Below are 54318 nucleotides of genomic sequence, written 5' to 3'. Positions count from 1 at the left end.
GTGACACCGAGATGCCGTTCCTCATGCCCGTCGAGGACGTCTTCACGATCACCGGTCGCGGTACGGTCGTCACCGGCCGTATCGAGCGTGGTGTCCTGAAGGTCAACGAGACCGTCGACATCATCGGCATCAAGGAAGCCAAGACCACCACCACGGTCACCGGCATCGAGATGTTCCGCAAGCTCCTCGACGAGGGCCAGGCGGGCGAGAACGTCGGTCTGCTCCTCCGTGGCATCAAGCGCGAGGACGTCGAGCGCGGCCAGGTCATCATCAAGCCCGGTTCGGTCACGCCGCACACCGAGTTCGAGGCCCAGGCCTACATCCTGTCGAAGGACGAGGGTGGCCGTCACACCCCGTTCTTCAACAACTACCGCCCGCAGTTCTACTTCCGTACCACGGACGTCACGGGTGTCGTCACCCTGCCGGCCGGCACGGAGATGGTCATGCCGGGCGACAACACCGAGATGACGGTCGCGCTGATCCAGCCGGTCGCCATGGAGGAGGGCCTGAAGTTCGCCATCCGTGAGGGTGGTCGTACCGTGGGCGCCGGCCAGGTCACCAAGATCTCGAAGTAATTCGGGTTCTGACCTGGTAGCCCGTTCGACGGGCACCAAGTTGCACTGAAGGGCCCCGTCCCATCGCCTCGGCGGTGGGACGGGGCCCTTCGGCATGTGCGGCAGCCGTTTCCGGGCGCGTCCCGGAGCGGGCCGGGCGGGTACGAGTGAGGGCCGCACCCCGTCCGGGGTGCGGCCCTCACTCGTACGGGCGGTGGGTCAGTTCACGCGCAGGGACTCGGTGAACTCCACGCAGGCGGCGTGGTCGGGGAGCAGACCGGTCGCGAGTGCGTCGGCCAGCGAGGGCGCGGCCTCGTCGCGGGCGGACAGCTGCGGGACGTCGGCCGGCCACTCGATGCCGAGGTCGGGGTCGAGCGGGTGCACCGAGTGCTCACCGGTCGGGTTGTACGTCTCCGAGCAGAGGTACGAGAGCGTCGCGTCGTCGCTCAGGGCGCAGAAGCCGTGGCCGAGGCCCTCGGGGATGTAGACCGCGCGGCGGTCGACGTCGTCGAGGCGGACGCCCTCCCACCGGCCGAAGGTGGGGGAGCCGACCCGGAGGTCGACGATGACGTCGAGCACGGCGCCGCGTACGCAGGTGACGTACTTGGCCTGGCCGCGCGGTACGTCGGCGAAGTGGATGCCGCGGACCACGCCCGCGGCGGACACCGAGAGGTTGGCCTGCGCCAGGTTCAGCGGGTGACCGACGACCTCGGCCAGCCGGTCGAAGCGGTACCACTCGGTGAACAGGCCGCGCGGGTCGCCGTGCAGCTGCGGGGTGACCTCGAAGGCGCCGGCTATGGAGAGTTCGCGGAACTTCATCGGGCGTCCTCCTCGGCGAGCAGCATCAGCAGGTAGTCGCCGTAGCCGCTCTTGGTCAGCGGTTCGGCGAGCGCGCGCAGCTGCGCGGAGTCGATCAGGCCGGCCCGCCAGGCCGCCTCCTCGATGCAGCCTATTTTGAGGCCCTGGCGCTCCTCGATCACACGGACGAACTCGGAGGCCTGCACCATCGAGACGAAGGTGCCGGTGTCCAGCCACGCGGTACCGCGGTCGAGGATGGTCACGTTGAGCTCGCCGGCCTGGAGGTACGCGTCGTTGACGGCGGTGATCTCCAGCTCGCCGCGGGCGCTGGGCTTCAGACCGCGGGCGATCTCGACGACCTGGTTGTCGTAGAAGTACAGACCCGGCACCGCGTAGCGGGACTTGGGCTTCTCCGGCTTCTCCTCGATGGAGATGGCCTGGCCGTTCTCGTCGAACTCGACCACGCCGTACGCGGTGGGGTCCGCCACCGGGTACGCGAACACGCGGCCGCCCTTGGCGTCCGTGTGCTGGGCGAGGCGGGTGCCGAGGCCACTGCCGTGGAAGATGTTGTCGCCGAGGATCAGGGCGACGGACTCGTCACCGATGAAGTCGGCGCCGAGGACGAATGCCTGGGCGATGCCCTCCGGGCGCTCCTGGACGGCGTACTCCAGCCGCAGGCCGAACTGCGAGCCGTCGCCGAGCAGTCGCTCGAACTGTTCGCGGTCGTCCGGGGTGGTGATGATCAGGATCTCGCTGATGCCCGCCATCACGAGGGTGGAGAGGGGGTAGTAGATCATCGGCTTGTCGAAGACGGGCAGCAGCTGCTTCGAGACTGCCCGGGTCAGCGGCCAGAGTCGAGATCCGGTGCCACCGGCCAAGAGGATTCCACGCATGGGGAGAACCCTATGCGAGAGCGCGTGGGGGCGCCGAGCTCAGGCCGTGTGACGTTCGGCAGGCGGCTAGACTCTTCGTATTATGCGCATCCTCGTGACCGGCGGCGCCGGCTTCATCGGTTCAGAATTCGTCCGCCAGCAGCTCGGTGCAGATGCCACGGCGCAGATCACTGTCTTCGACAAGCTGACCTACTCGGGCGTCGAGGCCAACCTCGCCCCGGTCGCGGACCACCCCGGCTACACCTTCGTCAAGGGCGACATCTGCGACGCCGAGGCCGTCGACCAGGTCATGCCCGGTCACGACGTCGTCGTGCACTTCGCGGCCGAGTCCCACGTGGACCGCTCGATCGCCGGTGCGGGCCCCTTCGTGGTGACCAACGTCGTCGGCACCCAGGTGCTGCTCGACTCCGCCCGCAAGCACGGCGTCGGCCGCTTCGTCCACATCTCCACCGACGAGGTCTACGGCTCGATCAGCGAGGGCTCCTGGACGGAGGAGTGGCCGCTGGTGCCGAACTCCCCGTACTCCGCCTCGAAGGCGTCCTCCGACCTGCTGGCGCTGGCCTACCACCGCACCCACGGCATGGACGTGGTGGTCACCCGCTGCTCCAACAACTACGGGCACTACCAGTTCCCGGAGAAGGTCATCCCGCTGTTCGTCTCGAACCTGATGGACGGCAAGAAGGTCCCGCTGTACGGCAACGGCGGCAACGTCCGGGACTGGCTGCACGTCTCCGACCACTGCCGCGGCATCGACCTGGCCATGCGGGGGGGCCGGGCCGGCGAGGTCTACAACATCGGCGGCGGCACCGAGCTCACCAACAAGGAGCTCACCGGTGTCCTGCTGGAGGCCGCCGGCCTCGGCTGGGAGATGGTCGAGCAGGTCGAGGACCGCAAGGGCCACGACCTCCGCTACTCCATCGACATCAGCAAGATCGGCGCCGAGCTGGGCTACGCCCCGCAGGTCACCTTCGAGGACGGCATCAAGGCCACCATCGACTGGTACCGCGAGAACCGCGCCTGGTGGGAGCCGCTCAAGGTGAAGGCGGCCCTGCAGAAGTGAGGACCGACTCGCCGGCCGGGCGCTGGCTCGTCACCGGTGCCGCCGGAATGCTGGGCCAGGACGTCCTGACGGTCCTGCGGCGCGCCGGGATCGAGGCCGTGGGCCTGCGCCGCGCCGACCTCGACATCACCGACCCGGCGGCCGTCCGCGCCGCGGTCGAGGGAGCCGCCGTCGTCGTCAACTGCGCGGCATGGACCGATGTGGACGGCGCCGAGACCGCCGAGGAAGCCGCCACCGCCGTCAACGGCACCGGCGTACGCGTCCTCGCCGAGGCCTGCGCCGCCGCTCATGTGCGCCTGCTGCACGTCTCCACGGACTACGTGCTCCCCGGCAACGCCACGGAGCCGTACGCCGAGGACGCCGAGACCGGCCCGGTCAACGCCTACGGGCGCTCCAAGCTGGTCGGCGAGCAGGCCGTCGCCGAACTGCTTCCGCAGGACGGATACATCGTGCGGACCGCCTGGCTCTACGGCGAGCACGGGCCCAACTTCGTCGCCACCATGCTGAAGCTCGCCGCCCAGCGCGACACCCTCGACGTGGTCGACGACCAGCACGGCCAGCCCACTTGGTCCTACGCGCTGGCCCGCCGGCTCGTCGAGCTCGGCCGGGCGGCGCTCAAGGGCCAAGCCATGGGTGGGGTCTACCACGGCACCGCGAGCGGCCGGACCACGTGGATGGGCCTGGCCCGTGAGGCGTACCGGCTGAGCGGGCTCGACCCCGAGCGCATCCGGCCGACCACCTCCGAGGCCTTCGTGCGCCCTGCCGTGCGGCCCGCCTTCAGTGTCCTTGGTCACGAGGGATGGGCGGACGCCGGGCTGGAGCCGATGCCCGACTGGCAGGCCCAGCTCGCCGAGGCGATCACCCGGCCCGCCTTCACTGATCTGCTGAGACTCCCCTCGAAGAGCTGATCGAGCGAGTCCTTTCGTATTCATGTGCACACCGTCAGCGGGGCCCGGGACGAAACCTTCCGGGCCCCGTTGACGTCCTCATGGGTGCCATATGCTTCTCCTATAAAGATGTTGGCCCCTTCGCGCGAAAGGCGCCGTCCGCTGTGCGACTCTCCGTTCTGACTTCCATCACCGGTCTTCTGGTGCTGGGGTACATCCTCGAGCTGCTGCGCCGCCAGCAACTGCGGGAGAAGTACGCGGCGATATGGCTCGCGATCGGGCTGCTGGTGGCCCCGCTCGGGTTCGTGCCCGACCTGCTGGACCCGGTGGCCAGGGCGCTCGGTGTCGCGTCCGGTGTGAGCCTGGTGCTGTTCGTCGGTTTTGTCCTGGTTCTGCTGGTCAGCCTGCACCTGAGCTGGGAGACCAGTCGGCTGGAGGCGGAGACCCGGACCCTCGCGGAGGACGTCGCGCTGATCCGCGCGCACCTCGTCCAGCAGGGCGGATACCCCAGCACGTCGCCGCGCACGGAGGATTCCGGCGCCATCGAGGCACAGGTGAACTCGTGAACGACGGTCGTCGCGTTCTGATCATTCTTCCCGCCTGGAACGAGGAGGACGGCCTGCCCTCCGTCCTGCGCGAGATCCAGCAGCAACTGCCCTACGTGGACACCCTCGTCGTCGACGACGGTTCGGCGGACAACACCGCCGAGGTGGCCCGGGCGGCCGGCTCGGCCGTCGCCCAGCTGCCCTTCAACCTCGGTGTCGGCGGCGCCATGCGGCTCGGCTACCGCTACGCGCAGCAGCACGGCTACGACGTGGCGATCCAGGTGGACGCCGACGGCCAGCACGACCCGGCGTACGTACCGGCGCTGCTGGAGCGCCTCGCGGTCGGCGACGCCGACCTCGTCATAGGCGCCCGCTTCGCCGGTGACGGCGACTACACGGTGCGCGGCCCCCGCAAGTGGGCGATGTCCCTGCTGTCCGTGGTGCTTTCGCGCATCACGCGGACCAAGCTCACGGACACCACCTCGGGCTTCCGCGCCTGCAACCGGCCGCTCATAGAGTTCTTCGCCCGCTGGTACCCGGTCGAGTACCTCGGCGACACCATCGAGTCCATGGTGGGCGCCGCCCGCTCGGGCTTCACCGTGCGCCAGATCCCCGTCGCGATGCGGGAGCGCACCACCGGCCGCCCGAGCGCCTCGCCGCTCAAGGCGATGGTCTACCTCACCCGGGCCGGCCTCGTGCTGCTGCTCGCGATGATCCGCCGGATGCCCAAGGAGCTCAAGACCTTCACCCCCGGCACCCCGGCGTACGCCGCGTTCCAGCAGCGCACGGCCGAGCTGGTCCGCCGTGAGCTGACCAAGGCCTAGGCGGAGAACATGTCACGTTTCGAGATCCTGCTGCCGTACTACGGCGACGTCGCGCTGATGCAGGACGCGGTCCGCAGCGTCCTGGCCCAGGACGGCGCCGACTGGCGGCTCACCGTGGTCGACGACGGCCGCGAGCCGGGCGTCCCCGAGTGGTTCGAGCAGCTCGCGGACCCCCGGGTCCGCTACCTGCGCAACGACCGCAACCTCGGCGTGACCGGCAACTTCAACCGCTGCGTCGAGCTCGCCGAGTACGAGTACCTGGTGCTCATGGGCTGCGACGACCTCATGCACCCGAACTACCTCCAGGTCGTACGGGCCGCGGCCGACCGCGAGCCGTCCGCCGCGATGATCCAGCCGGGCGTCCAGGTCATCGGCACCGACGGCCTGCCCTTCGACACCCTGGGCGACCGGACCAAGCGCAAGCTCTACGCGCCCAAGGGCCCGGGCCGGGCCCTGCTCGGCGGCGAGGAGCTGGCCACCAGCCTGCTGCGCGGCAACTGGCTGTACTTCCCGTCGATCTGCTGGCGCACCGAGGCGGTCAAGCGCTTCGGCTTCCGCACCGACCTCGGCGTGATCCAGGACCTGGCCCTGGTCGTGGACCTGCTGGTGGCGGGGGAGACCCTGGCGACCACGCCGGAGGTCTGCTTCAGCTACCGCCGGCACGCCGAGAGCGAGTCCTCGGCCAAGGCCTACACCGGCCACCGCTTCGAGGAGGCCAAACGCTTCTTCGTGGAGACCGCCGACCGCCTGGACCGGCACGGCTGGCCGCGCGCCGCCAAGGTCTCCCGGCTGCACCTCTCCTCCCGGCTGCACGCGCTCACCCTGCTGCCCGGCGCCGCCAAGAAGGCCGGGCGGCCCGGTGTCAGCGCCATGCTCCGCCACGCCACGCGCTGAGCGTGCGGCCTATGAAAGCTCCTGGATGAACCCGATCTCGAAACTGCTCAAGGCCCTGCCCCCCGGGACCGCCATGGTCGCGGGGGGCACCGCTGTGCTCGGAGCCGCCTCCTACATCCACCTGGCGGTGGCCGGGCACAGCCTCTCCAAGGCCGACATGGCCGGGGTCTCGGTGCTGTGGACGCTGGTGATGTCCGTCGGGATCGGCCTGTTCTTCCCGATCGAGCAGGAGCTCACCCGGATCGTCGCCGCCCGCGCGGTGCGCGGTGAGGGAGCCGCACCCGTGCTCCGGAAGGCGGGGCTGCTGACCGCAGGGATCCTCGCCGCGGTCATCGGCGCGCTCGCCCTCTTCGCCGGGCCGATCGCCGACCGGCTGTTCCAGGGAGACCGGCAGCTGGTCGCCGTACTCGGTGCCGCCTTCGCCGGGATGGCCCTGTGCTACCTCACCCGGGGCATCCTGGCCGGCACCGGCCGCTTCACCGCGTACGGCGCCCAGCTCGCGGTCGACGGCGGCCTGCGGATCGCCCTGGCCTTCGGCTGCGCCCTCGCCGGCCTGCACTCGGCGCTCGCCTTCAGCCTGATCCTCGTCGTGGCACCGTTCGTCGCCCTGCTGGTCACGCTGTCCCCGACCCGGGGCGCGGCTCGGCCCGGCGGGCCCATCGCCACCCGCGAGCTGGTGCGCGGCCTCGGCCCGCTGACCGCCTCCACCCTGCTGGCCCAGGTGGTCGTCAACGCCGCGGTGATGAGCACCCAGCTGCTGGAGCCGACCCGCACCGAACTGATCGCGGGCCTGCTCAGCGCCCTGGTGCTGGCCCGTGTGCCGCTGTTCGTCTTCGGCTCGCTGCAGGCCTCGCTGCTCTCCGGACTGTCCACCGTGGTGGCCGCCGGGGACGACCAGGGCTTCGCCCGGATGCTCCGCAAGGCCTGCCTCGTGGTGCTCGGCCTCGGCGTCGTCGGCGGTGTGCCGGCCGTGCTGATCGGGCCCTGGCTGATCGAGGTCCTGTTCGGCGCCACGCCCGGCCAGCTCGGCCGCCTCGACTTCCTGTGGTTCGCCATCGGGACGACCTGCTACATGCTGGCGATGGTCCTCGGCCAGGCCCAGATGGTCCTGCACAAGCACCGCGCCCAGCTGGTCTGCTGGGTGTTCGGCACCGCGGTGCTGCTCGGCATCACGCTGCTCCCCGGCGACATCGCGCTGCGCGTGGGTCTGGCCTACGCGATCGGTTCGCTGGCCACCGCCGCCGCGATGCTCCTGACCCTCCGCGGCGCCGTGGAGCGCCGCCGCACCACCGCACCGGTACCCAACGGACAACTCACGGAAGTCTGACCTGTCATGACGCGACTGGCCCCCCTGTCTCCCGCCGACCCGGAGAGCGACCGGACCGCCGGGGACTCCCCGGCGGACGGCCGTACGCCGGCCGGGTGGTGGCACGCCCGGTGGGTGATGCCGTTGGCGCTGGCACTCGGATACGTACTCAACGTGCTGTTCCGCCTCGCCCTGGTCAGGGAGCAGGACTACCCGACGGTCAGCCCGGACGAGCCGATGTACCTGGTGATGGCCAGGATCCTGGCGGGCCGGTCGACCACCGAGATCCCCAACGACCAGGTGATCCCGGCGGGCTACTCCCTGCTCATCTCGCCCGCCCTGCGGATCACCGAGGACCCGGTCTACGCCTACCACCTGGTCATGGGCATCAACGCCCTGATCAGCTGCCTGGTGCTGCCGCTGGCGTACTGGGCGTTGCGCAGGCTGAACGTGTCCAGGGCGGTGTCGTACATCGCCGCCTGCGCCGCGGTGCTGCTGCCGCCGGTGGTCTTCTACTCGCAGTTCGGGATGGCCGACACCCCGCTGCCGGCCCTGGTGCTGGCCTGGCTGATCGGCGTGCACGGCATGCTCTCCGAGGGCAGCCGGCGCCGCCGGATCTGGTTCGCCCTGCTGGGGGCCTTCGCCGCCGGGTACTGCCTGCTCACCCATGACCGCGGTGGCGTGATCATCGCGCTGACCGGTCTGGTGCTGCTGGTGACGCTGGTACTGGGCTGGGCCCCCCGGATCGCCGCCGCGCTGGGGCTGGGCCTGCTGGCCGCCATGTTCGCCGCCAAGCAGGCGATGACGGCCTGGATGATGTCGCACGTCGACGGGGCCAAGCCGAGCGAGGTCGGCAACGTCGTGTTCGAGACCCTCGAGAACACCCGTCTGATGCGCCGCACGATCATGCGGACGATCGGGCACATCTGGTACTTCATGACCAGCACCTGGGGCCTGGGAGCGCTGGCCCTGGTGGTCTGCGTGTGCGCGGTGCTCAGCCCGCGCTTCACCCGGGCGAACCGCGTGGTGGCGTTCCTGATGGTCGCGCTGTTGGGCGGCATCGCGCTGGCGGCAGCCGCCGGCCTGCCCAACGACCACCGCATCGACACCATCGTCTACGCCCGCTACCTGTCGCTGCTGGTCCCCGCCTACGTGCTGGTCGCGGTGGCGGTGCTCTTCCACATCCGCGGTTGGAAGAAGATCGTCGCGCTCGGCGCGGCGAGTGCGGGTGTGACGCTGGCGCTGACCGCGGTCCTGCTCCACATGGCAGGAAAGCAGCTCCCCAAGTCCCACTTCATTCTGTGGGGCCTGCCCGACTCGACCTTCCTCTCCAGCCTCTGGTCGGACGACTGGCGAAGCTTCCACGGGGCCCGCACCACCGCGGTCGCCCTCATCGTGTTCCTCGTCCTGCTGGCGCTGCGGCTGCTCGGCGGCAGCCGTCGGGCGGGGCTCGCCACCGGAGCCGTCGGCGTGGTCCTCGCCGTGTTCGCGGGGTGGGCGACCGTGGCCATCACCGATCAGGTCACCGTGCCCAACATGAAGTCGCGCTACGGGGACGCCACCGGCTTCATCGAGAAGTCGGGCCTGCGGCGCGGCGACCGGCTGGTCATGGACCGGGCCTTCCGCTGGGAGACCCGGGTGACCATGGGCTACGAGGTGATCGACGGCCGGACCTGGACGCGGTCCCTGATCAAGGGCGAGACCGTGCCCGCCGAGGCCAACGTCGCCGTGCTGAACAGGTTCGACGACACCTCTCCGGCCGCCGCCACCTGGCCGGGCGTCCCGGCCGGCTGGCACATCGACCGGGACGTCCCCGAGGACCACTACGTGATCTGGCGCCGCGGCTGATCCGGCGCCGCCCGACAACGAAGAACGGGTGGATCCCGGCCGATGGGGCCGGGATCCACCCGTTCTTCGTCTGCGCCGGTACTACTTGGTGAAGTAGCCGGTGATGTCGGCGATGAGGTCGACGGTGCCGGAGTGGTTGTAGAAGCTGACCTTGCCGTCGACGACGGGGACGATCACCAGGTTGGGGATGGTCTGGCCGGCGGTGAAGTTCAGGTTCGAGGCGCTGGAGCGGGTGGTGCCGCTGGGGTAGACGGACACGAAGCTGGACTGCGTCGGGTTGGTGGCGGTGACGTTGAGGACGACCGCCTTGACGCCGGTGGCGGGGATGCCTTCGACGCCCGCGACCTGGAGGGTGACCGAGGTGCCGCCGGCGACCTTCGCCTGCGGGGTGCCCAGGCCCTCACGGGTGTCCATCAGCCGGGTCGGGCCGATGTTGGTGTGCGTGGCGCCCGAGGTGCTGTCCGAGAAGTAGCCGGTGATGTCGGCGATGAGGTCGACGGTGCCGGAGTGGTTGTAGAAGCTGACCTTGCCGTCGACGACGGGGACGATCACCAGGTTGGGGATGGTCTGGCCGGCGGTGAAGTTCAGGTTCGAGGCGCTGGAGCGGGTGGTGCCGCTGGGGTAGACGGACACGAAGCTGGACTGCGTCGGGTTGGTGGCGGTGACGTTGAGGACGACCGCCTTGACGCCGGTGGCGGGGATGCCTTCGACGCCTGCCACCTGGAGGGTGACCGAGGTGCCGCCGGCGACCTTCGCCTGCGGGGTGCCCAGGCCCTCACGGGTGTCCATCAGCCGGGTCGGACCCACGTTGGTGAGCGTGGCGCCCTCACCGCTCGACGTGAAGTAGCCGGTGACGTCCGCGATGAGGTGGACCGCCCCCGAGTGGTTGTAGAAGCTGACCTTGCCGTCGACCACGGGCACCACCACCAGGTTGGGGATGGTCTGGCCGGCGGTGAAGTTCAGGTTCGACGCGCTGGAACGGGTCGCACCGGCCGGGTACACCGACACGAAGCTGGACTGCGTCGGCTCCGTCGCGGTCACGTTCAGTACGGCCGCGGTCACCCCGCTCGCCGGGATGCCGGTGGCACCGCCCGCGACCTGGAGGGTGACCGAGGTGCCGCCGGCGACCTTCGCCTGCGGGGTGCCCAGGCCCTCACGGGTGTCCATCAGGCGCTTGGGGGCGACCGGGACGAACTTGATGTCCTTGACCTCCGCGACCACGGTGACCGGCAGGCTCGTGGACACCTTGCCGTTGGTCGCGGTCGCCCGGATCTGGAGCTGGTGGCTGCCGGAGGCCAGCGAGGTCGACATCGTACGGGCGGTGCCCGCGGCGGTCGCGACCGACTTGTCGTCGACCAGCAGCTCGAACTTGCTCACGAGAGCACCGGCCGTGCTGGTGTCGAAGCCGACGGAGACGGGACCGGGGGTCTGGAAGGAGGAGTCGGGCCGGGCCGGTTCCCCGTTCACGTTGGTGACGTTCAGCGCGGCCGGGGGACCGGACTTGCGGAGCGCCTCCAGCTGCGGGTAGAGCGAGTTGCCCGGGCACTGGGTGTTGAAGCCGTCCCGGTGGCCCGAGAGCGTCTTGAACTCGTACGCCTGCTTCTCGGTGAAGCTCTTGCCGAAGAAGTTGGTCTGGGTGGCGCCCGCGGTCAGCGTCGTCGTGCCGTTCATGTCGCCGTCGTACTGGCCGAGCTTGTAGGCCGCGACCTTCGAGATGGCTTCGAGCGCGGCCGGCGAGGCCCCGGCGCTCGTGTAGTCACCGAGGACGGAGACGCTCGTCGACTCGGAGTTCCAGCCGTAGGAGTGCGCGCCCATCACGGGCTGGTCGACACCGCCCTGGCGACCCTCGAAGATCGTGCCGCACTTGTCGGTGAGGAAGTTGTAGCCGAGGTCCCGCCACTTGTTCTCCATCACGTGGTACACGTGCAGGCCGCGGACGATGGCCGCGGACTCGGAGCACTCGTACGGCGCGGAGGCCGCGGTGTGGTGGACGAAGACCGCCTTGATCCTCCCTCCGGGGAGGTAGATCGGGCCCTCGTTGTTCAGGCTCTCGTCCGCACCCCACTGGACGCGCGAGACGATCTCGGGCTTCGGCGCCGTGGAGGCCGGTCCCGGGGTCGTCGGCGGCTGGGCGGGCGTCGGCGGAACGGGGTCCTCCGCCGGGGCGGCGAAGGCCGCCGGCTCGGCCTTGAGGTCGCCGGGCTTCTTGGCGTCGCCGGCGGAACCCGGGTCCACGAGCGCCAGCTCCATCCCGGAGGGGAGCGCGGCCGCGCCACCGCCCACCCGGACCTCGGCGCCGTCCGAGAGACCGACCCAGACCGGCTCGGTGGCGCCGCGCATACCCGGGCGCTTGCCGTCGAGGTTCGCCTTGGCCTGCTCCAGGGTGATCCACTGCGACCACTTGCCGGTCTTCGCGTTGCGGGTGCGGGCCTCGACGGACCCCTTCACCTCGGCCGCCGGGTCGGTCCAGGTGACGCCCAGGAGGCCGAAGGGCTTCGTGTCCTGCTGTGCGAGGACGGCCTTGCCGGTCCCCTTGGGCTTCAGCGCGAGCTTGTGGACCTTGCCCGCCACCGGTCCCCGTACCTTGCCGGGGGTGCTGTAGCGCCGTAGTTCGTCGTCGTCCAGGGAGTCCGTGCCGAATCCGTTGGCCGCCCCCTGGAAGCCGAGTACTGCCACGACACCGAGCGCGGCGGCCAGAGCCGTCCCGCGCACGCGACCTAGTCTCAAGTTGTCTCCCCAACCCCTCGTGTGAACTTGCCAGGTGACAGGCCTGGTCGGGCGGATGCTACTGCCACCTATCGCCCCGTCGGCGGGCGGGGTCGGTCGGCTCCCTGCAAGGGAAACGAGAGGCTCCGGGAGAAGCGCACACGGAACGACGCGGGGCGGGGACATTCGGACCCGGTGACGGGCTGCACCCGCTTCGATCCGGCCGAGGGCGAGCCGGTCGGTGACGTCGTGAAGGTGCGCGGCGGCATGCGCGTGCAGAAAGGGGATCCCGGGGAGGTGCTCGTGGTGACGGACCACGCCTTCGTGCACCCGCTGACGAAGGGGGGCACCAGCGTGCGGCGCACCATCGTGCGCCGGCAGATCACCCTGGCGCTGCTCGACCCGACCGGGGGAGGGGCCCCTCCGGGTGATGGGCGTGGTGCGGTTTGACCACTCAGCGTGGCGGGGTATTCTCTTCCGCCCGATTGGCCAGGTACGTGCCTCGTATGGCAGACTACTCAAGTTGCTCGGCTGAGTGCCGATGCTGCGCGCCTCCCGCCGGGAGGACCGGAAGCGAGTCCCACAGTACTCGTCGTCCTTAATCTGCCTCTCGGGGCAGCAATGGGGGCGGACGTACGGGAATCTTCTGGGAAGTGTCAGCACGGTGCCCACCAGGCACTCGGTGGGTGTTTCTCCCCCGAATCGCGGTCACAGGGACCGCACCCCCTTGGACGAGGGAATTTCCGTATGGGAATTTTCTGTAGAGGGAGTGCGACACGCCCGACCGCGTGGGTCGGAGGAGAAGCCGCGGGATCCGTCCCGCAGCCAACCGGGAGCCAGAGCGTTTCCACATACAGACAGGACTACGGAGTAGCCATGGCGGGACAGAAGATCCGCATCCGGCTCAAGGCCTACGACCACGAGGTCATCGATTCCTCGGCGAAGAAGATCGTCGAGACGGTGACGCGCACTGGTGCGTCGGTCGCGGGCCCGGTGCCGCTGCCCACTGAGAAGAACGTGTACTGCGTCATCAAGTCGCCGCACAAGTACAAGGACTCGCGCGAGCACTTCGAGATGCGCACGCACAAGCGCCTGATCGACATCCTCGACCCGACTCCCAAGACCGTTGACTCGCTGATGCGCCTGGACCTTCCGGCCGGCGTTGACATCGAGATCAAGCTCTGAGAGGCGTCGAGAAGATGGCAAAGCAGATCAAGGGCGTCCTGGGCGAGAAGCTCGGCATGACCCAGGTCTGGGACGAGAACAACCGTGTCGTCCCGGTGACCGTGGTCAAGGCCGGACCCTGCGTCGTTACCCAGGTCCGTACGAACGACATCGACGGCTACGAGTCGGTCCAGATCGCCTTCGGCGAGATCGACCCGCGCAAGGTGAACAAGCCCCTCAAGGGCCACTTCGCCAAGGCCGACGTGACCCCCCGCCGCCACCTGGTGGAGCTCCGCACCTCCGACGCCAGCGAGTACACGCTCGGCCAGGAGATCACTGCTGAGGTGTTCGAGTCCGGCGTCAAGGTTGACGTCACGGGCAACAGCAAGGGCAAGGGCTTCGCCGGTGTCATGAAGCGGCACAACTTCCGGGGCCTCGGCGCCGGTCACGGTGTGCAGCGCAAGCACCGCTCCCCCGGTTCGATCGGTGGCTGTGCCACCCCTGGGCGTGTCTTCAAGGGCATGCGCATGGCCGGTCGCATGGGTAACGAGCGTGTCACCACCCAGAACCTGACCATCCACGCGGTTGACGCGGAGAAGGGTCTGCTCCTCATCAAGGGTGCAGTCCCCGGTCCGAACGGCGGCCTCGTCCTGGTCCGTACCGCGGCCAAGGGGGCTTGAGGTAATGAGCACCATTGACATCCTTTCGCCGGCAGGCGACAAGGCCGGTACCGTCGAGCTCCCCGCGGAGATCTTCGACGCGAAGACCAGCGTTCCGCTGATCCACCAGGTCGTTGTCGCTCAGCTGGCTGCTGCCCGTCAGGGCACGCACAAGACCAAGCGTCGTGGCGAAGTCCGTGGTGGTGGCCGCAAGCCGTACCGCCAGAAGGGCACCGGCCGCGCGCGCCAGGGTTCGACCCGTGCGCCGCAGTTCGTCGGCGGTGGCGTGGTCCACGGCCCGCAGCCGCGTGACTACTCCCAGCGGACCCCGAAGAAGATGAAGGCCGCCGCCCTCCGCGGTGCCCTCTCGGACCGTGCGCGTCACTCCCGCATCCACGTCGTCACCGGCGTGGTCGAGGGTGCCGCCTCCACGAAGGCCGCCAAGACGCTGTTCGGCAAGATCTCGGAGCGCAAGAACCTGCTCCTGGTCGTCGACCGCGCCGACGAGGCCGCGTGGCTGTCCGCCCGCAACCTGCCCCAGGTTCACATCCTGGAGCCGGGCCAGCTGAACACGTACGACGTGATCGTCTCTGACGACGTGGTCTTCACTCAGGCCGCTTTCGAGTCCTTCGTGTCTGGCCCCAAGGCCGATGAGACCGAAGGGAGCGACGCCTGATGTCTGAGGCGACCGTTACCAGCAAGACCTTCACTGACCCGCGCGACCTGCTGATCAAGCCGGTTGTCTCGGAGAAGAGCTACGCGCTGCTGGACGAGAACAAGTACACGTTCATCGTCGCGCCCGGCTCCAACAAGACCCAGATCAAGCAGGCCGTGGAAGCGGTCTTCGGGGTCAAGGTCACCGGGGTCAACACGATCAACCGTCAGGGTAAGCGCAAGCGCACCAAGACCGGTTTCGGCAAGCGCGCTGACACCAAGCGCGCCATCGTGACCCTCGCTGAGGGCGACCGAATCGACATCTTCGGCGGCCAGGCCTCCTAACGGAGGTCTAGTCGTCCGGAATCGGACGAGGACTGAGAAATGGGTATCCGCAAGTACAAGCCGACGACCCCGGGCCGTCGTGGCTCCAGCGTCGCCGACTTTGTCGAGATCACGCGGTCCACGCCGGAGAAGTCGCTGGTTCGCCCCCTGCACAGCAAGGGCGGCCGTAACAACACCGGTCGGATCACCGTTCGCCACCAGGGTGGTGGACACAAGCGCGCCTACCGCGTGATCGACTTCCGTCGTCACGACAAGGACGGCGTGCCGGCCAAGGTCGCGCACATCGAGTACGACCCCAACCGCACTGCGCGCATCGCGCTCCTGCACTACGCGGACGGCGAGAAGCGCTACATCATCGCGCCGAAGGCTCTGAAGCAGGGCGACCGGATTGAGAACGGCCCCACGGCCGACATCAAGCCCGGTAACAACCTGGCCCTCCGCAACATCCCGGTCGGTACCACGATCCACGCGATCGAGCTCCGTCCCGGTGGTGGCGCCAAGTTCGCCCGTTCCGCGGGTGCCTCCGTGCAGCTGCTGGCGAAGGAGGGCACGATGGCCCACCTTCGTATGCCTTCCGGTGAGATCCGCCTGGTCGACGCGCGCTGCCGCGCCACCGTCGGCGAGGTCGGCAACGCCGAGCAGTCGAACATCAACTGGGGCAAGGCCGGCCGTATGCGCTGGAAGGGCGTTCGCCCGTCCGTCCGCGGTGTCGCGATGAACCCGGTTGACCACCCGCACGGTGGTGGTGAGGGCAAGACCAGTGGTGGTCGCCACCCGGTCTCCCCGTGGGGTCAGAAGGAGGGTCGTACTCGCTCGCCGAAGAAGGCTTCGAGCAAGTACATCGTCCGCCGCCGCAAGACGAACAAGAAGCGCTAGGAGCGGGTTTAGATGCCGCGCAGTCTCAAGAAGGGGCCCTTCGTCGACGACCACCTCGTAAAGAAGGTGGACGTCCAGAACGAAGCCGGCACCAAGAACGTCATCAAGACCTGGTCCCGTCGCTCGATGATCATCCCCAGCATGCTGGGTCACACCATCGCGGTGCACAACGGCAAGACCCACGTCCCGGTGTTCGTCACCGAGTCGATGGTCGGCCACAAGCTCGGCGAGTTCTCGCCGACTCGCACCTTCCGCGGCCACGTCAAGGACGACCGGAAGTCGAAGCGCCGCTAAAGGCGGGGTGGTTATGACTATGACTTACACCGAAGGGACAACCATGGAAGCCAGGGCCCAGGCGCGGTACATCCGCGTCACGCCCATGAAGGCCCGCCGAGTGGTGGACCTTATCCGTGGCATGGATGCCACGGAGGCTCAGGCGGTCCTGCGTTTCGCCCCGCAGGCCGCGAGCGTGCCGGTTGGCAAGGTGCTTGACAGCGCCATCGCCAACGCCGCACACAACTACAACCACCCGGACGCCTCCACGCTGGTCATCAGCGAGGCGTACGTGGACGAGGGCCCGACCCTGAAGCGGTTCCGTCCGCGTGCGCAGGGCCGTGCCTACCGGATCCGCAAGCGGACCAGCCACATCACCGTGGTCGTCAGCAGCAAGGAAGGTTCCCGGTAATGGGCCAGAAGGTAAACCCGCACGGGTTCCGGCTCGGCATCACCACCGACTTCAAGTCGCGTTGGTACGCCGACAAGCTGTACAAGGACTACGTCAAGGAAGACGTCGCCATCCGTCGGATGATGACGTCCGGCATGGAGCGCGCCGGCATCTCGAAGGTTGAGATCGAGCGCACCCGTGACCGCGTGCGTGTGGACATCCACACCGCTCGTCCGGGCATCGTCATCGGCCGCCGTGGCGCCGAGGCCGACCGCATCCGCGGTGACCTCGAGAAGCTCACGGGCAAGCAGGTCCAGCTGAACATCCTCGAGGTCAAGAACCCCGAGCTGGATGCACAGCTGGTTGCCCAGGCCGTTGCCGAGCAGCTCTCCTCCCGCGTCTCCTTCCGTCGCGCCATGCGTAAGAGCATGCAGGGCACGATGAAGGCCGGCGCCAAGGGCATCAAGATCCAGTGTGGCGGTCGTCTCGGCGGCGCCGAGATGTCCCGCTCCGAGTTCTACCGCGAGGGTCGTGTGCCGCTGCACACGCTGCGCGCGAACGTGGACTACGGCTTCTTCGAGGCCAAGACCACCTTCGGCCGTATCGGTGTGAAGGTCTGGATCTACAAGGGCGACGTCAAGAACATCGCCGAGGTTCGCGCCGAGAACGCTGCAGCCCGTGCGGGTAACCGCCCGGCCCGTGGCGCGCAGGGCGCTGGCGACCGTCCCGCCGGCCGTGGTGGCCGTGGTGGCGAGCGCGGCGGCCGTGGTGGCCGCAAGCCGCAGCAGGCTGCTGGTGCCGAGGCCCCCAAGGCCGACGCTCCCGCCGCCGCTCCGGCCGAGAGCACCGGAACGGAGGCCTGACCGACATGCTGATCCCTCGTAGGGTCAAGCACCGCAAGCAGCACCACCCGAAGCGCAGCGGTATGGCCAAGGGCGGTACTGAGGTCACGTTCGGCGAGTACGGCATCCAGGCGCTGACCCCGGCTTACGTGACGAACCGCCAGATCGAGGCGGCTCGTATTGCGATGACCCGCCACATCAAGCGTGGCGGCAAGGTCTGGATCAACATCTACCCGGACCGCCCGCTGACGAAGAAGCCGGCCGAAACCCGCATGGGTTCCGGTAAGGGTTCTCCCGAGTGGTGGATCGCCAACGTGCACCCGGGCCGGGTCATGTTCGAGCTGTCCTACCCGAACGAGAAGATTGCTCGTGAGGCGCTCACCCGCGCTGCTCACAAGCTTCCGATGAAGTGCCGGATTGTTCGGCGCGAGGCAGGTGAGTCGTGATGGCGACGGGAACCAAGGCGTCCGAGCTGCGTGAGCTCGGCAACGAGGAGCTCGTTGGCAAGCTGCGCGAGGCCAAGGAGGAGCTGTTCAAGCTCCGCTTCCAGGCGGCCACGGGCCAGCTGGAGAACAACGGCCGGCTCAAGTCCGTCCGTAAGGACATCGCTCGCATCTACACCCTGATGCACGAGCGTGAGCTCGGTATCGAGACGGTGGAGAGCGCCTGATGAGCGAGAAGAACGTGACTGAGACGAACGAGCGCGGTTTCCGCAAGACCCGTGAGGGTCTCGTCGTCAGCGACAAGATGGACAAGACCGTCGTCGTCGCCGTCGAGGACCGCGTGAAGCACGCGCTGTACGGCAAGGTCATCCGCCGTACGAACAAGCTCAAGGCGCACGACGAGCAGAACGCTGCCGGCGTCGGCGACCGCGTCCTCATCATGGAGACGCGTCCGCTGTCGGCGAGCAAGCGCTGGCGCATCGTCGAGATCCTCGAGAAGGCCAAGTAATTATCTGAGGGGTTTCCCTCAGATTCGTTCCGCCAGGCTCGGTGGGGGCGACGCTCTCCGGAGTGAAGCCCCCGCCGGGAACCGGCAGACAAACAGGAGATACACGTGATCCAGCAGGAGTCGCGACTGCGTATCGCCGACAACACTGGTGCAAAGGAGATCCTTTGCATCCGTGTTCTCGGTGGTTCCGGTCGCCGCTACGCGGGCATCGGTGACGTCATCGTCGCCACCGTCAAGGACGCGATCCCCGGTGGCAACGTGAAGAAGGGTGACGTCGTCAAGGCGGTCATCGTTCGCACCGTCAAGGAGCGTCGCCGCCAGGACGGCTCGTACATCCGCTTCGACGAGAACGCCGCCGTCATTCTGAAGAACGACGGCGACCCTCGCGGCACCCGTATCTTCGGCCCGGTGGGCCGTGAGCTGCGCGAGAAGAAGTTCATGAAGATCATCTCGCTCGCGCCGGAGGTGCTGTAAGCATGAAGATCAAGAAGGGCGACCTGGTTCAGGTCATCACCGGTAAGGACAAGGGCAAGCAGGGCAAGGTCATCGTCGCCTTCCCCGCCGACAACCGCGTCCTGGTCGAGGGTGTCAACCGGGTCAAGAAGCACACCAAGGCTGCGCAGAACCAGGCCGGTGGCATTGTGATCACCGAGGCCCCGGTCCACGTCAGCAACGTTCAGCTGGTTGTGGAGAAGGACGGCAAGAAGGTCGTCACCCGCGTCGGCTACCGCTTCGACGACGAGGGCAACAAGATCCGCGTTGCCAAGCGGACGGGTGAGGACATCTGATGGCTACCACTCCGCGTCTCAAGACGAAGTACCGCGAGGACATCGCGGGCAAGCTGCGTGAGGAGTTCTCCTACGAGAACGTCATGCAGATTCCCGGCCTCGTGAAGATCGTGGTCAACATGGGTGTGGGCGACGCCGCCCGCGACTCCAAGCTGATCGACGGCGCCATCAAGGACCTGACGACGATCACCGGTCAGAAGCCGGCCGTCACGAAGGCCCGCAAGTCCATCGCGCAGTTCAAGCTGCGCGAGGGTCAGCCGATCGGCTGCCACGTCACCCTCCGCGGTGACCGCATGTGGGAGTTCCTGGACCGTACGCTGTCGCTCGCGCTGCCGCGTATCCGTGACTTCCGCGGTCTGTCGCCGAAGCAGTTCGACGGCCGTGGCAACTACACCTTCGGTCTCACGGAGCAGGTCATGTTCCACGAGATCGACCAGGACAAGATCGACCGTACCCGGGGTATGGACATCACCGTGGTCACCACGGCGACCAACGACGACGAGGGCCGTGCCCTCCTTCGTCACCTCGGCTTCCCCTTCAAGGAGGCGTAAGCGAGATGGCGAAGAAGGCTCTCATCGCGAAGGCTGCCCGTAAGCCCAAGTTCGGTGTGCGTGCGTACACCCGCTGCCAGCGCTGCGGTCGCCCCCACTCCGTGTACCGCAAGTTCGGCCTGTGCCGCGTGTGCCTTCGTGAGATGGCTCACCGTGGCGAGCTGCCGGGCGTGACCAAGAGCTCCTGGTAATTCCCTTCCGTCCGTAAGGACTTGGGAAGTTCCAGAGACTCTCGGTAAGCATCTGGTCGGTGGGTGCCCAGCACCGCATGCCGTAGGCTTGTGGGGTTGGGCGTCCACCGCCCTATCGACTTACTACGCCGTAGGTCCCCGCACCGCACCCGTCCCGCCACTGAGTGGGGAGAGGGATGGCGCATACAGGAAACCCCGGCGAGAGAGGCCGAAGGCCACTTCATGACCATGACTGACCCGATCGCAGACATGCTGACCCGTCTGCGTAACGCTAACTCGGCGTACCACGACTCTGTCGTGATGCCGCACAGCAAGATCAAGTCGCACATCGCAGAGATCCTCAAGCAGGAGGGTTTCATCACCGGCTGGAAGGTCGAGGACGCCGAGGTCGGCAAGAACCTCGTCCTCGAGCTGAAGTTCGGGCCGAACCGTGAGCGCTCCATCGCGGGCATCAAGCGGATCTCGAAGCCCGGTCTGCGCGTGTACGCGAAGTCCACCAACCTGCCGAAGGTGCTCGGCGGCCTGGGCGTGGCGATCATCTCCACGTCGCACGGTCTGCTCACCGGCCAGCAGGCAGGCAAGAAGGGCGTAGGTGGGGAAGTCCTCGCCTACGTCTGGTAGTCGGGAACGGAGGAAAAGCAATGTCGCGAATCGGCAAGCTCCCCATCCAGGTTCCCGCCGGTGTGGACGTCACCATCGATGGCAGCACGGTTGCGGTGAAGGGTCCCAAGGGTTCCCTCTCCCACACCGTCAAGGCTCCCATCGCCGTTGTTAAGGGCGAGGACGGCGTTCTGAACGTCACCCGTCCGAACGACGAGCGTCAGAACAAGGCCCTGCACGGCCTGTCCCGCACGCTGGTGGCGAACATGATCACCGGTGTGACCACGGGATACGTCAAGGCTCTCGAGATCAGCGGTGTCGGTTACCGTGTCCTGGCGAAGGGCTCCAACCTGGAGTTCCAGCTGGGTTACAGCCACCCGATCCTGGTGGAGGCGCCCGAGGGCATCTCCTTCAAGGTCGAGTCGCCGACCAAGTTCTCGGTCGAGGGCATCGACAAGCAGAAGGTCGGCGAGGTCGCCGCCAACATCCGCAAGCTGCGGAAGCCCGACCCGTACAAGGCCAAGGGTGTCAAGTACGCCGGCGAAGTCATCCGCCGCAAGGTCGGAAAGGCTGGTAAGTAGCCATGGCATACGGTGTGAAGATCGCCAAGGGCGACGCGTACAAGCGCGCTGCCAAGGCACGCCGCCACATCCGCATCCGCAAGAACGTCTCGGGTACGGCGGAGCGTCCGCGCCTCGTCGTGACGCGTTCCAACCGCAACATCGTTGCTCAGGTCATCGACGACCTCCAGGGTCACACCCTGGCGTCGGCGTCGACCCTGGACGCTTCGATCCGCGGTGTGGAAGGCGACAAGAGCGCCCACGCCCAGGCCGTCGGCGCGCTTGTCGCCGAGCGGGCCAAGGCTGCGGGTGTCGAGACCGTCGTGTTCGACCGCGGTGGCAACCGATACGCCGGGCGCATTGCCGCTCTGGCTGACGCCGCCCGCGAAGCCGGGCTGAAGTTCTAAGCCCCGGTTCCGGGACTCACGGACGTAACAGAGAGAGGTAATCCAATGGCTGGACCCCAGCGCCGCGGAAGCGGTGCCGGTGGCGGCGAGCGGCGGGACCGGAAGGGTCGCGACGGTGGCCCTGCCGCCGAGAAGACCGCTTACGTTGAGCGCGTTGTCGCGATCAACCGCGTCGCCAAGGTTGTCAAGGGTGGTCGCCGCTTCAGCTTCACCGCGCTGGTCGTGGTGGGCGACGGTGACGGCACTGTAGGTGTCGGTTACGGCAAGGCCAAGGAAGTTCCCGCGGCCATCGCCAAGGGTGTCGAGGAAGCCAAGAAGTCCTTCTTCAAGGTTCCGCGCATCCAGGGCACGATCCCTCACCCGATCACGGGCGAGCGTGCCGCGGGCGTCGTGCTCCTGAAGCCGGCTTCCCCCGGTACCGGTGTTATCGCCGGTGGCCCGGTGCGTGCCGTTCTGGAGTGCGCCGGCGTACACGACATCCTGTCGAAGTCGCTCGGCTCTTCGAACGCGATCAACATCGTGCACGCGACCGTGGCGGCCCTCAAGGGCCTGCAGCGTCCCGAGGAGATCGCGGCTCGCCGTGGTCTGCCCCTCGAGGACGTCGCCCCCGCGGCTCTGCTTCGTGCACGTGCTGGGGCGGGTGCGTAATGGCTCGCCTCAAGATCACGCAGACGAAGTCGTACATCGGCAGCAAGCAGAACCACCGCGACACTCTGCGTTCGCTCGGGCTCAAGCGCCTGAACGACGTGGTCGTCAAGGAGGACCGCCCCGAGTTCCGCGGAATGGTGCAGACCGTCCGCCACCTCGTGACGGTTGAGGAGGTTGACTAACATGGCTGAGAACAGCCCGCTGAAGGCCCACAACCTCCGTCCCGCCCCCGGCGCCAAGACCGCGAAGACCCGTGTCGGTCGTGGTGAGGCGTCGAAGGGTAAGACGGCCGGTCGTGGTACGAAGGGCCAGAAGGCCCGTTACCAGATCCCGCAGCGCTTCGAGGGCGGGCAGATGCCCCTCCACATGCGCCTGCCGAAGCTCAAGGGCTTCAAGAACCCGTTCCGCACCGAGTTCCAGGTCGTGAACCTGGACAAGCTCGGCGCTCTCTACCCCGAGGGTGGAGAAGTCACGGTGGCCGACCTGGTCGCCAAGGGCGCGGTTCGCAAGAACAGCCTCGTCAAGGTCCTGGGCCAGGGCGAGATCTCCGTGGCGCTGCAGGTGTCGGTTGACGCCGTCTCCGCCTCCGCCAAGGAGAAGATTGCCGCTGCCGGCGGCACCGTCACCGAGCTCGTCTAAGACGATTTCAGTGGCTGAATAGCTCGAAACCCGACCGGGGATGCCTCACATATGGGGCATCCCCGGTCGGTCGTTCCGCGGAAGGCACACTCGCCGGTAAGGTGGCGTGCACCTTTGCTTTGTCGTATACGTCGATCCCTCAGACCGTCACCTCTGACGCAGTAGCGCGGGGGTCGCAGGAGGCACCGTGCTCACCGCGTTCGCCCGGGCGTTCAAGACGCCCGACCTGCGCAAGAAGCTGCTCTTCACGCTCGGCATCATCGTGCTGTTCCGGCTCGGGTCCCACATCCCGGTACCCGGCGTGAGCTACAAGAACGTTCAGATCTGTGTCGAACAGGCGGGCAGCAGCAATGGGCTGTTCGGTCTGGTCAACATGTTCAGCGGCGGTGCGCTGCTGCAGATCACGATCTTCGCGCTCGGCATCATGCCCTACATCACGGCGAGCATCATTCTGCAGCTGCTGACCGTGGTCATCCCGAAGCTGGAGACCCTCAAAAAAGAGGGACAGTCCGGCACGGCGAAGATCACTCAGTACACGCGCTATCTGACGGTCGCGCTCGCGATCCTGCAGGGCACGGGCCTCGTCGCCACGGCCCGCACCGGTGCCCTGTTCCAGGGCTGCCAGGTCGCCAGCCAGATCGTCCCCGACCGGTCGATCTTCACCACGGTCGTCATGGTGGTCACCATGACCGCCGGTACCTGCGTCGTCATGTGGCTCGGTGAGCTCATCACCGACCGCGGCATCGGCAACGGCATGTCGATCCTCATGTTCATCTCGATCGCCGCCGGCTTCATCGGCGCCCTCTGGCAGATCAAGCTCCAGGGCAAGATCGCCGACGGCTGGGTCGAGTTCGGCGTCGTCATGCTCGTCGGCCTCGCGATGGTCGGCCTGGTGGTCTTCGTCGAGCAGGCGCAGCGCCGGATCCCGGTCCAGTACGCGAAGCGCATGATCGGCCGCCGTGCGTACGGCGGTACGTCCACCTACATCCCGCTCAAGGTGAACCAGGCGGGCATCATCCCCGTCATCTTCGCCTCGTCGCTGCTCTACATCCCGGCGCTGGTCGTGCAGTTCAGCGGTTCCACCGCGGGCTGGGCCACCTGGATCCAGAAGCACTTCGTCAAGGGCGACCACCCGTACTACATCGCGGTGTACTTCCTCCTGATCGTCTTCTTCGCGTTCTTCTACGTGGCGATCTCGTTCAACCCCGAGGAAGTTGCAGACAACATGAAGAAGTATGGTGGGTTCATCCCGGGCATCCGCGCCGGTCGACCCACCGCCGAGTACCTCAGCTACGTACTCAACCGGATCACCTGGCCGGGGTCGCTGTACCTGGGTCTCATCGCTCTTGTGCCGACGATGGCGTTGGCCGGCTTCGGAGCGAACCAGAACTTCCCGTTCGGCGGGACGAGCATCCTGATCATCGTGGGTGTGGGTCTGGAAACCGTGAAGCAGATCGAGAGCCAGCTCCAGCAGCGTAATTACGAAGGGTTCCTCCGCTGATGCGAATCGTCCTCGTTGGACCGCCCGGTGCGGGCAAGGGAACGCAGGCCGCGTTCCTTGCCAAGAACCTGTCGATCCCGCACATCTCCACGGGCGACCTGTTCCGGGCCAACATCAGCCAGGGCACCGAGCTGGGCAAGCAGGCGAAGGCGTTCATGGACGCCGGCGACCTGGTCCCCGACGAGGTGACCATCGGGATGGCGAAGGACCGTATGGAGCAGCCGGACGCCGTGAACGGCTTCCTGCTCGACGGATTCCCGCGCAACGTCTCCCAGGCCGAGGCCCTCGACGTGATGCTCCAGGCCGAGGGCATGAAGCTCGACGCCGTCCTCGACCTGGAGGTCGAGGAGGACGAGGTCGTCAAGCGGATCGCCGGCCGGCGGATCTGCCGCAACGACTCCTCGCACGTCTTCCACGTGACGTACGCCCCGGCGAAGACCGCGGGTGTCTGCGACACCTGCGGCGGCGAGCTCTACCAGCGCGGTGACGACTCCGAGGCCACGGTCCGCAACCGGCTCGAGGTCTACCACACGCAGACCGAGCCGATCATCGACTACTACAAGGCCCAGGGCCTGCTGGTGACCATCCCGGCCCTCGGTGAGGTCGCGGACGTCACGAAGCGCGCGATGGACGCCCTCAAGAAGTAGTAGCCCTCTGTTGTGCAGGTACGGCCGCGGTGTCCCCAGGACATCGCGGCCGTACTGTTGAAAAGACCCGAACAACGCAGATCCGAAGGTGGAAGGCACTTCCCATGGTCCAGATCAAGACCCCCGAGCAGATCGCGAAGATGCGCGAGGCAGGGCTGGTCGTCGCCGCGATCCACGCTGCGACCCGTGAGGCGGCCGTGCCGGGCGCCACGACGCGGGATCTGGACATGGTGGCCCGCAAGGTCATCGCGGACGCCGGTGCCAAGTCGAACTTCCTCGGCTACGGCGGCTTCCCCGCGACGATCTGCACCTCGGTGAACGAGGTCGTCGTCCACGGCATCCCGGACGACAAGACCGTCCTCAAGGACGGCGACATCATCTCGATCGACGCCGGTGCGATCGTGGACGGCTGGCACGGCGACGCCGCGTACACCGCCTTCGTCGGCACGGGGCACGCCCCTGAGCTCGTGGAGCTGTCCCGGGTGACCGAGGAGTCCATGTGGGCCGGTATCGCCGCCATGAAGCTCGGCAACCGCCTCGTCGACATCTCGAAGGCGATCGAGACGTACATCAAGCGCCAGCCCCGCCCCACCACCGGTGAGCACAGCCTCGGCAAGTTCGGGATCATCGAGGACTACGGCGGCCACGGCATCGGGTCCGAGATGCACATGGACCCGCACCTGCTGAACTACGTCTCGCGCAAGCGGGGCAAGGGGATCAAGCTGGTTCCGGGCCTCTGCCTGGCGATCGAGCCCATGGTCTCCCTGGGAACCGCCCAGACGGAGGTCCTTTCGGACGACTGGACGGTCATCACGACGGACGGCACCTGGTCCTCGCACTGGGAGCACTCCATCGCGCTGACGGAGGCCGGGCCCATCGTCCTGACCAGCCCGGACTGCGGCAAGGCGAAGCTGGCGGAGTACGGAGTCACCACGGCTCCGGACCCCCTCGGTTAATGATCTAGACTCTGGGGCAAACTTTCCGGATTCGTCTTTCCGGGTGCCCTGTCGTAGACTGACTCGTCGGCTCTCGTGCACTCCCATGCCTGCATGGCGCACGAGGCCGATCAAGGTAGCCGATTCGAAAGGCGAAGCGTGGCCAAGAAGCAAGGTGCCATCGAAATCGAGGGCACCGTGATCGAGTCCCTCCCGAACGCGATGTTCAAGGTGGAACTCCAGAACGGTCACAAGGTCCTCGCGCACATCAGCGGCAAGATGCGCATGCACTACATCCGCATCCTCCCTGATGACCGGGTTGTCGTGGAGCTCTCCCCGTACGACCTCACGCGTGGCCGGATCGTCTACCGATACAAGTAGATCTTGTCCTCACTCCTGCCTGGGCATCCGTCCCGGTGCGGGTGGTGGCACTGACCCGGAGAACCTCACCAACATGAAGGTCAAGCCGAGCGTCAAGAAGATCTGCGACAAGTGCAAGGTGATCCGCCGTCACGGTCGGGTCATGGTCATCTGCGACAACCTGCGCCACAAGCAGCGCCAGGGCTGACGCACGCCGACCGACCTGCCTTCCGCAGTTCTTCGCGCGACGTAAGAAAACGTACATACGCAGAATCCGCCCAGCCCTGAGAAGGGCCGGCGGCACCTCCGGCGGGGGCCGGGGACCCGGACGTACCACCACCCATCAGGTGTGGTCGGCGGTCGGGGTTGATTCTGCTGAAGACCCCCGAACACACAGGAGCCATTGAATGGCACGCGTTTCCGGTGTTGACATCCCGCGCGAAAAGCGCGTGGAGATCGCACTTACCTACGTCTTCGGTGTCGGGCGCACCCGGTCCAAGGAGATCCTTGCGGCCACCGGTGTGAACCCGAACACCCGCGTTCGTGACCTGGCCGAAGAGGACCTCGTCAAGATCCGCGAGTACGTGGACGCCAACCTCCGCACCGAGGGTGACCTCCGCCGCGAGATCCAGGGCGACATCCGCCGCAAGATCGAGATCCAGTGCTACCAGGGTATCCGCCACCGTCGCGGCCTCCCGGTGCACGGCCAGCGCACCAGCACGAACGCGCGTACCCGCAAGGGCCCGCGTCGCGCGATCGCCGGTAAGAAGAAGCCGGGCAAGAAGTAGTCCTGTTCAGCGGTCTTGCGCTGTAGGACCGACCACCTCCCGTAGGAGATTTAGATGCCCCCCAAGGGTCGTCAGGGCGCTGCCAAGAAGGTGCGCCGCAAGGAAAAGAAGAACGTCGCTCACGGGCACGCCCACATCAAGAGCACGTTCAACAACACCATCGTTTCGATCACCGACCCCTCGGGCAACGTGATCTCCTGGGCCTCCGCCGGCCACGTCGGCTTCAAGGGCTCGCGCAAGTCCACCCCCTTCGCCGCGCAGATGGCTGCCGAGTCGGCCGCCCGCCGCGCGCAGGAGCACGGCATGCGCAAGGTTGACGTCTTCGTCAAGGGTCCGGGCTCCGGCCGCGAGACCGCGATCCGCTCCCTCCAGGCCACCGGCCTCGAGGTCGGCTCGATCCAGGACGTCACCCCCACCCCGCACAACGGCTGCCGCCCGCCGAAGCGCCGCCGCGTCTGACGCAGCGGACGCACCTGTGCGTCTTTGAGTGTTCGGGCGGTACGAACCCCTCGCGGGGGACGTACCGCCCGTACCCTTGTAGTAGCCGTACCCCTGGTACGGCATCCGTCGGGCGTCAAATAGTGGGCGTCCACGAATGAAGGAACACAGACATGCTTATCGCTCAGCGTCCTTCGCTGACCGAAGAGGTCGTCGACGAGTACCGCTCGCGGTTCGTGATCGAGCCGCTGGAGCCGGGCTTCGGTTACACCCTCGGCAACTCCCTGCGCCGTACGCTCCTGTCGTCCATCCCGGGTGCCGCTGTCACCAGCATCCGCGTGGACGGCGTCCTGCACGAGTTCACCACCGTGCCGGGCGTCAAGGAAGACGTCACGGACATCATCCTCAACATCAAGCAGCTGGTCGTCTCCTCGGAGCACGACGAGCCGGTCGTGATGTACCTGCGCAAGCAGGGTCCCGGCCTGGTCACCGCTGCTGACATCGCGCCCCCGGCCGGTGTCGAGGTGCACAACCCGGACCTGGTCCTCGCCACGCTCAACGGCAAGGGCAAGCTGGAGATGGAGCTGACCGTCGAGCGCGGCCGCGGCTACGTCTCCGCCGTCCAGAACAAGCAGCTGGGCCAGGAGATCGGTCGCATCCCGATCGACTCCATCTACAGCCCGGTCCTCAAGGTCACCTACAAGGTCGAGGCGACCCGAGTCGAGCAGCGCACCGACTTCGACAAGCTGATCGTCGACGTCGAGACCAAGCAGGCCATGCGCCCGCGTGACGCCATGGCGTCCGCCGGTAAGACCCTGGTCGAGCTGTTCGGTCTGGCGCGCGAGCTCAACATCGACGCCGAGGGCATCGACATGGGCCCCTCGCCGACGGACGCGGCCCTGGCCGCCGATCTGGCGCTGCCGATCGAGGAGCTCGAGCTCACCGTTCGGTCGTACAACTGCCTCAAGCGCGAGGGCATCCACTCCGTGGGTGAGCTCGTCGCCCGCTCCGAGGCCGACCTGCTCGACATCCGCAACTTCGGTGCGAAGTCGATCGACGAGGTCAAGGCGAAGCTGGCCGGCATGGGCCTGGCCCTCAAGGACAGCCCGCCCGGATTCGACCCGACCGCCGCCGCCGACGCCTTCGGCGCCGACGACGACGCGGACGCCGGTTTCGTCGAGACCGAGCAGTACTAGAAAAGCTTGCGGGGGGCTCACGCCCCCCGCACCCCCTCTCGCGACCGCTTGAGGGAACTGACTCCGGTACCTGACACGGCCGGTGCAGATTTGAAGGAGTAACAATGCCGCGTCCCGCAAAGGGTGCCCGTCTGGGCGGCTCCGCCGCGCACGAGAAGCACCTTCTCGCGAACCTCGCGAAGGCGCTCTTCGAGCACGGCCGCATCACCACCACCGAGGCCAAGGCCCGCCGCCTGCGTCCCTACGCCGAGCGTCTGGTCACCAAGGCCAAGAAGGGCGACATCCACAACCGTCGCCTGGTGCTGCAGACGATCACGGACAAGAGCATCGTGCACACGCTGTTCACCGAGATCGCCCCGCGCTACGAGAACCGCCCCGGTGGTTACACGCGCATCACCAAGATCGGCAACCGTCGTGGCGACAACGCCCCGATGGCCGTGATCGAGCTGGTCGAGGCCCTTACGGTCGCCCAGCAGGCCACCGGTGAGGCCGAGGCCGCCACCAAGCGCGCGGTCAAGGAGGCGGAGGCTGTCGAGACCCCCGCCGAGGAGACCAAGGAGGCCTGATCCCCCGGGATCACGCTTGCTTGAACGGCTCTGAACGGGCCCGCCCCCTTCCGGGGCGGGCCCGTTCTGCATATGGGTGATTCTGAGAGGATCGGTCACGTGAGTGACGAGGTGGAGCCCGGGCACGTCCGGGTGCGGCTGGACCTGAGCTACGACGGCAAGGACTTCTCCGGCTGGGCGAAGCAGCGCGTGCTGCGGACCGTCCAGGGCGAGCTGGAATCGGCCCTGCAGACCGTGATGAGGCTGTCCGAGCCGGTCGAGCTGACCGTGGCCGGGCGGACCGACGCGGGGGTGCACGCCCGCGGTCAGGTCGCGCAGTTCGACCTCGCCGAGGAGGTATGGGCCGAGCACCACGACAAGCTGCTGCGGCGCCTCGCGGGCCGGCTGCCCCACGACGTAAGGGTGTGGAAGGTCGCCGAGGCCCCCGAGGGCTTCAACGCGCGCTTCTCGGCCGTCTGGCGCCGCTACGCGTACCGCGTCGGCGACCACCAGGGCGGCGTCGACCCGCTGCGCCGCGGGCACGTGCTGTGGCACCAGTGGCCGCTCGACGTCGACGCCATGAACGAGGCCGCCGCCCCGCTGCTCGGCGAGCACGACTTCGCCGCGTACTGCAAGAAGCGCGAGGGCGCCACGACCATCCGTACGCTCCAGCAGCTCGGCTGGGAGCGCGCGGAGGACGGGATCATCACCGCGACCGTCCGCGCCGACGCCTTCTGCCACAACATGGTCCGCTCGCTGGTCGGCGCCCTGCTGCACGTCGGGGACGGGCACCGGCCCACGGACTGGCCCGGGAAGGTGCTGGCGGCCGGCGTACGGGACTCCTCGGTGCACGTGGTCAAGCCGCACGGGCTGACCCTGGAGGAGGTCGGCTACCCGGCGGACGAGCTGCTGGCCGCCCGCAGCAAGGAAGCGCGCAACATGAGGACCCTGCCGGGGGCGGGCTGCTGCTAATCCGTTTGGGCGGATCGGGGGGCGGCCTGGACAATGCGCGGCATGGGACATCTCGAAGCCAGCCACCTGGAGTACTACCTTCCCGACGGGCGGGTCCTGCTCCCCGACGTTTCCTTCCGGGTCGGTGAGGGGGCGGTGGCGGCCCTGGTGGGGGCGAACGGCGCCGGCAAGACCACCCTGCTCAAGCTGATCTCCGGAGAGCTCCAGCCGCACGGCGGCGGGGTCACCATCAGCGGCGGGCTCGGCGTGATGTCGCAGTTCGTGGGCTCCGTACGCGACGAGACGACCGTACGGGACCTGCTGGTCTCCGTGGCCCAGCCGCGGATCCGGGAGGCCGCGAAGGCCGTGGACCACGCCGAGCAGCTGATCCTCACGGTCGACGACGAGGCCGCGCAGATGGCCTACGCCCAGTCGCTCAGCGACTGGGCCGACGTGCAGGGCTACGAGGCGGAGACCCTGTGGGACGTCTGCACCATGGCCGCGCTGGGCATCCCGTACGACTCCGCGCAGTTCCGCGAGGTGCGCACGCTGTCGGGCGGTGAGCAGAAGCGGCTCGTGCTGGAGGCGCTGCTGCGCGGCCCCGACGAGGTGCTGCTGCTCGACGAGCCGGACAACTACCTCGACGTTCCGGGCAAGCGCTGGCTGGAGGAGCAGCTGAAGGCCACCCGCAAGACGGTGCTCTTCGTCAGCCACGACCGGGAACTGCTCACCCAAGCGGCGGAGAAGATCATCAGCCTGGAGGCGAGCCCGACGGGCAGCGACGTGTGGGTGCACGGCGCCGGCTTCGCGACGTACCACGAGGCCCGCAAGGAGCGCTTCGCGCGCTTCGAGGAGCTCAAGCGGCGCTGGGACGAGGAGCACGCCCGCCTGAGGGCCCTGGTGCTGCGGCTGCGCAATCAGGCCGCCTCCAGCCCCGACATGGCCTCGCGCTACCGGGCGATGCAGACCCGCTTCCAGAAGTTCGAGGAGGCCGGCCCGCCGCCGGAGCCGCCGCGCGAGCAGGACATCAAGATGCGGCTCAAGGGCGGCCGGACCGGCGTGCGGGCGCTGACCGTGGAGAACCTGGAGCTCACGGGGCTGATGAAGCCGTTCTCCCTGGAGGTCTTCTACGGGGAGCGGGTCGCGGTGCTCGGCTCGAACGGCTCGGGCAAGTCGCACTTCCTGCGGCTGCTGGCGGGCGAGGACGTCAAGCACACGGGCACCTGGAAGCTGGGCGCACGGGTGGTTCCCGGCCACTTCGCGCAGACGCACGCGCACCCGGAGCTCTTCGGCCGCACCCTCGTCGACATCCTGTGGACGGAGGCGGCCAAGTCCCTGGGCCAGGCGATGGGGGCCCTGCGCCGCTACGAGCTGGAGCGCCAGGGCGAGCAGCCCTTCGAGAAGCTCTCGGGCGGCCAGCAGGCACGTTTCCAGATCCTGCTGCTGGAGCTGGCGGGCACCACGGCGCTGCTGCTGGACGAGCCCACGGACAACCTGGACCTGGAGTCCGCGGAGGCGCTCCAGGACGGCCTGGAGTCCTACGACGGCACTGTGCTGTGCGTCACGCACGACCGCTGGTTCTCGCGCACATTTGACCGTTACCTGGTCTTCGGTTCGGACGGTGTTGTGCGGGAGACTCAGGAACCCGTCTGGGACGAACGTAGAGTCGAACGCAAGCGCTAGGGGGAGACCGTCACCCCCTCTGTGGAGTGAGGGGCAGGCGTCGTGGGGCTGCGGCCGAGCATCTGGCTGATGAAGTGGGAGAACCAGACGTCCGGGAACCGGCTGGTCGACTGGCTGATGCGGCCGGCCTCCCGGTTCTGGCAGTTCGCCTCGCTCGCGGTGCTCCTCGGGATCGCGGTCTCCACGAGCCTGCGGGAGAACTGGGGCTCGGACAACGCCTTCGTGGTCAAGGCCGCAGAGACGCTGCTGGCCGGCGGGTCCCCGTACGAGGACAAGCGGTTCCTCTACCTGCCCAGTGCCGTGATCATGGCGGTTCCGGAGGCGCTGCTGCCGCAGACGGTGCTGCGGTGGGTGCTGCCGGTCGGGATGTCGGGGCTGCTGGGCATCGGCTGGCTGGCCGCGCTGCGGCTGTTCTCGGTGCCACTGCGCTCGCGGTTCGCGGTCTGCGGGCTGGCGGTCTTCGCCCTCGTCTACAAGCCGTACGTGAACCTCGTGCTGATCGGCAACTGGACGGCGATCTCGGCGGCCGCGCTGCCGGTGGCCCTGTTGCTCGCGCACCGGCGTTCGTGGGGTGCGGCCGGGCTGGTGATCGGGCTGGCGATCGCCTGCAAGCCGATGCTGGTGCCGATCGGGCTGCTGTTCCTGCTGGCCCGGCAGTGGCGGGGGCTGGCCGTGGCCGTGCTGGTACCGGTGGGGGTCTCCCTCGCCGGGGCGCTGATGATGCCGAGCCCGTCGCTGTTCTTCACCAAGACGCTGCCGTTCCTGCTGCAGGGGCAGGACTCCTACGCCCTGCCGTGGGACGCCTCGCCGATCGCCGTGCTGCCGCGGCTGGGGGTCCCGGAGTCGGTGGCGGTGGCGGTGGCCTTCGCGGGTGCCGGTGCCGGGCTGTGGGGCGCGTGGCGGCGCTGGCGGCGGCCGGATTCCGCCGAAGGCGAGGGGGGTGACCAGGGGCAGCTGCGGCTGGTGGAGACGGCCTGCATGGTGATGCTCGCCGCATTCCTGGTCTCCCGTCCCTCCTTCGACCACTACCTCCTGGTGGTGCTGCCGCTGCTGCTGGCCTCGGGGGTGCGGCCCGGCTCGATGCCCCGCTCGCCCTGGTTCTGGCTGGCCCTGACGCCCCAGGTGGTGCTGATCCCGTGGCCGTCGGAGCTGGCCCACAAACGGCGCGCCTTCAAGGACTGCGCCACCCTGTGCGGGCTCGCGATTGTGCTGGCGCGTCGTGCGCTGCGCTCCCGGCGGGTTACTCTTGGGCCCGTAACAACTGCGGGGTCCCCACCCAGGACCGAACCGGAGTGCGCCGCGACGCCAGCAGAATCGGCAGCGCGGACCGCGTTTTGACCCGTACGGGTCTGCTTGGGTATCCTGCTGGTTTGTTATGCGTATTGGCTTTCTCATTCTCACGTGAAAGGCCTTGCGCCGGTCCACCGGACCGATGACCAGCAGTTCGCACGGGTTGCGTCCCCGTTGCGAATGAGGGCTGTCGTGATCGTCCGTGGTGACCCTGTCAGGACCTTCCCGTGGGGCTTGCGCCCTTGGGATACCACCACTGAAGAAGCGAAGGCATACGCGTGCGTACGTTCAGCCCCAAGCCCGGCGACATCTCGCGCCAGTGGCTCGTCATCGACGCCCAGGACGTTGTCCTCGGCCGTCTGGCGACCCAGGCCGCTGCCCTCCTGCGGGGTAAGCACAAGCCGACTTACGCCCCCCACATGGACATGGGCGACTTCGTCATCATCGTCAACGCCGACAAGGTTCACCTGTCCGGCAACAAGGCGTCGCAGAAGATGGCGTACCGCCACTCCGGCTACCCGGGTGGTCTCCGCTCGGTGCGCTACGACGACCTCCTGGCGAACAACCCGGAGAAGGCCGTCGAGAAGGCCATCAAGGGCATGCTCCCCAAGAACACCCTGGGCCGTCAGATGCTCTCGAAGCTGAAGGTCTACTCGGGCGACCAGCACCCCCACGCTGCCCAGCAGCCGGTGCCGTTCGAGATCACCCAGGTCGCGCAGTAGTTCCGGCCACCCCCTAAGACGTAGAAAATTCTGAGGAGCATCGTGGCCGAGACCACCGCCGAGACGACCGTCGAAGAGTTCGAGGGCAACGTCGAGGAGTACACCAGCGAGTCTGAGGTTGCCGTCGAGGGCGACTACACCTCCGAGTCCCTTGCCGGTCGCTTCGGCGACCCCCAGCCGGCCGCCGGCCTGGGCCGTCGCAAGAACGCCATCGCCCGCGTCCGGATCGTTCCGGGCACCGGCAAGTGGAAGATCAACGGTCGCACCCTTGAGGACTACTTCCCCAACAAGGTGCACCAGCAGGAAGTCAACGAGCCCTTCAAGCTCCTCGAGCTCGACGGCCGCTACGACGTCATCGCCCGCATCTCGGGTGGCGGCGTGTCCGGCCAGGCCGGCGCCCTGCGCCTCGGCGTGGCCCGTGCGCTGAACGAGGCGGACGTGGACAACAACCGCCCGGCGCTGAAGAAGGCCGGCTTCCTTTCCCGCGACGACCGTGCGGTCGAGCGCAAGAAGGCCGGTCTCAAGAAGGCCCGTAAGGCTCCGCAGTACAGCAAGCGTTAATCTGCGCCTGCTGTTCTGCAACGAAACCGCCCCGGCAGCACTCTCTGTGCTGTCGGGGCGGTTCGTTTACCGCCACAAGCGGCAAATACCTGTCACAAGCGGTCATACGCGAAGCGGAAACTCGGGAGGACAACAGTGGGACGACTCTTCGGGACGGACGGTGTACGCGGCGTTGCCAACGCGGATCTGACGGCGGAGCTCGCGCTCGGCCTCTCCGTGGCGGCAGCCCACGTACTTGCCGAGGCGGGCACCTTCGAGGGCCACCGGGCGACGGCCGTGGTCGGCCGGGACCCCCGTGCCTCCGGCGAATTCCTGGAGGCCGCGGTCGTGGCGGGCCTCGCGAGCGCGGGCGTGGACGTCCTGCGCGTCGGTGTGCTGCCCACCCCGGCGGTGGCGTATCTCACCGGTGCGCTGGGCGCCGACCTCGGCGTGATGCTCTCCGCCAGCCACAACGCCATGCCCGACAACGGCATCAAGTTCTTCGCGCGCGGCGGCCACAAGCTCGCCGACGAGCTGGAGGACCGCATCGAGTCGACCTACGAGCAGCACCGCACCGGCGCCCCGTGGGACCGGCCCACCGGATCCGGCGTCGGCCGCGTCTCCGACTACACCGAGGGCTTCGACAAGTACGTCGCCCACCTCATCGGGGTCCTCCCCAACCGCCTCGAAGGCCTGAAGGTCGTCCTGGACGAGGCGCACGGCGCGGCCGCGTACGTCTCGCCCGAGGCCTTCACCCGGGCCGGCGCGGAGATCATCACGATCGGCGCCGAGCCCGACGGCCTCAACATCAACGACGGGTGCGGCTCCACCCACCTCGGCCTGCTCAAGGCCGCCGTGGTCGAGCACGGCGCCGACTTCGGCATCGCGCACGACGGCGACGCGGACCGCTGCCTGGCCGTGGACGGCTCCGGCGCGGAGGTCGACGGCGACCAGATCCTCGCGGTGCTGACACTGGCCATGCGCGAGGCCGGCCAGCTGCGCGAGAACACCGTGGTCGGCACCGTGATGTCCAACCTGGGCTTCAAGCTGGCCATGGAGTCCGAGGGCATCCAGGTCGTGCAGACCGGGGTCGGCGACCGCTACGTGCTGGAGTCGATGAAGGAGCACGGCTACGCGCTCGGCGGCGAGCAGTCCGGCCACGTGATCATCCTCGATCACGCGACGACGGGCGACGGCACGCTGACCGGCCTGCTGCTGGCGGCCCGCGTCGCGGCCACCGGCAAGTCCCTCGCCGAGCTGGCGGGCGTCATGCAGCGACTGCCGCAGGTCCTGATCAACGTTCCCGACGTGGACAAGTCCCGCGTGACCACCTCCGCCGAGCTCGCCGCGGCGGTGGCCGACGCCGAGCGCGAGCTGGGCACCACCGGGCGGGTGCTGCTGCGTCCGTCCGGTACGGAGCCGCTCGTACGGGTGATGGTCGAGGCCGCGGACATCGAGCAGGCCCGCTCGGTCGCCGGCCGGCTCGCGGACGTAGTGAAGTCCGCTCTGGGCTAGGCGGACGCCGCGGGCTCGGCCGACCAGATCCGAAAGAGACGGCCCAGGCCGTCCCAGGTCTTCTAGAGGCCGCTGCCCGGCCTGCGTGGCGCACCCGGTTTCCGGATCATCCGGCTCTCCTGGGTGCGCCACAGTAGTTTCCAGCAGATGAGGGTGAGCGTCCCGGCGAGGATGATGCCGCCCAGGTTCAGCGCCAGCTGGACGGCCGAGCCCCACATCTGGGAGAAGTCGCCGTAGCTGAGGGCCACCGCGGCATTGGCGCCCGCCGGGACGGTGGTCACGGAGATCGCCACGCCCACCAGGGCGCCGGCCTTCGCCGAGGTCAGCGACAGCATGCCGGCCACCCCGGCGAGCATCGCCACGACGAAGGAGAACGGGTCGGGCTGCCAGATGAAGCTGGTGTTCGGCCGGGGGTTCTCCAGCATGTCCTCGTGGAACAGGCCGAGCCCGTCCATCACCAGACTGAAGAGCGTCGTCGCCACGATCGCCGCTGCGAAGCCGACCACGAGCGCGACGAGCGAGCGCCCGGCGAGCCTGCGCCGGCGCTGCACCAGGCCGGTGCAGATGCCGGCGAGCGGGCCGAATTCCGGGCCGACAGCCATGGCGCCCACGATCAGGACCGCGTTGTCCAGGACCACGCCGCAGGCCGCGATCATCGTCGCGATGATCATGAAGGCGGCGTAGGTGATGGTGAGGGTGGACTCCTCGTGCGTCGACTCGGCGAGCTGTTCCCAGACCACCGCGTCGGCGGCCTCGCCCGGAGCCTCCTCCTCGGCGTCCTCGGCGCGCCGGGAGATCGACAGGTCGATGTTCTCCACGGCGATGGAACCGGTCTCGTCGATACCGAGCCCGCGCATCGCCTGCAGCAGTTCGTCCGCGGCCTCGCGGGCGACGTCGCACAGGACGAGATCGCCCTCGGGGTCGCGGGCGGCATCCTTCAGCACCACCACGTGGGTGGTCCCGACCGTCCGGTCGATCAGCGTCACGACCTGCTCGGTGAGGTGATGCGGGGTGATCATCCGCAGATGCAGCATGCCCGCACCCTAGCGACCGGTGGCCGGACGGCTCCTAGAGCTTGCGGAGACTCAGCTTCTGGACTTTGTGGTCCGGGCCCTTGCGGACGACGAGGGTGGCCCGGCCGCGGGTGGGCGCCACGTTCTCCAGCAGGTTGGGCCGGTTGATCGTCCGCCACATCGTCTGCGCGTACTCCATCGCCTCCTCCTCGGAGACCTGGGTGTACTTGCGGAAGTAGGAGAAGGGGTTCTGGAAGGCGGTCGCGCGCAGCTTCCGGAAGCGGCCCAGGTACCAGCGCTCGATGTCCTCGGGGCGCGCGTCCACGTACACGCTGAAGTCGAAGTAGTCGGCGAGGGCGACGCGGGTGCGGCCGTCGGTGCCGGGGAGGGCCGGCTGGAGCACGTTGAGGCCCTCGACGATGAGGATGTCCGGGCGGCGGACGACGAGCTCCTCGCCGGGCACGATGTCGTAGATCAGGTGCGAGTAGACCGGGGCCCGCACCTCGTCCTTGCCGGCCTTGATGTCGGCGACGAAGCGGGTGAGCGCCCGCCGGTCGTAGGACTCCGGAAAGCCCTTGCGGGAGGTGAGCCCGCGCCGCTGGAGCTCCTTCATCGGGTAGAGGAACCCGTCGGTGGTCACCAGCTCCACGCGTGGGTGCTCGGGCCAGCGGGCGAGCAGGGCCTGGAGCAGGCGGGCCACGGTGGACTTGCCCACGGCGACCGAACCGGCGACGCCTATGACGAAGGGGGTGCCCTGCTGGGCGCCGTGCCCGTTGCCCGCGTCGCCGAGGAAGGTGTTGAGGGTGCCGCGCAGGTTGCTGGTGGCGCCCACGTAGAGGTTCAGGAGCCGGGAGAGCGGCAGGTAGACGTCGCGGACCTCGTCGAGGTCGATGACGTCGCCGAGGCCGCGCAGCTGCTCCACCTCGTCGGCGGTCAGCGGCAGCGGGGTCCGCTCCCGCAGGGCGCTCCATTCGGCGCGGGTGAGGTCGACGTACGGCGAGGCGTCGGGGCCGCGGCGGTGTGCGGGGCGCGTGGGGTGCCCGTCCCGACCAGTGCGCTCCGTTGCGTCGTCCGGCGTGTTGCTTCGTGGCGGCGAAGTGATCACAACGCCATTGTCGGGGCTCCGGGGCGGTTGTGGGTGGTGTGGTCGGTCACGTGTGCAACGGCAGGGGCGGATACCGGTCGGGGCCCGGCCGGAACCGGGAGGGTTGCACGGCCGGTGGTTTCGATTGGAAATTCTTGGTGTCTCACCCGGGTCACGATTGGCCGCGATCGCCGTCCGTGGCGCCCGGGTGATCCATCGCCCCGTACATTGTTGATCACCGCAGTCATCTCCACGCCCCGCTCCGAGGGGCGCGGTTCGGGCTGCCTGCATCTGTCTTTTCCCTGGGGGAGTTTCTCGTGCGCAACGCTCTTGTCCGTCGTACCGTCCTGGCCGCCTCCGCGGTCTCCCTGGCCCTGCTGGCCACCGCCTGCGGCTCCGACAAGGCCGACACCAAGGCGGACGCCAAGCCGTCGGAGGCCGCCGCGACGTCGGCCGCCCCGGCCGCCAAGGCGAAGACGAGCGCCGAGCTGGCCGGTGTGATCGTGGTCCAGGCCGACCTGCCGACCCACGTGGTCAAGGCGCCCACCGACGCCGAGACCGCCGCCGCGGCCGGCGCCAAGAGCGACAAGCCGGAGTGCCAGCCGCTGGTGTCGGCGCAGTCCATGAACCCGGTGGGCACCGCTGCGGGCACGGCCGGCACCAGGGCCGTCGCCAAGGGCAAGGAGCCCGCCGCCGACGCCAGCCCCGAGGAGAAGCTCAAGGCCGGTCTGGACGCCCTGGGCGGCACCACCACCTCGGTCTACCTCGCCTCGTACGAGGGCAAGGGCGCCGCGGAGGCCTTCGCCTCCGTCAAGACTGCGGGCACGGCCTGCGCCGGCGGCTACACCGGCAGCCAGGCGGGCGACTCGCTCAAGATCACGAAGGTGGCTCCGGGTGCTGCCGTCACCGCCGGCGACGAGGCCCTCGCGTACACCGTGACGGGTGACGCGGACGGCGAGACGATCACCATGGAGCTCGTCGTCGTGCGCAAGGGCAACACCCTGGCGACCTTCTCGGCCCTGAGCCTCACCGGCGTCGCGGAGCAGCCGAAGGCCGTCGTCGACGCCCAGGTGAAGAAGCTCGGCTGACCCCGGCCCGCAGAGACGTCAACCCGCTCCGGCGCATTCGCCGGGGCGGGTTTTTCGTCTTGTTCGGCTACGGGGCAGACGGCGGACCACGGCGTACGCTGCGCCGTATGTGCGGAATTGTGGGTTACGTGGGAGCGCAGTCGGCGCTCGATGTGGTCATTGCCGGACTCAAGCGGCTGGAGTACCGCGGCTACGACTCGGCCGGGGTCGCCGTGCTCGCGGACGGCAGCCTGGCGGCCGCCAAGAAGGCCGGGAAGCTCGTCAATCTGGAGAAGGAGCTGGTCGGGCACCCGCTGCCGGCCGGCTCCACGGGACTGGGGCACACCCGGTGGGCGACCCACGGCGGGCCCACCGACGCCAACGCCCACCCGCACCTCGACAACTCGGGGCGCGTGGCCGTCGTGCACAACGGCATCATCGAGAACTTCGCCGCGCTGCGGGCCGAACTGGCCGAGCGCGGCCACCGGCTGGAGTCCGAGACGGACACCGAGGTCGTGGCGCACCTGCTGGCGGAGCAGTTCTCGGCCACCGCCGACCTCGCGGAGGCGATGCGTCAGGTGTGCCGGCGCCTGGACGGTGCGTTCACGCTGGTCGCGGTGCACGCCGACGAGCCGGACGTGGTGGTCGGCGCGCGCCGGAACTCGCCCCTGGTGGTGGGCGTCGGAGAGGGGGAGAACTTCCTCGCCTCGGACGTGGCCGCCTTCATCGCCCACACCCGCTCGGCGATCGAGCTGGGCCAGGACCAGGTCGTCGAGCTGCGCCGCGAGGGGGTCACGGTCACCAACTTCGACGGTACGGCCGCGACCGTGCGGGCGTACCACGTGGACTGGGACGCCTCGGCGGCCGAGAAGGGGGGCTACGACTACTTCATGCTCAAGGAGATCGCCGAGCAGCCGAAGGCCGTCGCCGACACCCTCCTGGGCAGGATCGACGCGAGCGGCTCCCTGACCCTGGACGAGGTGCGCATCCCCGTCTCGGTGCTCCGCGAGGTCGACAAGGTCGTCATCGTGGCGTGCGGTACGGCCTACCACGCGGGCATGATCGCGAAGCTGGCCATCGAGCACTGGACCCGCATCCCGTGCGAGACCGAGCTGGCGAGCGAGTTCCGCTACCGCGACCCGATCCTGGACCAGCGCACGCTGGTGGTCGCGATCTCGCAGTCCGGCGAGACCATGGACACCCTGATGGCACTGCGGCACGCGCGTGAACAGGGCGCCAAGGTGCTGGCCATCTGCAACACGAACGGATCGACGATCCCGCGCGAATCGGACGCCGTGCTCTACACGCACGCCGGCCCCGAGGTGGCCGTCGCCTCGACCAAGGCCTTCCTGACCCAGCTGGTGGCCTGCTACCTGGTCGCGCTGTACCTCGGCCAGGTACGGGGCACCAAGTGGGGCGACGAGATCGAGGCCGTGATCCGCGAGCTGTCGGACATCGCCGCGGCGGTCGACACCGTACTGGAGACCATGGAGCCGGTACGGCAGCTCGCGCGCTCCCTCGCGGACAAGGACACCGTGCTGTTCCTCGGGCGCCACGTGGGCTATCCGGTGGCGCTGGAGGGCGCGCTCAAGCTCAAGGAGCTGGCGTACATGCACGCCGAGGGCTTCGCGGCGGGCGAGCTCAAGCACGGGCCGATCGCGCTCATCGAGAAGGACCTGCCGGTGGTGGTCGTCGTCCCGTCGCCGCGCGGCCGGTCGGTGCTCCACGACAAGATCGTGTCGAACATCCAGGAGATCAGGGCCCGCGGGGCGCGGACCATCGTGATCGCGGAGGAGGGCGACGAAGCGGTCGTCCCGTACGCCGACCACCTGATCCGGATCCCGGCGACGCCGACGCTGCTCCAGCCGCTCGTGGCGACCGTCCCGCTGCAGGTGTTCGCGTGCGAGCTGGCGACGGCGCGCGGCAACGAGGTGGACCAGCCGCGTAATCTCGCCAAGTCGGTGACCGTGGAGTAGCGGAGCAGTGGGACGGCCTGGGTGATTATCGGTGTGGGGATCGACGTCGCGGAGATCGAGCGGTTCGGTGCGGCGCTGGAGCGCACACCGAACCTGGCCGGGCGGCTCTTCGTCGACGCGGAGTTGACGCTGCCGAGCGGCGAGCGGCGCGGGACCGCCTCGCTCGCCGCCCGGTTCGCTGCCAAGGAAGCCCTGGCCAAAGCCCTCGGTGCGCCCGGCGGTCTGCTGTGGACCGACGCCGAGGTGTACGTCGAGGACACCGGCCAGCCCCGGCTGCGCGTGTCCGGCACGGTCCGGGCGCGGGCCCTGGCCCTGGGCGTCAAGTCCTGGCACATCTCGCTCAGTCACGACGCCGGTGTGGCCTCCGCCGTGGTGATCGCAGAAGGTTAGGGGACAGTCCATGCGAACCGCTTACAGCGTGGAGACCGTACGGGGCGCCGAGCGGGAGCTGATGGCCCGGCTGCCCGAGGGCGCCCTGATGCAACGGGCGGCGGCCGGACTGGCCGCTGCCTGCGCGGGGCTGCTGCGGCGCACCCGGGGCGGCGTGTACGGGGCGCGGGTCGTGCTGCTCGTCGGCCCCGGGGACAACGGCGGTGACGCGCTCTACGCGGGCGCCCGGCTGGCCCGGCGCGGCGCCGGCGTGACGGCGGTGCCGATGGACCCCGAGCGGATCCACCCGGGGGCCCTGGCGGCGCTGCGGGCCGCCGGGGGACACCTCGCGCCGTCCGTCCCGCAGCAGGCGGACCTCGTACTGGACGGGCTGCTCGGGATCGGCGGGAGGGGCGGACTGCGCCCGGCGGCCGCGGCCCTGGTGGAGCGGATCCCGTCGGGGGTCCCCGTGGTCGCGGTGGACCTGCCGAGCGGCGTGGACGCGGACACCGGGGAAGTGGCGGGCTCGGCCGTGACGGCCGATGTGACGGTGACCTTCGGGGCGTACAAGCCCGGCCTGCTGATCGACCCCGGGGCGTCCCGGGCGGGCGCGGTGCACCTCGTGGACATTGGGCTGGAGCTGCCGTCCCCGGAGGTGGAGGCCCTGCAGCACGCGGATGTGGCGGGGCTGCTGCCGGAGCCGACGGCGTCGAGCGACAAGTACCGGCGGGGTGTGGTCGGGATCGTCGCCGGGTCCGCGCAGTACCCCGGTGCGGCGGTGCTGGCCGTGGCGGGAGCGCTGCGCGGCGGCGCGGGCGCGGTGCGGTACGTGGGGCCGGCGGCCGACGCGGTGCTCGCCCGCTACCCCGAGACGCTCATCGGGCCCGGCCGGGTGCAGGCCTGGGTGGTCGGCCCGGGGCTGGGCGCGGGGCGCGCCGGGGAGGTGGCGGAACTGTTGGCGGGGGACGCGGCGGTGCTGGTCGACGCCGACGGGCTGCGCGGGCTGGACGAGACGGCGCTGCGGGCCCGGACGGCCCCCACCCTGCTGACCCCGCACGCGGGGGAGGCGGCGGCGCTGCTCGGGGTGTCGCGGGAGTCGGTGGAGGCGGGCCGGCTGGACGCGGTCCGGGTGCTGGCGCAGCGGTACGGGGCGTCGGTGCTGCTGAAGGGCTCGACGACGCTGGTCGCCTCCGGCGGGGAAGCCGTCCGGGTGAACCCGACGGGCACCCCGTGGCTGGCCACCGCGGGCAGCGGAGACGTGCTGTCCGGGCTGGGCGGGTCCCTGCTGGCGGGCGGCCTGTCCGGCGCGGACGCGGGCGCGGTGGGCGCGTACCTCCACGGCCTGGCGGCCCGCCGGGTCGGGGGCCCCCTCCTGGCCCACCAGGTGGCCGAAGCCCTCCCGGCGGCCTGGCGCGACACCCGCCACCCCTGATGCCGCTGCGCGCCCGCAGACCGAAGCGGAGGCCCGGTGGCCAGTTGGGCCAGCCCCCGCAGGGCCGGGCGGGGGTTCTGAGAGACTGGGGGCGATGAACGAGACAGCGACGCGCGTGTACGCCGAGATCGATCTTGACGCCGTACGGGAGAACGTGCGCGCACTGCGCGAGCGGGCGCCCCGGGCCGAGTTCATGGCCGTGGTCAAGGCGAATGCCTACGGGCACGGGGCCCTGGAGTGCGCCAGAGCCGCCCAGGAGGCCGGTGCCACCTGGCTCGGGACGGCCACCCCGGACGAGGCCCTGGCCCTGCGCGCCGCCGGCATCGAGGGCCGCGTCATGTGCTGGCTCTGGACCCCGGGCGGGCCGTGGCGGGAGGCCGTCGAGGCCGACCTGGACGTCTCCGTCAGCGGCATGTGGGCCCTCGACGAGGTCCGCGAGGCCGCCCGCGCGGCCGGCCGCACCGCACGCATCCAGCTCAAGGCCGACACCGGCCTCGGCCGCAACGGCTGCCAGCCCGCCGACTGGGAGGCCCTGGTCGGTGCGGCCGTCGCCGCCCAGGCCGAGGGCACCGTCAAGGTCACCGGCCTCTGGTCGCACTTCGCCTGCGCCGACGAGCCCGGACACCCCTCCATCCAGCTCCAGCTGACCGCCTTCCGCGACATGCTGGCGTACGCCGAGAAGGAGGGTGTCGAGCCCGAGGTCCGGCACATCGCCAACTCGCCGGCCACCCTCACCCTGCCCGAGTCCCACTTCGACCTGGTGCGCTGCGGGCTGGCCGTCTACGGCGTCTCGCCGGCGCCCGAGCTCGGCACCCCCGCCCAGCTGGGCCTGCGGCCCGCGATGACCCTCAAGGCCTCGGTCGCGCTGGTCAAGACGGTCCCCGCCGGGCACGGCGTGAGCTACGGCCACCACTACGTCACCGATGCCGAGACGAACCTCGCGCTGATCCCGGCGGGCTACGCCGACGGCATCCCGCGGCAGGCCTCCGGCCTCGGCCCGGTGCTCGTCGCGGGCAAGGTCCGCCACGTGGCCGGGCGCGTCGCGATGGACCAGTTCGTGGTCGACTTGGACGGAGACCACGCCCGCGCAGGTGACGAGGCCGTCATCTTCGGGGACGCGGAGCGCGGTGAACCCACCGCCGAGGACTGGGCCCGGGCGGCGCACACGATCGGGTACGAGATCGTCACCCGTATCGGTGGACGTGTGCCCCGGGTGTACCTGGGCGGCCGATCGTAGTGAGGGCGGCGGCGTGAGCGAGAACTGGCGCAAGGCCGGCTGGGCCGGCGCCGCCATCGGCGTGATAGCCGCGGGCGCGGCGGCCGGTGTCGCGGTCGAACGGATCACCGTGGGGCGCGGCATGCGGATGAAGGCACGCCTCGCACTGGACGCGGCCGGGGACTACGGGTCCCTGCGCGGCACCCAGGGAATCTGCCGGGCCGAGGACGCCACCGAGCTCTACTACGAGGTCGACGAGCTCCCCGACGACGGCAAGCGGCGGCGGCTGCGGCGCAAGCCCGAGCCCCCCGCCACTGTCGTCTTCTGCCACGGCTACTGCCTCGCCCAGGACTCCTGGCACTTCCAGCGCGCCGCCCTGCGCGGTGTGGTCCGCGCGGTCTACTGGGACCAGCGCAGCCACGGCCGCAGCGCCCGCGGCCTCGCCCAGGCGGACGGCGAGCCGCTGGGCATCGACCGGCTCGGCCGGGACCTGAAGGCCGTCATCGACGCCGCCGCCCCCGAGGGGCCGCTGATCCTGGTGGGTCACTCGATGGGCGGAATGACCATCATGGGATTCGCCGAGCAGTACCCCGAGCTCGTCCGCGACCGCGTCGTCGGCGTGGCCCTCATCGGAACCTCCAGCGGCCGCCTCGACGAGGTGACGTACGGGCTCCCCGCGGTCGGCATGGGCGCGGTGCGCCGGATCCTGCCGGGCGTGCTCAGGGCGCTCGGCTCGCAGGTGGAGCTGGTGGAAAAGGGCCGCCGGGCCACCGCGGACCTCTTCGCCGGCATGATCAAGATGTACTCGTTCGGCTCCCGGGACGTGGATCCGGGCGTCGCGCGGTTCGCGGAGCGGCTGATCGAGGCCACGCCCATCGACGTGGTCGCCGAGTTCTACCCCGCCTTCCAGACCCACGACAAGACCGCCGCGCTCCAGCTGTTCGCGGACCTGCCGGTCACCGTCATCGCCGGGGACAACGACATGATCACCCCGCCCGCGCACAGCGTCGCCATCAAGGAGGCGCTGCCCGCCGCCGACCTCGTGGTCCTGGAGTCCACCGGGCACCTGATGATGCTGGAACGCCCGGAAACCGTGACACGCCTGCTCACCGAGCTGCTGGAGCGCACCGGGACGGCGACGGTCCCCGCAGCGACTAACGTTGGCGCGCATGGAAGAAGTACCGCTGGAAGCACAGCGCAGCCAGGCGCCGGCACCTGAGGCCGCGGCCGGCTCGGAGACCCGGATCACCGTCGATTCCCCGGACACGATGCAGGAGCTGGGCCGCAGGATCGCCGCCCTGCTGCGCCCGGGCGACCTCGTCCTGCTGACCGGCGAGCTGGGCGCGGGCAAGACCACGCTCACCCGCGGTCTCGGCGAGGGCCTGGGCGTGCGCGGGGCCGTGACCTCGCCGACCTTCGTCATCGCCCGCGTGCACCCCTCGCTGACCGGTGGACCGGCGCTGGTGCACGTGGACGCGTACCGGCTGGGCGGCGGGCTGGAGGAGATGGAGGACCTCGACCTCGACGTCTCGCTCCCCGAGTCCGTGGTCGTCGTGGAATGGGGAGACGGCAAGGTGGAGGAGCTCTCCGACGATCGGCTGCACGTGGTGATCGCCCGGGCGGTCGGCCACGAGGAGGTTCTGGACGACGTGCGCGAGGTCTCGGTGCGCGGGATCGGCGCGCGCTGGGGTTCCGGAGCCGGGCTGGACGCGCTGGCGGGCGCCCTCTCGGAGTAAACGTACCGACAACCCGTCGGCAAGATATTGCGCTGTCGGCAGCGCTCGTGGTGACATGGTACCGAGCGGTTCTTAGGTATGCCTAAGTACGGTGTCCCGGGTCCAGGAGGCAGCCATGTCGGCACCAGCAGGAGCACATCGCGAACCCCGCCCGTCCACCGTCTCCATGTGGACGCTCCTCGCTGCCGGCGTGGCCGCCAACGCCGTCTCCACGCCCCCCGCGCGGGAGTACGCCACCGGCACGGGCGGGCCGGCCGACCCCGCACACGAAGAGGCCGCTCCGGAGTCCGAAGCGGCCTAGGGCTGTCCTGGGCGTCCTGTCGCCTTCACCCGGTCGGGTGAAGGGCGGCCGGGTCCGTCAGGGAACGACGACGACCTTCGACGCGATCGTGGCGAAGGCCCACATCACATCGCCGTCGGCACGGGTCATCCGGATGCCGCCGGTCTTCTTGTTCGGGTCGGGCTCCGGCGTCGCGCCGTCCGTACGCGCACTGAAACCGACCGCCACGCCCTCCGCCGTGGCGAACCGGACGACGTGCTCGATCGGCACCCCGTCCGAGCCGGTCACGGACCCCGAACGCGAACCGACCGTGTAGGTGCCCGCCTTGGGGTGGACCGTGCTCGGCATCACCGCGAACGACTTCGGCTCCTGCGTGGGGTCGCCCACCAGCCACACCCGCTTCTGGCCCACCGAGTACACGACCCGCACCCCGGTGCCGGAACCCTCCGGCACGGGCACCGGCTTCGCCGGGTCCTGCTTGGCGGCCTGGCTCGCGGCGGGGGCCGGCTCCTGCGCGGCCGCCTTCGGAGGATGCGCGGGCGCCGTGGCGGAGGCCTGGTAACCGAGGAAGCCGACGACGGCCACCGCCGCGGCGGTGAGCCCGGCCACGATTCCCGAGCTGCTGCGTGCCACCTTGCTCCACCTCTCCGCGCCGGACTGGTACCACGTTCGATACCCCGGTCGAAAGGTAGCAGCCACCCTGCTCCCAGACCGGCCGCAAGGGGCGCGGCCGCCGGAGTCGTAGGCTGTTCGCGTGCTCTTGCTCGCCGTAGATACCGCCACGCCCGCCGTCACCGTCGCCCTGCACGACGGTGAGTCCGTCGTCGCCGAGTCGAACCAGGTCGACGCCCGCCGCCACGGGGAGCTCCTGCTGCCCTCCGTGGACAAGGTCCTCGCCGAGGCCGGGGTCACGCTCGAAGCCGTCACCGGCGTCGTCGTCGGCGTCGGGCCCGGCCCCTACACCGGGCTGCGCGTCGGCCTCGTCACCGCCTCCACCTTCGCCGCCGTCCTCGGCGTGCCCGTGCACGGCCTGTGCACCCTCGACGGCCTCGCCCACGCCGCAGGGGCCGCCGGGGTCGAAGGCCCCTTCGTCGTCGCCACCGACGCACGGCGCAAGGAGGTCTACTGGGCCCGGTACGAGGACCCGCGCACGCGCGTCGGCGAGCCAGCCGTGGACCGGCCGGCCGACATCGCCGAGCAGGTCGCGGGCCTGCCCGCCGTCGGCCAGGGCGCGCTCCTCTACCCCGAGGTCTTCCCGGACGCCCGGGGCCCCGAGCACCAGTCGGCCGGCGCGCTGGCCTCACTGGCCGCGGAACGACTGGCCGCCGGCCTGGAGTTCCTGCCTCCGACCCCGCTCTACCTGCGCCGGCCCGACGCGCAGGTGCCGAAGAACTACAAGGTGGTCACCCCGCAGTGACGTCCCACACGCTGCGTGAGATGCGCTGGTGGGACATCGGACCCGTGCTGGAACTGGAGCACGAGCTGTTCCCCGAGGACGCCTGGTCCGCCGGGATGTTCTGGTCCGAACTCGCCCACGCCCGAGGCCCGCAGGCCACGCGCCGCTACATCGTCGCCGAGGACGGGACGGGCCGCCTGGTCGGCTACGCCGGACTGGCCGCCGCCGGCGACCTGGCCGACGTACAGACCATCGCGGCCGCGCGCGACCAGTGGGGGACCGGGCTCGGCGCCCGGCTCCTGACCGACCTGCTGCGCGCCGCCACTGCGTTCGAATGTGCCGAGGTGCTGCTGGAGGTACGGGTGGACAACACCCGCGCCCAGAAGCTCTACGAGCGCTTCGGCTTCGAGCCCATCGGCTTCCGGCGCGGCTACTACCAACCCGGCAACGTCGACGCGCTCGTCATGCGACTGACCGACCCCGCACAAGCACGAACTGAGAGCAGTGAGAGCAATGGCTGACGAACCGCTCGTCCTCGGCATCGAGACCTCCTGCGACGAGACCGGCGTCGGCGTCGTCCGCGGCACCACCCTGCTCGCGGACGCGATCGCGTCGAGCGTCGACGAGCACGCGCGCTTCGGCGGCGTCGTGCCCGAGGTGGCCTCGCGGGCCCACCTGGAGGCGATGGTCCCCACCATCGAGCGCGCCCTCAAGGAAGCCGGGGTCAGCGCCCGCGACCTCGACGGCATCGCCGTCACCGCGGGTCCCGGTCTCGCGGGCGCCCTGCTCGTGGGCGTCTCGGCGGCCAAGGCCTACGCGTACGCGCTGGGCAAGCCGCTGTACGGGGTGAACCACCTGGCCTCCCACATCTGCGTGGACCAGCTGGAACACGGGCCGCTGCCGGAGCCGACGATGGCCCTGCTGGTGTCCGGCGGGCACTCCTCGCTGCTGCTGGCCCCGGACATCACCTCCGACGTACGGCCGCTCGGCGCGACCATCGACGACGCGGCGGGCGAGGCCTTCGACAAGATCGCGCGCGTGCTCCAGCTGGGCTTCCCCGGCGGTCCGGTCATCGACCGGCTCGCGCGCGAGGGCGACCCGAAGGCGATCAACTTCCCGCGCGGGCTGACGGGCCCGCGCGACGCCGCGTACGACTTCTCCTTCTCCGGGCTGAAGACGGCCGTCGCCCGCTGGATCGAGGCGAAGCGCAAGGCGGGCGAGGACGTTCCGGTGCGCGATGTGGCCGCGTCCTTCCAGGAGGCCGTGGTGGACGTGCTGACGCGCAAGGCGATCCGGGCCTGCAAGGACGAGGGCGTCGACCACCTGATGATCGGCGGCGGCGTCGCGGCCAACTCCCGGCTGCGCTCACTGGCGCAGGAGCGGTGCGACGCCGCGGGGATCGTGCTGCGCGTACCGCGGCCGAAGCTGTGCACGGACAACGGCGCGATGGTGGCGGCGCTGGGCGCCGAGATGGTCAAGCGGAACAGGCCCGCCTCGGACTGGGACCTGTCGGCGGACTCCTCGCTCCCGGTCACGGACCCGCACGTGCCGGGGACGTCCCACGAGCACGAACACGAGCACGGGCACGGGCACGGCCACGGCCACGCCCACGACCACGTGCACGAACTGAGCAAGGACAACCTGTACTCGTGAGCACCGTCGCGCTGATGTGGGAGGCCCGGGCCGCCGACGGCCGGGGCAACGAACTGCTGGAGTGGGCCCGCGCCCAGATCCTGGCGCGGGAGCCGGTGCGCCGCGAGGTTTTCCGGGCCCCGCAGGACCGGGTCCTCGTGATCACCTGGTGGGAGGCCGCCGAGGGCGTGGCGGCGGACCTCCCCGAACTGCCCGAGCCCGCGGCCGACCTGATCACGCGGGCGGTGCACCGCTGGCGGTTCGAGTCGGTGGAGGTCGACGGAGCCTGACCGGAGCCGCCGGGCGCGCTCACTTCACCGGCCGGGCGTCGCCGCAGGCGGTACGGCAGCCGGCACGGAGGGGGGTACGGCCGGGGCGCCGATCAGCATCGAGGGAGCCCCCGCCACCCGGGTCAGGAAGACGGTCGCGGAGTTCGGCCCCTGCGGCTTGACCTTGCGGCGCAGCTCCTCGGGCTCGATCGCCGAGCCGCGCTTCTTCACGGTCAGGATCCCGACCCCGCGCTCGCGCAGCAGCGCCTTCAGCTTCTTCAGGCCGAAGGGCAGCACGTCGGTGATCTCGTACGGCGTCGCGTACGGCGTCGCGCGCAGTTCGTCGGCGGTGATGTAGGCGATGGTCGGGTCGATCAGCCGGCCGTCCAGCTCCCCGGCGACCTCGGCGACGAGGTGGGCGCGGATGACGGCGCCGTCGGGCTCGTAGAGCCAGCGGCCGACCGGCCCGGCCGCCGGATCGGGGAGCGGATCGGCGGTGTGCAGCCCGCGCGGCCCGGGGAGCAGGGTGGCGCGCACGGTCCCCGGGGCGGTCCCGAACCAGAGCACGGCCTCCTTGACGTCACCCTGGTCGGAGATCCACTCGGCCTCGGCCTCCGGAGGCACGGCCTCGTGCGGGATCCCGGGGGCGATCTTGATGGCGGCGTACTTCGCCGCACGGGCCGTCTCGACCGCCCACGACAGCGGCGGCGAGTACGACTCGGGGTCGAAGATCCGGCCGCGCCCCCCGCGCCGGGCCGGGTCGATGAAGACCGCGTCGTAGCCGGAAGTGTCCACCTCCGTCACGTCCGCCTCCCGGACCTCGATCAGGTCCGCCAGCCCCAGCACCTCGGCGTTGGCCCGCGCGACGGCGACGGTGAGCGGGTCGTGGTCCACCGCGAGCACCCGGATGCCGAGCCGGGCCAGCGCGAGGGCGTCCCCGCCGATCCCGCAGCACAGGTCCGCGAGGCTGCGTACGCCGAGGGCCGCGAGCCGCTCGGCCCGATACGAGGCCACGGACGCGCGGGTGGCCATCTCGCCGCCGCCGGGCGTGAAGTACATCCGGAAGGCGTCCTCGGCGCCGAACTTCGCCACCGCGCGCTGCCGCAGCCGGGCCTGCCCGAGCGCGGCGGAGACCAGCCCGGCGGGGTGTTCGCGGCGCAGCCGGGTGGCGACGGCCAGCTCCTGGGCGGGGTCGTAGTCGCGGAGCGAGTCGAGGAGGGCGCGGCCCTCGGGGGTGAGGAGGGCGGCGAAGTCTTCGGGGGTCACGGGTCCATTGTCGGCGACGGGCCGGACCGGGGACGGCACGGGAGGGCTGCGGGGGAGGCCGGGAGGGAGCCCCGCGGCGGACGGGTGTGGGCCAGTCGAAGGAAGGTGCGACCGCGTTCGCGGTGTCTTCCGGGGAGCCCGTGTGTCGGGTGCCAGGATGCGCTGCTATGCAGCTAGTACGACAAAAGGGAAATAAGTCGCAACAGGGTCACCGGTACGCGGCAGGTCCGCGCGGCCGGTTCGGGGTGGCCGTCGCAGCCCTGCTCGTCGCCGCCCTCGGAACGGCCTGCGGATCCGGGGACTCCGGGCCGGACAAGGCCGCGAAGGCGAAGGCCGCCAAGGCTGCGGAAGCGGGCGCCGCGGGCGCGCTCAGCGCCGCCGAGAAGGCCAAGGCGGCCCAGCAGGCGCGCGTCGTCGCGGCGAAGAAGTGGGGCCTGCGCAAGACCCCGCTCGCCGCTCCGCCGGCGCCGAAGGAGAAGCCCGAGATCACCACGCGCGACGGCTTCGAGGTGGAGGATCAGGAGGAGTACCCCAACGTCTTCACCACCGTCCCGACCGAGGACAAGGTCGTCTTCCTGACGATCGACGACGGCTCGGAGAAGGACCCCGAGTTCCTGAAGATGATGCAGGAGCTCAAGATCCCGTACACGGCCTTCCTGAGCGACTACGTCGTACGGGACAACTACCCGTACTTCAAGAAGATGCAGGACGCGGGCGTCACCCTGAACAACCACACGCTCAACCACCGCTACATGCCGGGCCTGTCGTACGAGCAGCAGCGCGAGGAGATCTGCGGACAGCAGGACACCATCCAGAAGCAGTTCGGCAAGCGGCCGACCCTCTTCCGGCCGCCGTACGGCAACTACAACCAGGACACCCTGCGCGCGGCGAAGTCCTGCGGCATCAAGGCGGTCCCGCTGTGGAACGCGGAGGCGTTCACCAACCGGATGGACTATCGGGAGTGGGACCGCGATCTGCACCCCGGTGACATCATCCTCACTCACTTCCGGGGTAAGGAAGACTGGAAGGGCACGATGCCTGACATGATCCGTCATGTCATGAAGACCGTCACGGACAAGGGGTATGCCGTGGCTCGCCTGGAGGACTATCTGTGATGCGTGCGCGCCGGTTGGTAGTCGGAACGCTGGCGGCCGGCGCGCTCGCGCTGTCCCTGACGGGGTGCGGGGACAACGTCGACACCACCGAACGACTGGGCCGCAAGACGGCGGAGGCGACACCGGACGCCGGTGGCGCCACGCCGTCTCCGGCCGCTTCCGGCGCATCGGCGGCGCCGGGGGGCGCATCCGACGAGGCGTACAAGAAGTGGGGCCTGACGGCCCCCCTCCAGTACGCACCCAAGCCGGCCCAGAAGCCGCAGATCCCGAAGCCGGGCGCGGGCAAGGTCCCGGTGATAGACCGAATACCCGTACCGGCGGACGACAAGGTCGTCTTCCTGACCTTCGACGACGGCGCCGAGAAGGACCCCGAGTTCCTGAAGATGGCGGCCGACCTCAAGCTGCCGATCAGCATGTTCCTCACGGACAGCGTCGCCTCGTCGGACTACGGGCACTTCGAGAAGCTCCGGGACAATGGCTCGTCGAGCACGATAAACAACCACACGCTGTCGCACCCGAACCTCCGCACCCTGTCCTTCGAAGGGCAGAAGAAGGAGATATGCGGCCAGCAGGACCGCCTGGAGAAGCGCTTCGGCCAGCGCCCGCCGCTGTTCCGCCCGCCCTTCGGCAACTACAACGACGACACCCTCCGGGCGGCCTCGGAGTGCGGAGTCTCGTCCCTGGTCCTGTGGCGGGTCTCGATGCAGATCAACAACTTCCAGTACGCCGAGGGCTCCGCCCTCAAGCCGGGCGACATCATCCTCGCCCACTTCCGCGGCCCCGGTGAGCTCAAGGGCGCGACGGAAACCCAGATGACGACGCGCATGCTCCAGCGCATCCAGGAACAGGGCTACCGCATCGGCCGCCTGGAGGACTACCTCTAGGGGCACGGCTCCGGGGGCGGGAGCCGAGCGGTCGGCATCAGAGATGCGTATGGGGGTTTCCCGTCAGTCTCATCGTCTCTCCGTGTCGTGCCGGTCCCTCAAGGGCGCTCCTTCGTCGCGTCGCTTCGCGATGTCGCTGCGCTCCACCCTTGACCGACCGTCCCGCCCCGGACATACGAAGACTGCCGGGAAACCCCCAAAGGAACGGGCCGGGACCGAGCCTTCACGGACGGGGACATCAGAGATGCGCACCAGGGTCAGGGGCGGTCCCATTCCCGAGACGGGGACCCTCCCGAGTGGCCTCCCGGGTCGGGGGAGCGCGTCCAATCGCTACGCGCTCCTCAGCTCTCAGCGTCTCCAGCCCGTCCTGGGCCGGACATAAACCGCCCACGACCGCTACGCGCTTCTCGATGCCTACGCCCGACGACCGTCCGAGGCAGGCAGAAGGTGCTGACGGGCCCGTCCTCGGCCATTTCGTCGTGAAGCCGAGTCCGCCCGTCAGGGTTCTGGCGTCCCTTGATCAGGCAGGCTCCACGTTGGCGACCGAGGTAGTGAACTCACGGCCGGAGGCGGCACGGATATAAGCAAGCTCCATCCAGCGCTCCACGCCTGCGCCCGAGACGTTCTCGTTGACCACGGCCATCAACTCGCCTTCGACCCCGGAGGCGATGTCCCTGACACGGCGGCGCAGGAGTCGGTGCGGCAGGTACTCGTACCGATCACTCATCCGTCACCCCGCGCAGCGTGGCGACGAAACGCTCCCACCCAACCAGCGCCCGATCCAACAGATCCGAACTGGGCTCACCGATGCCCGCCACCCTCGCCGACAGGGCGTCATCCGCATCAATGCCGGACACATGCGGCATACCCATCACCCTCACTTGCGAGACCACTCTGAATAGCCTCTCTAGAGATGTATCCACTACAGCTGACGCGAGTGCGCCCCGTCAAGTGATCTCTAGAGATGTAAGCGAAAGGGGTCCCTGACGCAGGTTCGTGCGGTGGCATACCTCTGGCCCTAGGCTGTCTAGAGAGGAGAGGGAGTGATCGGTTTCATGAGCAGCCAGGGCGGCACCCGTCAGCCGAAGTACCAGCGGATCGCTGATGCGCTGAGGACGGCCATCCAAGCGGGCGAATACGGCCCGGGTGATCGGCTGCCCGGCGAGAACGACCTCATGGCCACGTACGAGGTCGCCCGGATGACCGCGCGCCAAGCCCTCGGCGTTTTGCAGAACGAAGGTCTCGCGGAGGCACGGAAGGGTGCCGGTGTGTTCGTGCGGGCGTTCAAGCCCCTGCGCCGCCGCGGCATCCAGCGGCTGGCGCACGAGCAGTGGGGCGCTGGCCGGTCGACCTGGTCCGATGAGTCCGAGGACAGGGAGCTGGTCGTCGATCAGATCGACGTTCGCGAAGAAGAGGCGGACAGCCGCTTCTCCGACGCCCTTGGCATTCCCGCGGGGGCTCGCGTGTGGGCGCGCAGCCGACGCTTCGTGCTCGATGGCAAACCCGTGTTGTTCGCCATGTCGTACCTGCCGTCCGACGTCGTCGCGGACTCGGCCGTCACGCAGGTCGACACCGGCCCCGGCGGGACGTACGCGCGGCTGGCCGAGCTGGGCTTCGC

69 protein-coding genes (1 of these 69 only partly in view) are annotated in these 54318 nt (G+C 69.3%); 60 read left to right on the top strand and 9 right to left on the bottom strand.

Features of this window, described 5'->3' with window-relative positions:
- On the top strand, positions 1–575 hold the end of the coding sequence (gene tuf / locus IE257_RS20455; protein WP_189970634.1) for an elongation factor Tu. Its footprint begins 619 nt before the window's first position; only the last 575 of its 1194 coding nucleotides appear in the window; its start codon lies beyond the left edge, outside the window; the stop codon is at positions 573–575.
- 198 nt (positions 576–773) lie between these two features.
- Here the strand turns inward: tuf and rfbC are convergent, their stop codons facing one another.
- Entirely contained in the window at positions 774–1373 is a 600-nt protein-coding gene (gene rfbC, locus IE257_RS20450) for a dTDP-4-dehydrorhamnose 3,5-epimerase (protein WP_189970632.1), read from the bottom strand.
- Positions 1370–2245 carry a glucose-1-phosphate thymidylyltransferase RfbA gene (gene rfbA, locus IE257_RS20445; RefSeq protein ID WP_189970630.1) on the bottom strand — a complete coding sequence of 292 codons (876 nt, stop codon included), beginning with the start codon at positions 2243–2245 and terminating at the stop codon, positions 1370–1372. Before rfbA ends, rfbC begins: the two co-directional genes overlap by 4 nt.
- Positions 2246–2327: 82 nt before the next feature.
- Between rfbA and rfbB the strand changes: the two genes are divergently transcribed.
- From rfbB to IE257_RS20410, 7 genes are all read left to right on the top strand, one after another.
- A complete protein-coding gene (gene rfbB, locus IE257_RS20440) occupies positions 2328–3305 on the top strand; it encodes a dTDP-glucose 4,6-dehydratase (protein ID WP_189970628.1) in 978 nt (325 codons plus the stop codon).
- On the top strand, positions 3302–4213 hold the full coding sequence (gene rfbD, locus IE257_RS20435) for a dTDP-4-dehydrorhamnose reductase (RefSeq protein ID WP_268251425.1): 912 nt from the start codon (positions 3302–3304) through the stop codon (positions 4211–4213). Before rfbB ends, rfbD begins: the two co-directional genes overlap by 4 nt.
- Positions 4214–4356: 143 nt before the next feature.
- Positions 4357–4758 carry a DUF2304 domain-containing protein gene (locus IE257_RS20430; protein WP_189970626.1) on the top strand — a complete coding sequence of 134 codons (402 nt, stop codon included), beginning with the start codon at positions 4357–4359 and terminating at the stop codon, positions 4756–4758.
- Positions 4755–5561: a glycosyltransferase family 2 protein gene (locus IE257_RS20425; protein WP_189970624.1), complete on the top strand. Its 807-nt coding sequence runs from the start codon at positions 4755–4757 to the stop codon at positions 5559–5561. Before IE257_RS20430 ends, IE257_RS20425 begins: the two co-directional genes overlap by 4 nt.
- A gap of 9 nt (positions 5562–5570) precedes the next feature.
- Entirely contained in the window at positions 5571–6455 is an 885-nt protein-coding gene (locus IE257_RS20420; protein WP_189970622.1) for a glycosyltransferase family 2 protein, read from the top strand.
- Positions 6456–6480: 25 nt separating this feature from the next.
- The gene (locus IE257_RS20415) at positions 6481–7782 is read left to right on the top strand and encodes a lipopolysaccharide biosynthesis protein (RefSeq protein WP_189970620.1); all 1302 of its coding nucleotides are present in this window, start codon (positions 6481–6483) and stop codon (positions 7780–7782) included.
- A gap of 6 nt (positions 7783–7788) precedes the next feature.
- Entirely contained in the window at positions 7789–9609 is a 1821-nt protein-coding gene (locus tag IE257_RS20410; protein ID WP_189970618.1) for an ArnT family glycosyltransferase, read from the top strand.
- An 81-nt stretch (positions 9610–9690) separates the two neighbouring features.
- Here the strand turns inward: IE257_RS20410 and IE257_RS20405 are convergent, their stop codons facing one another.
- Complete coding sequence (locus IE257_RS20405; protein WP_189970616.1) at positions 9691–12321, bottom strand: peptidoglycan recognition protein family protein; 2631 nt, start codon at positions 12319–12321, stop codon at positions 9691–9693.
- A gap of 189 nt (positions 12322–12510) precedes the next feature.
- Here IE257_RS20405 and IE257_RS20400 point away from each other — a divergent pair, with 189 nt between their 5' ends.
- The 37 genes from IE257_RS20400 to glmM all read left to right on the top strand — a co-directional run bounded on the left by IE257_RS20400 (position 12511) and on the right by glmM (position 35965).
- A complete protein-coding gene (locus IE257_RS20400; RefSeq protein ID WP_189970614.1) occupies positions 12511–12765 on the top strand; it encodes a hypothetical protein in 255 nt (84 codons plus the stop codon).
- A 426-nt stretch (positions 12766–13191) separates the two neighbouring features.
- Positions 13192–13500 carry a 30S ribosomal protein S10 gene (gene rpsJ, locus IE257_RS20395; protein WP_003948644.1) on the top strand — a complete coding sequence of 103 codons (309 nt, stop codon included), beginning with the start codon at positions 13192–13194 and terminating at the stop codon, positions 13498–13500.
- Between the two features lie 14 nt (positions 13501–13514).
- Positions 13515–14159 carry a 50S ribosomal protein L3 gene (rplC, locus tag IE257_RS20390; RefSeq protein ID WP_007265899.1) on the top strand — a complete coding sequence of 215 codons (645 nt, stop codon included), beginning with the start codon at positions 13515–13517 and terminating at the stop codon, positions 14157–14159.
- A gap of 4 nt (positions 14160–14163) precedes the next feature.
- The gene (gene rplD, locus IE257_RS20385; protein WP_031146574.1) at positions 14164–14814 is read left to right on the top strand and encodes a 50S ribosomal protein L4; all 651 of its coding nucleotides are present in this window, start codon (positions 14164–14166) and stop codon (positions 14812–14814) included.
- A complete protein-coding gene (gene rplW / locus IE257_RS20380) occupies positions 14814–15137 on the top strand; it encodes a 50S ribosomal protein L23 (RefSeq protein ID WP_030154694.1) in 324 nt (107 codons plus the stop codon). Before rplD ends, rplW begins: the two co-directional genes overlap by 1 nt.
- Positions 15138–15176: 39 nt before the next feature.
- Entirely contained in the window at positions 15177–16013 is an 837-nt protein-coding gene (gene rplB, locus IE257_RS20375; RefSeq protein ID WP_008739715.1) for a 50S ribosomal protein L2, read from the top strand.
- 12 nt (positions 16014–16025) lie between these two features.
- The gene (gene rpsS, locus IE257_RS20370) at positions 16026–16307 is read left to right on the top strand and encodes a 30S ribosomal protein S19 (protein WP_008739713.1); all 282 of its coding nucleotides are present in this window, start codon (positions 16026–16028) and stop codon (positions 16305–16307) included.
- 43 nt (positions 16308–16350) lie between these two features.
- Positions 16351–16698 carry a 50S ribosomal protein L22 gene (gene rplV, locus IE257_RS20365; protein ID WP_007265904.1) on the top strand — a complete coding sequence of 116 codons (348 nt, stop codon included), beginning with the start codon at positions 16351–16353 and terminating at the stop codon, positions 16696–16698.
- Positions 16698–17540 carry a 30S ribosomal protein S3 gene (rpsC, locus tag IE257_RS20360; RefSeq protein WP_008739710.1) on the top strand — a complete coding sequence of 281 codons (843 nt, stop codon included), beginning with the start codon at positions 16698–16700 and terminating at the stop codon, positions 17538–17540. Before rplV ends, rpsC begins: the two co-directional genes overlap by 1 nt.
- Positions 17541–17545: 5 nt before the next feature.
- Positions 17546–17965 (top strand): 50S ribosomal protein L16, encoded by a 420-nt coding sequence (rplP, locus tag IE257_RS20355; protein ID WP_008739704.1) that lies wholly within the window; start codon positions 17546–17548, stop codon positions 17963–17965.
- Positions 17965–18189: a 50S ribosomal protein L29 gene (gene rpmC / locus IE257_RS20350; protein WP_008739703.1), complete on the top strand. Its 225-nt coding sequence runs from the start codon at positions 17965–17967 to the stop codon at positions 18187–18189. Before rplP ends, rpmC begins: the two co-directional genes overlap by 1 nt.
- On the top strand, positions 18189–18470 hold the full coding sequence (gene rpsQ / locus IE257_RS20345; RefSeq protein ID WP_030026328.1) for a 30S ribosomal protein S17: 282 nt from the start codon (positions 18189–18191) through the stop codon (positions 18468–18470). Before rpmC ends, rpsQ begins: the two co-directional genes overlap by 1 nt.
- Positions 18471–18575: 105 nt before the next feature.
- Positions 18576–18944, top strand: coding sequence for a 50S ribosomal protein L14 (gene rplN, locus IE257_RS20340; RefSeq protein ID WP_008739701.1), 369 nt, complete (start codon positions 18576–18578; stop codon positions 18942–18944).
- A gap of 2 nt (positions 18945–18946) precedes the next feature.
- Positions 18947–19258: a 50S ribosomal protein L24 gene (rplX, locus tag IE257_RS20335; protein WP_030008468.1), complete on the top strand. Its 312-nt coding sequence runs from the start codon at positions 18947–18949 to the stop codon at positions 19256–19258.
- On the top strand, positions 19258–19809 hold the full coding sequence (rplE, locus tag IE257_RS20330; RefSeq protein WP_030388859.1) for a 50S ribosomal protein L5: 552 nt from the start codon (positions 19258–19260) through the stop codon (positions 19807–19809). Before rplX ends, rplE begins: the two co-directional genes overlap by 1 nt.
- 5 nt (positions 19810–19814) lie before the next feature.
- Complete coding sequence (locus IE257_RS20325; RefSeq protein WP_003956452.1) at positions 19815–20000, top strand: type Z 30S ribosomal protein S14; 186 nt, start codon at positions 19815–19817, stop codon at positions 19998–20000.
- Between the two features lie 222 nt (positions 20001–20222).
- Positions 20223–20621, top strand: coding sequence for a 30S ribosomal protein S8 (gene rpsH / locus IE257_RS20320; RefSeq protein WP_008739698.1), 399 nt, complete (start codon positions 20223–20225; stop codon positions 20619–20621).
- A gap of 20 nt (positions 20622–20641) precedes the next feature.
- Complete coding sequence (gene rplF, locus IE257_RS20315) at positions 20642–21181, top strand: 50S ribosomal protein L6 (protein WP_030388858.1); 540 nt, start codon at positions 20642–20644, stop codon at positions 21179–21181.
- Between the two features lie 2 nt (positions 21182–21183).
- A complete protein-coding gene (gene rplR / locus IE257_RS20310; protein WP_189970613.1) occupies positions 21184–21567 on the top strand; it encodes a 50S ribosomal protein L18 in 384 nt (127 codons plus the stop codon).
- A gap of 45 nt (positions 21568–21612) precedes the next feature.
- Complete coding sequence (gene rpsE, locus IE257_RS20305; RefSeq protein WP_073912880.1) at positions 21613–22215, top strand: 30S ribosomal protein S5; 603 nt, start codon at positions 21613–21615, stop codon at positions 22213–22215.
- Positions 22215–22397: a 50S ribosomal protein L30 gene (gene rpmD / locus IE257_RS20300; protein WP_053682614.1), complete on the top strand. Its 183-nt coding sequence runs from the start codon at positions 22215–22217 to the stop codon at positions 22395–22397. Before rpsE ends, rpmD begins: the two co-directional genes overlap by 1 nt.
- 1 nt (position 22398) lies before the next feature.
- On the top strand, positions 22399–22854 hold the full coding sequence (gene rplO / locus IE257_RS20295) for a 50S ribosomal protein L15 (protein ID WP_030008473.1): 456 nt from the start codon (positions 22399–22401) through the stop codon (positions 22852–22854).
- Positions 22855–23041: 187 nt separating this feature from the next.
- Positions 23042–24355 (top strand): preprotein translocase subunit SecY, encoded by a 1314-nt coding sequence (secY, locus tag IE257_RS20290; protein ID WP_189970611.1) that lies wholly within the window; start codon positions 23042–23044, stop codon positions 24353–24355.
- Positions 24355–25002 carry an adenylate kinase gene (locus IE257_RS20285; RefSeq protein ID WP_189970609.1) on the top strand — a complete coding sequence of 216 codons (648 nt, stop codon included), beginning with the start codon at positions 24355–24357 and terminating at the stop codon, positions 25000–25002. The genes secY and IE257_RS20285 overlap by 1 nt, the downstream gene beginning before the upstream one ends.
- Before the next feature lie 104 nt (positions 25003–25106).
- Complete coding sequence (gene map / locus IE257_RS20280) at positions 25107–25958, top strand: type I methionyl aminopeptidase (RefSeq protein WP_109778530.1); 852 nt, start codon at positions 25107–25109, stop codon at positions 25956–25958.
- Between the two features lie 138 nt (positions 25959–26096).
- Positions 26097–26318: a translation initiation factor IF-1 gene (gene infA / locus IE257_RS20275; RefSeq protein WP_003956442.1), complete on the top strand. Its 222-nt coding sequence runs from the start codon at positions 26097–26099 to the stop codon at positions 26316–26318.
- A 73-nt stretch (positions 26319–26391) separates the two neighbouring features.
- Positions 26392–26505: a 50S ribosomal protein L36 gene (gene rpmJ / locus IE257_RS20270; RefSeq protein ID WP_003956441.1), complete on the top strand. Its 114-nt coding sequence runs from the start codon at positions 26392–26394 to the stop codon at positions 26503–26505.
- 199 nt (positions 26506–26704) lie between these two features.
- On the top strand, positions 26705–27085 hold the full coding sequence (rpsM, locus tag IE257_RS20265; protein ID WP_069921529.1) for a 30S ribosomal protein S13: 381 nt from the start codon (positions 26705–26707) through the stop codon (positions 27083–27085).
- A gap of 54 nt (positions 27086–27139) precedes the next feature.
- The gene (gene rpsK / locus IE257_RS20260; protein WP_003956432.1) at positions 27140–27544 is read left to right on the top strand and encodes a 30S ribosomal protein S11; all 405 of its coding nucleotides are present in this window, start codon (positions 27140–27142) and stop codon (positions 27542–27544) included.
- Positions 27545–27696: 152 nt separating this feature from the next.
- Positions 27697–28719, top strand: coding sequence for a DNA-directed RNA polymerase subunit alpha (locus IE257_RS20255; protein WP_008739666.1), 1023 nt, complete (start codon positions 27697–27699; stop codon positions 28717–28719).
- Positions 28720–28823: 104 nt separating this feature from the next.
- Positions 28824–29285: a 50S ribosomal protein L17 gene (gene rplQ / locus IE257_RS20250; RefSeq protein WP_030154710.1), complete on the top strand. Its 462-nt coding sequence runs from the start codon at positions 28824–28826 to the stop codon at positions 29283–29285.
- Between the two features lie 99 nt (positions 29286–29384).
- Positions 29385–30236 (top strand): tRNA pseudouridine(38-40) synthase TruA, encoded by an 852-nt coding sequence (gene truA, locus IE257_RS20245; protein ID WP_189970607.1) that lies wholly within the window; start codon positions 29385–29387, stop codon positions 30234–30236.
- A gap of 33 nt (positions 30237–30269) precedes the next feature.
- Positions 30270–31898: an ABC-F family ATP-binding cassette domain-containing protein gene (locus IE257_RS20240; RefSeq protein WP_189970605.1), complete on the top strand. Its 1629-nt coding sequence runs from the start codon at positions 30270–30272 to the stop codon at positions 31896–31898.
- Positions 31899–31967: 69 nt separating this feature from the next.
- Positions 31968–33236 (top strand): glycosyltransferase family 87 protein, encoded by a 1269-nt coding sequence (locus IE257_RS20235; RefSeq protein ID WP_189970603.1) that lies wholly within the window; start codon positions 31968–31970, stop codon positions 33234–33236.
- A gap of 230 nt (positions 33237–33466) precedes the next feature.
- A complete protein-coding gene (gene rplM, locus IE257_RS20230; protein ID WP_008739660.1) occupies positions 33467–33910 on the top strand; it encodes a 50S ribosomal protein L13 in 444 nt (147 codons plus the stop codon).
- 42 nt (positions 33911–33952) lie between these two features.
- Positions 33953–34471, top strand: a complete 519-nt coding sequence (gene rpsI / locus IE257_RS20225; RefSeq protein WP_136229686.1) for a 30S ribosomal protein S9 — start codon at positions 33953–33955, stop codon at positions 34469–34471.
- A gap of 135 nt (positions 34472–34606) precedes the next feature.
- Positions 34607–35965, top strand: coding sequence for a phosphoglucosamine mutase (gene glmM / locus IE257_RS20220; protein ID WP_189970601.1), 1359 nt, complete (start codon positions 34607–34609; stop codon positions 35963–35965).
- Between the two features lie 62 nt (positions 35966–36027).
- Here glmM and IE257_RS20215 read toward each other — a convergent pair whose 3' ends face one another.
- The gene (locus tag IE257_RS20215; protein ID WP_189970599.1) at positions 36028–36999 is read right to left on the bottom strand and encodes a DUF389 domain-containing protein; all 972 of its coding nucleotides are present in this window, start codon (positions 36997–36999) and stop codon (positions 36028–36030) included.
- A 34-nt stretch (positions 37000–37033) separates the two neighbouring features.
- On the bottom strand, positions 37034–38083 hold the full coding sequence (gene coaA, locus IE257_RS20210; protein WP_189970597.1) for a type I pantothenate kinase: 1050 nt from the start codon (positions 38081–38083) through the stop codon (positions 37034–37036).
- Positions 38084–38379: 296 nt separating this feature from the next.
- Here coaA and IE257_RS20205 point away from each other — a divergent pair, with 296 nt between their 5' ends.
- The 8 genes from IE257_RS20205 to IE257_RS20170 all read left to right on the top strand — a co-directional run bounded on the left by IE257_RS20205 (position 38380) and on the right by IE257_RS20170 (position 46159).
- Positions 38380–39150, top strand: a complete 771-nt coding sequence (locus IE257_RS20205) for a hypothetical protein (RefSeq protein ID WP_229920530.1) — start codon at positions 38380–38382, stop codon at positions 39148–39150.
- 107 nt (positions 39151–39257) lie between these two features.
- On the top strand, positions 39258–41105 hold the full coding sequence (gene glmS, locus IE257_RS20200; protein WP_189970595.1) for a glutamine--fructose-6-phosphate transaminase (isomerizing): 1848 nt from the start codon (positions 39258–39260) through the stop codon (positions 41103–41105).
- 21 nt (positions 41106–41126) lie between these two features.
- The gene (locus IE257_RS20195; RefSeq protein WP_189970593.1) at positions 41127–41495 is read left to right on the top strand and encodes a holo-ACP synthase; all 369 of its coding nucleotides are present in this window, start codon (positions 41127–41129) and stop codon (positions 41493–41495) included.
- Between the two features lie 10 nt (positions 41496–41505).
- Positions 41506–42906, top strand: a complete 1401-nt coding sequence (locus IE257_RS20190; protein WP_189970591.1) for an NAD(P)H-hydrate epimerase — start codon at positions 41506–41508, stop codon at positions 42904–42906.
- 94 nt (positions 42907–43000) lie between these two features.
- The gene (gene alr / locus IE257_RS20185; RefSeq protein WP_189970589.1) at positions 43001–44143 is read left to right on the top strand and encodes an alanine racemase; all 1143 of its coding nucleotides are present in this window, start codon (positions 43001–43003) and stop codon (positions 44141–44143) included.
- Entirely contained in the window at positions 44109–45341 is a 1233-nt protein-coding gene (locus IE257_RS20180) for an alpha/beta fold hydrolase (protein ID WP_372453100.1), read from the top strand. Before alr ends, IE257_RS20180 begins: the two co-directional genes overlap by 35 nt.
- A complete protein-coding gene (tsaE, locus tag IE257_RS20175) occupies positions 45292–45858 on the top strand; it encodes a tRNA (adenosine(37)-N6)-threonylcarbamoyltransferase complex ATPase subunit type 1 TsaE (RefSeq protein WP_372453101.1) in 567 nt (188 codons plus the stop codon). The genes IE257_RS20180 and tsaE overlap by 50 nt, the downstream gene beginning before the upstream one ends.
- A gap of 115 nt (positions 45859–45973) precedes the next feature.
- On the top strand, positions 45974–46159 hold the full coding sequence (locus IE257_RS20170) for a hypothetical protein (RefSeq protein WP_189970586.1): 186 nt from the start codon (positions 45974–45976) through the stop codon (positions 46157–46159).
- Between the two features lie 57 nt (positions 46160–46216).
- Here the strand turns inward: IE257_RS20170 and IE257_RS20165 are convergent, their stop codons facing one another.
- On the bottom strand, positions 46217–46771 hold the full coding sequence (locus IE257_RS20165) for a hypothetical protein (RefSeq protein ID WP_189970585.1): 555 nt from the start codon (positions 46769–46771) through the stop codon (positions 46217–46219).
- Between the two features lie 121 nt (positions 46772–46892).
- On the opposite strand from IE257_RS20165, the gene tsaB reads away from it, so the two are divergent.
- The 4 genes from tsaB to IE257_RS20145 are packed head-to-tail and all read left to right on the top strand — an operon-like array spanning position 46893 to position 49456.
- Entirely contained in the window at positions 46893–47555 is a 663-nt protein-coding gene (gene tsaB / locus IE257_RS20160; RefSeq protein WP_189970583.1) for a tRNA (adenosine(37)-N6)-threonylcarbamoyltransferase complex dimerization subunit type 1 TsaB, read from the top strand.
- A gap of 20 nt (positions 47556–47575) precedes the next feature.
- Positions 47576–48055 carry a ribosomal protein S18-alanine N-acetyltransferase gene (gene rimI, locus IE257_RS20155; protein WP_037861138.1) on the top strand — a complete coding sequence of 160 codons (480 nt, stop codon included), beginning with the start codon at positions 47576–47578 and terminating at the stop codon, positions 48053–48055.
- Positions 48048–49187 (top strand): tRNA (adenosine(37)-N6)-threonylcarbamoyltransferase complex transferase subunit TsaD, encoded by a 1140-nt coding sequence (gene tsaD, locus IE257_RS20150; protein ID WP_189970581.1) that lies wholly within the window; start codon positions 48048–48050, stop codon positions 49185–49187. Before rimI ends, tsaD begins: the two co-directional genes overlap by 8 nt.
- Positions 49184–49456, top strand: a complete 273-nt coding sequence (locus IE257_RS20145) for a hypothetical protein (protein WP_229920529.1) — start codon at positions 49184–49186, stop codon at positions 49454–49456. The genes tsaD and IE257_RS20145 overlap by 4 nt, the downstream gene beginning before the upstream one ends.
- A gap of 24 nt (positions 49457–49480) precedes the next feature.
- Here the strand turns inward: IE257_RS20145 and IE257_RS20140 are convergent, their stop codons facing one another.
- Positions 49481–50701, bottom strand: a complete 1221-nt coding sequence (locus IE257_RS20140; RefSeq protein ID WP_189970579.1) for a class I SAM-dependent methyltransferase — start codon at positions 50699–50701, stop codon at positions 49481–49483.
- Positions 50702–50946: 245 nt separating this feature from the next.
- On the opposite strand from IE257_RS20140, the gene IE257_RS20135 reads away from it, so the two are divergent.
- The gene (locus tag IE257_RS20135; protein ID WP_229920528.1) at positions 50947–51816 is read left to right on the top strand and encodes a polysaccharide deacetylase family protein; all 870 of its coding nucleotides are present in this window, start codon (positions 50947–50949) and stop codon (positions 51814–51816) included.
- Positions 51816–52700 (top strand): polysaccharide deacetylase family protein, encoded by an 885-nt coding sequence (locus tag IE257_RS20130; RefSeq protein WP_229920527.1) that lies wholly within the window; start codon positions 51816–51818, stop codon positions 52698–52700. Before IE257_RS20135 ends, IE257_RS20130 begins: the two co-directional genes overlap by 1 nt.
- A 520-nt stretch (positions 52701–53220) precedes the next feature.
- On the opposite strand, the gene IE257_RS20125 is transcribed toward IE257_RS20130, so the two are convergent.
- Together IE257_RS20125 and IE257_RS20120 are read right to left on the bottom strand one after the other, a co-directional pair.
- Positions 53221–53427: a hypothetical protein gene (locus IE257_RS20125; RefSeq protein WP_189970575.1), complete on the bottom strand. Its 207-nt coding sequence runs from the start codon at positions 53425–53427 to the stop codon at positions 53221–53223.
- Positions 53420–53566, bottom strand: a complete 147-nt coding sequence (locus IE257_RS20120; protein ID WP_209468417.1) for a hypothetical protein — start codon at positions 53564–53566, stop codon at positions 53420–53422. Before IE257_RS20120 ends, IE257_RS20125 begins: the two co-directional genes overlap by 8 nt.
- Positions 53567–53755: 189 nt before the next feature.
- Here IE257_RS20120 and IE257_RS20115 point away from each other — a divergent pair.
- Positions 53756–54318: GntR family transcriptional regulator (locus tag IE257_RS20115; RefSeq protein ID WP_189971004.1), on the top strand; the 563-nt coding region annotated here is incomplete at its 3' end.

Origin of the sequence: Streptomyces avidinii (assembly GCF_014650695.1) — a bacterium.
GTDB classification, from domain to species: Bacteria; Actinomycetota; Actinomycetes; order Streptomycetales; family Streptomycetaceae; genus Streptomyces; species Streptomyces avidinii.
Note: the sequence above shows the minus strand (reverse complement) of the source record. Positions and strands in the feature narration are given on the sequence as shown.

What these genes read in the sequence shown, in the direction of transcription:
- rfbC (WP_189970632.1), bottom strand. Translation starts at nt 1,373, where the DNA reads ATGAAGTTCCGCGAACTCTCCATAGCCGGCGCCTTCGAGGTCACCCCG.
- rfbA (WP_189970630.1), bottom strand. Translation starts at nt 2,245, where the DNA reads ATGCGTGGAATCCTCTTGGCCGGTGGCACCGGATCTCGACTCTGGCCG.
- rfbB (WP_189970628.1), top strand. Translation starts at nt 2,328, where the DNA reads ATGCGCATCCTCGTGACCGGCGGCGCCGGCTTCATCGGTTCAGAATTC.
- IE257_RS20420 (WP_189970622.1), top strand. Translation starts at nt 5,571, where the DNA reads ATGTCACGTTTCGAGATCCTGCTGCCGTACTACGGCGACGTCGCGCTG.
- IE257_RS20415 (WP_189970620.1), top strand. Translation starts at nt 6,481, where the DNA reads ATGAACCCGATCTCGAAACTGCTCAAGGCCCTGCCCCCCGGGACCGCC.
- IE257_RS20410 (WP_189970618.1), top strand. Translation starts at nt 7,789, where the DNA reads ATGACGCGACTGGCCCCCCTGTCTCCCGCCGACCCGGAGAGCGACCGG.
- rpsJ (WP_003948644.1), top strand. Translation starts at nt 13,192, where the DNA reads ATGGCGGGACAGAAGATCCGCATCCGGCTCAAGGCCTACGACCACGAG.
- rplC (WP_007265899.1), top strand. Translation starts at nt 13,515, where the DNA reads ATGGCAAAGCAGATCAAGGGCGTCCTGGGCGAGAAGCTCGGCATGACC.
- rplD (WP_031146574.1), top strand. Translation starts at nt 14,164, where the DNA reads ATGAGCACCATTGACATCCTTTCGCCGGCAGGCGACAAGGCCGGTACC.
- rplW (WP_030154694.1), top strand. Translation starts at nt 14,814, where the DNA reads ATGTCTGAGGCGACCGTTACCAGCAAGACCTTCACTGACCCGCGCGAC.
- rplB (WP_008739715.1), top strand. Translation starts at nt 15,177, where the DNA reads ATGGGTATCCGCAAGTACAAGCCGACGACCCCGGGCCGTCGTGGCTCC.
- rpsS (WP_008739713.1), top strand. Translation starts at nt 16,026, where the DNA reads ATGCCGCGCAGTCTCAAGAAGGGGCCCTTCGTCGACGACCACCTCGTA.
- rplV (WP_007265904.1), top strand. Translation starts at nt 16,351, where the DNA reads ATGGAAGCCAGGGCCCAGGCGCGGTACATCCGCGTCACGCCCATGAAG.
- rpsC (WP_008739710.1), top strand. Translation starts at nt 16,698, where the DNA reads ATGGGCCAGAAGGTAAACCCGCACGGGTTCCGGCTCGGCATCACCACC.
- rplP (WP_008739704.1), top strand. Translation starts at nt 17,546, where the DNA reads ATGCTGATCCCTCGTAGGGTCAAGCACCGCAAGCAGCACCACCCGAAG.
- rpmC (WP_008739703.1), top strand. Translation starts at nt 17,965, where the DNA reads ATGGCGACGGGAACCAAGGCGTCCGAGCTGCGTGAGCTCGGCAACGAG.
- rpsQ (WP_030026328.1), top strand. Translation starts at nt 18,189, where the DNA reads ATGAGCGAGAAGAACGTGACTGAGACGAACGAGCGCGGTTTCCGCAAG.
- rplX (WP_030008468.1), top strand. Translation starts at nt 18,947, where the DNA reads ATGAAGATCAAGAAGGGCGACCTGGTTCAGGTCATCACCGGTAAGGAC.
- rplE (WP_030388859.1), top strand. Translation starts at nt 19,258, where the DNA reads ATGGCTACCACTCCGCGTCTCAAGACGAAGTACCGCGAGGACATCGCG.
- IE257_RS20325 (WP_003956452.1), top strand. Translation starts at nt 19,815, where the DNA reads ATGGCGAAGAAGGCTCTCATCGCGAAGGCTGCCCGTAAGCCCAAGTTC.
- rpsH (WP_008739698.1), top strand. Translation starts at nt 20,223, where the DNA reads ATGACCATGACTGACCCGATCGCAGACATGCTGACCCGTCTGCGTAAC.
- rplF (WP_030388858.1), top strand. Translation starts at nt 20,642, where the DNA reads ATGTCGCGAATCGGCAAGCTCCCCATCCAGGTTCCCGCCGGTGTGGAC.
- rplR (WP_189970613.1), top strand. Translation starts at nt 21,184, where the DNA reads ATGGCATACGGTGTGAAGATCGCCAAGGGCGACGCGTACAAGCGCGCT.
- rpsE (WP_073912880.1), top strand. Translation starts at nt 21,613, where the DNA reads ATGGCTGGACCCCAGCGCCGCGGAAGCGGTGCCGGTGGCGGCGAGCGG.
- rpmD (WP_053682614.1), top strand. Translation starts at nt 22,215, where the DNA reads ATGGCTCGCCTCAAGATCACGCAGACGAAGTCGTACATCGGCAGCAAG.
- rplO (WP_030008473.1), top strand. Translation starts at nt 22,399, where the DNA reads ATGGCTGAGAACAGCCCGCTGAAGGCCCACAACCTCCGTCCCGCCCCC.
- IE257_RS20285 (WP_189970609.1), top strand. Translation starts at nt 24,355, where the DNA reads ATGCGAATCGTCCTCGTTGGACCGCCCGGTGCGGGCAAGGGAACGCAG.
- map (WP_109778530.1), top strand. Translation starts at nt 25,107, where the DNA reads ATGGTCCAGATCAAGACCCCCGAGCAGATCGCGAAGATGCGCGAGGCA.
- rpmJ (WP_003956441.1), top strand. Translation starts at nt 26,392, where the DNA reads ATGAAGGTCAAGCCGAGCGTCAAGAAGATCTGCGACAAGTGCAAGGTG.
- rpsM (WP_069921529.1), top strand. Translation starts at nt 26,705, where the DNA reads ATGGCACGCGTTTCCGGTGTTGACATCCCGCGCGAAAAGCGCGTGGAG.
- rpsK (WP_003956432.1), top strand. Translation starts at nt 27,140, where the DNA reads ATGCCCCCCAAGGGTCGTCAGGGCGCTGCCAAGAAGGTGCGCCGCAAG.
- IE257_RS20255 (WP_008739666.1), top strand. Translation starts at nt 27,697, where the DNA reads ATGCTTATCGCTCAGCGTCCTTCGCTGACCGAAGAGGTCGTCGACGAG.
- rplQ (WP_030154710.1), top strand. Translation starts at nt 28,824, where the DNA reads ATGCCGCGTCCCGCAAAGGGTGCCCGTCTGGGCGGCTCCGCCGCGCAC.
- IE257_RS20240 (WP_189970605.1), top strand. Translation starts at nt 30,270, where the DNA reads ATGCGCGGCATGGGACATCTCGAAGCCAGCCACCTGGAGTACTACCTT.
- IE257_RS20235 (WP_189970603.1), top strand. Translation starts at nt 31,968, where the DNA reads ATGAAGTGGGAGAACCAGACGTCCGGGAACCGGCTGGTCGACTGGCTG.
- IE257_RS20215 (WP_189970599.1), bottom strand. Translation starts at nt 36,999, where the DNA reads ATGCTGCATCTGCGGATGATCACCCCGCATCACCTCACCGAGCAGGTC.
- glmS (WP_189970595.1), top strand. Translation starts at nt 39,258, where the DNA reads ATGTGCGGAATTGTGGGTTACGTGGGAGCGCAGTCGGCGCTCGATGTG.
- IE257_RS20190 (WP_189970591.1), top strand. Translation starts at nt 41,506, where the DNA reads ATGCGAACCGCTTACAGCGTGGAGACCGTACGGGGCGCCGAGCGGGAG.
- alr (WP_189970589.1), top strand. Translation starts at nt 43,001, where the DNA reads ATGAACGAGACAGCGACGCGCGTGTACGCCGAGATCGATCTTGACGCC.
- tsaE (WP_372453101.1), top strand. Translation starts at nt 45,292, where the DNA reads ATGGAAGAAGTACCGCTGGAAGCACAGCGCAGCCAGGCGCCGGCACCT.
- IE257_RS20170 (WP_189970586.1), top strand. Translation starts at nt 45,974, where the DNA reads ATGTCGGCACCAGCAGGAGCACATCGCGAACCCCGCCCGTCCACCGTC.
- rimI (WP_037861138.1), top strand. Translation starts at nt 47,576, where the DNA reads ATGCGCTGGTGGGACATCGGACCCGTGCTGGAACTGGAGCACGAGCTG.
- tsaD (WP_189970581.1), top strand. Translation starts at nt 48,048, where the DNA reads ATGGCTGACGAACCGCTCGTCCTCGGCATCGAGACCTCCTGCGACGAG.
- IE257_RS20130 (WP_229920527.1), top strand. Translation starts at nt 51,816, where the DNA reads ATGCGTGCGCGCCGGTTGGTAGTCGGAACGCTGGCGGCCGGCGCGCTC.
- IE257_RS20125 (WP_189970575.1), bottom strand. Translation starts at nt 53,427, where the DNA reads ATGAGTGATCGGTACGAGTACCTGCCGCACCGACTCCTGCGCCGCCGT.
- IE257_RS20120 (WP_209468417.1), bottom strand. Translation starts at nt 53,566, where the DNA reads ATGCCGCATGTGTCCGGCATTGATGCGGATGACGCCCTGTCGGCGAGG.